The sequence below is a fragment of the Pseudomonas zanjanensis genome (assembly GCF_014268745.2).
GTDB lineage: Bacteria > Pseudomonadota > Gammaproteobacteria > Pseudomonadales > Pseudomonadaceae > Aquipseudomonas > Aquipseudomonas zanjanensis.
Map to the genome: position 1 here is coordinate 1 of NZ_JABWRB020000010.1, position 50,291 is coordinate 50,291.

Annotated in this window: 45 protein-coding genes; 32 read left to right on the forward strand and 13 right to left on the reverse strand. The window is 63.0% G+C overall.

Annotated elements, in window-relative coordinates; all coding sequences use genetic code 11:
- Positions 1-33: 33 nt before the first annotated feature.
- From cobJ to cobG, 4 genes are read right to left on the reverse strand one after another with little or no spacing between them, the layout of a single operon-like run.
- Positions 34-1,731 (reverse strand): precorrin-3B C(17)-methyltransferase, encoded by a 1,698-nt coding sequence (gene cobJ / locus HU715_RS26490; RefSeq protein ID WP_186707745.1) that lies wholly within the window; start codon positions 1,729-1,731, stop codon positions 34-36.
- Complete coding sequence (locus HU715_RS26495) at positions 1,731-2,462, reverse strand: precorrin-2 C(20)-methyltransferase (protein WP_186707861.1); 732 nt, start codon at positions 2,460-2,462, stop codon at positions 1,731-1,733. Before HU715_RS26495 ends, cobJ begins: the two co-directional genes overlap by 1 nt.
- Positions 2,462-3,088: a precorrin-8X methylmutase gene (locus HU715_RS26500; RefSeq protein WP_186707747.1), complete on the reverse strand. Its 627-nt coding sequence runs from the start codon at positions 3,086-3,088 to the stop codon at positions 2,462-2,464. The genes HU715_RS26495 and HU715_RS26500 overlap by 1 nt, the downstream gene beginning before the upstream one ends.
- Positions 3,081-4,400 carry a precorrin-3B synthase gene (gene cobG / locus HU715_RS26505; RefSeq protein ID WP_275957412.1) on the reverse strand — a complete coding sequence of 440 codons (1,320 nt, stop codon included), beginning with the start codon at positions 4,398-4,400 and terminating at the stop codon, positions 3,081-3,083. Before cobG ends, HU715_RS26500 begins: the two co-directional genes overlap by 8 nt.
- Positions 4,401-5,447: 1,047 nt before the next feature.
- On the opposite strand from cobG, the gene cbiE reads away from it, so the two are divergent.
- The 11 genes from cbiE to HU715_RS26560 all read left to right on the forward strand — a co-directional run bounded on the left by cbiE (position 5,448) and on the right by HU715_RS26560 (position 17,211).
- Positions 5,448-6,659, forward strand: a complete 1,212-nt coding sequence (cbiE, locus tag HU715_RS26510; protein ID WP_186707751.1) for a precorrin-6y C5,15-methyltransferase (decarboxylating) subunit CbiE — start codon at positions 5,448-5,450, stop codon at positions 6,657-6,659.
- Complete coding sequence (locus HU715_RS26515; RefSeq protein ID WP_186707753.1) at positions 6,652-7,749, forward strand: cobalt-precorrin-5B (C(1))-methyltransferase; 1,098 nt, start codon at positions 6,652-6,654, stop codon at positions 7,747-7,749. The genes cbiE and HU715_RS26515 overlap by 8 nt, the downstream gene beginning before the upstream one ends.
- A 41-nt stretch (positions 7,750-7,790) precedes the next feature.
- Entirely contained in the window at positions 7,791-8,513 is a 723-nt protein-coding gene (locus HU715_RS26520; protein ID WP_186707862.1) for a cobalt-precorrin-6A reductase, read from the forward strand.
- Positions 8,514-9,089: 576 nt separating this feature from the next.
- Positions 9,090-9,488: a DUF2946 domain-containing protein gene (locus HU715_RS26525; protein ID WP_186707755.1), complete on the forward strand. Its 399-nt coding sequence runs from the start codon at positions 9,090-9,092 to the stop codon at positions 9,486-9,488.
- Positions 9,489-9,534: 46 nt separating this feature from the next.
- Positions 9,535-10,014, forward strand: a complete 480-nt coding sequence (locus tag HU715_RS26530; RefSeq protein ID WP_186707757.1) for a copper chaperone PCu(A)C — start codon at positions 9,535-9,537, stop codon at positions 10,012-10,014.
- A 13-nt stretch (positions 10,015-10,027) separates the two neighbouring features.
- On the forward strand, positions 10,028-10,468 hold the full coding sequence (locus tag HU715_RS26535) for a DUF2946 domain-containing protein (RefSeq protein ID WP_186707759.1): 441 nt from the start codon (positions 10,028-10,030) through the stop codon (positions 10,466-10,468).
- An 83-nt stretch (positions 10,469-10,551) separates the two neighbouring features.
- Positions 10,552-12,678, forward strand: coding sequence for a TonB-dependent copper receptor (locus HU715_RS26540; protein ID WP_186707761.1), 2,127 nt, complete (start codon positions 10,552-10,554; stop codon positions 12,676-12,678).
- A 210-nt stretch (positions 12,679-12,888) separates the two neighbouring features.
- Positions 12,889-14,268 (forward strand): PepSY-associated TM helix domain-containing protein, encoded by a 1,380-nt coding sequence (locus HU715_RS26545; protein WP_186707763.1) that lies wholly within the window; start codon positions 12,889-12,891, stop codon positions 14,266-14,268.
- 203 nt (positions 14,269-14,471) lie between these two features.
- Positions 14,472-15,260: an ABC transporter ATP-binding protein gene (locus tag HU715_RS26550; RefSeq protein ID WP_186707764.1), complete on the forward strand. Its 789-nt coding sequence runs from the start codon at positions 14,472-14,474 to the stop codon at positions 15,258-15,260.
- Positions 15,257-16,204 (forward strand): ABC transporter substrate-binding protein, encoded by a 948-nt coding sequence (locus HU715_RS26555; protein ID WP_186707767.1) that lies wholly within the window; start codon positions 15,257-15,259, stop codon positions 16,202-16,204. The genes HU715_RS26550 and HU715_RS26555 overlap by 4 nt, the downstream gene beginning before the upstream one ends.
- Complete coding sequence (locus HU715_RS26560; protein ID WP_186707769.1) at positions 16,201-17,211, forward strand: FecCD family ABC transporter permease; 1,011 nt, start codon at positions 16,201-16,203, stop codon at positions 17,209-17,211. The genes HU715_RS26555 and HU715_RS26560 overlap by 4 nt, the downstream gene beginning before the upstream one ends.
- Here the strand turns inward: HU715_RS26560 and HU715_RS26565 are convergent.
- Positions 17,186-18,721 (reverse strand): class I SAM-dependent methyltransferase, encoded by a 1,536-nt coding sequence (locus HU715_RS26565; RefSeq protein WP_186707771.1) that lies wholly within the window; start codon positions 18,719-18,721, stop codon positions 17,186-17,188. The two genes, HU715_RS26560 and HU715_RS26565, sit on opposite strands and share 26 nt — an antisense overlap.
- Before the next feature lie 271 nt (positions 18,722-18,992).
- Here HU715_RS26565 and urtA point away from each other — a divergent pair, with 271 nt between their 5' ends.
- The 11 genes from urtA (at position 18,993) to ureC (ending at position 29,250) form a co-directional block, all read left to right on the forward strand.
- The gene (gene urtA / locus HU715_RS26570; protein WP_025211599.1) at positions 18,993-20,258 is read left to right on the forward strand and encodes an urea ABC transporter substrate-binding protein; all 1,266 of its coding nucleotides are present in this window, start codon (positions 18,993-18,995) and stop codon (positions 20,256-20,258) included.
- A gap of 166 nt (positions 20,259-20,424) precedes the next feature.
- Positions 20,425-21,927 carry an urea ABC transporter permease subunit UrtB gene (urtB, locus tag HU715_RS26575; RefSeq protein ID WP_186707773.1) on the forward strand — a complete coding sequence of 501 codons (1,503 nt, stop codon included), beginning with the start codon at positions 20,425-20,427 and terminating at the stop codon, positions 21,925-21,927.
- Complete coding sequence (urtC, locus tag HU715_RS26580; RefSeq protein WP_186707775.1) at positions 21,927-23,003, forward strand: urea ABC transporter permease subunit UrtC; 1,077 nt, start codon at positions 21,927-21,929, stop codon at positions 23,001-23,003. The genes urtB and urtC overlap by 1 nt, the downstream gene beginning before the upstream one ends.
- On the forward strand, positions 23,003-23,863 hold the full coding sequence (gene urtD, locus HU715_RS26585; protein ID WP_186707777.1) for an urea ABC transporter ATP-binding protein UrtD: 861 nt from the start codon (positions 23,003-23,005) through the stop codon (positions 23,861-23,863). The genes urtC and urtD overlap by 1 nt, the downstream gene beginning before the upstream one ends.
- Before the next feature lie 134 nt (positions 23,864-23,997).
- Positions 23,998-24,696, forward strand: a complete 699-nt coding sequence (gene urtE / locus HU715_RS26590) for an urea ABC transporter ATP-binding subunit UrtE (RefSeq protein ID WP_181287336.1) — start codon at positions 23,998-24,000, stop codon at positions 24,694-24,696.
- Positions 24,697-24,726: 30 nt separating this feature from the next.
- Positions 24,727-25,569, forward strand: coding sequence for an urease accessory protein UreD (locus HU715_RS26595; protein ID WP_186707779.1), 843 nt, complete (start codon positions 24,727-24,729; stop codon positions 25,567-25,569).
- Positions 25,570-25,718: 149 nt separating this feature from the next.
- The gene (gene ureA, locus HU715_RS26600) at positions 25,719-26,021 is read left to right on the forward strand and encodes an urease subunit gamma (RefSeq protein WP_003186301.1); all 303 of its coding nucleotides are present in this window, start codon (positions 25,719-25,721) and stop codon (positions 26,019-26,021) included.
- Positions 26,022-26,030: 9 nt separating this feature from the next.
- Positions 26,031-26,564 (forward strand): GNAT family N-acetyltransferase, encoded by a 534-nt coding sequence (locus HU715_RS26605; protein ID WP_186707781.1) that lies wholly within the window; start codon positions 26,031-26,033, stop codon positions 26,562-26,564.
- 5 nt (positions 26,565-26,569) lie between these two features.
- Positions 26,570-27,103: a GNAT family N-acetyltransferase gene (locus HU715_RS26610; protein ID WP_186707783.1), complete on the forward strand. Its 534-nt coding sequence runs from the start codon at positions 26,570-26,572 to the stop codon at positions 27,101-27,103.
- Positions 27,100-27,408 carry an urease subunit beta gene (locus HU715_RS26615; RefSeq protein ID WP_003186307.1) on the forward strand — a complete coding sequence of 103 codons (309 nt, stop codon included), beginning with the start codon at positions 27,100-27,102 and terminating at the stop codon, positions 27,406-27,408. The genes HU715_RS26610 and HU715_RS26615 overlap by 4 nt, the downstream gene beginning before the upstream one ends.
- Positions 27,409-27,549: 141 nt before the next feature.
- Positions 27,550-29,250 (forward strand): urease subunit alpha, encoded by a 1,701-nt coding sequence (gene ureC, locus HU715_RS26620; protein ID WP_186707785.1) that lies wholly within the window; start codon positions 27,550-27,552, stop codon positions 29,248-29,250.
- 177 nt (positions 29,251-29,427) lie between these two features.
- Here ureC and HU715_RS26625 read toward each other — a convergent pair whose 3' ends face one another.
- The 3 genes from HU715_RS26625 to HU715_RS26635 all read right to left on the reverse strand — a co-directional run bounded on the left by HU715_RS26625 (position 29,428) and on the right by HU715_RS26635 (position 36,084).
- Positions 29,428-34,482 (reverse strand): NEL-type E3 ubiquitin ligase domain-containing protein, encoded by a 5,055-nt coding sequence (locus HU715_RS26625; protein WP_186707787.1) that lies wholly within the window; start codon positions 34,480-34,482, stop codon positions 29,428-29,430.
- 111 nt (positions 34,483-34,593) lie between these two features.
- Positions 34,594-34,893: a chaperone modulator CbpM gene (locus tag HU715_RS26630; RefSeq protein WP_186707789.1), complete on the reverse strand. Its 300-nt coding sequence runs from the start codon at positions 34,891-34,893 to the stop codon at positions 34,594-34,596.
- Between the two features lie 252 nt (positions 34,894-35,145).
- Complete coding sequence (locus tag HU715_RS26635; RefSeq protein WP_186707791.1) at positions 35,146-36,084, reverse strand: DnaJ C-terminal domain-containing protein; 939 nt, start codon at positions 36,082-36,084, stop codon at positions 35,146-35,148.
- A 294-nt stretch (positions 36,085-36,378) separates the two neighbouring features.
- Between HU715_RS26635 and HU715_RS26640 the strand changes: the two genes are divergently transcribed.
- Complete coding sequence (locus HU715_RS26640) at positions 36,379-37,653, forward strand: Hsp70 family protein (RefSeq protein ID WP_186707793.1); 1,275 nt, start codon at positions 36,379-36,381, stop codon at positions 37,651-37,653.
- A gap of 135 nt (positions 37,654-37,788) precedes the next feature.
- On the opposite strand, the gene HU715_RS26645 is transcribed toward HU715_RS26640, so the two are convergent.
- From HU715_RS26645 to HU715_RS26660, 4 genes are all read right to left on the reverse strand, one after another.
- On the reverse strand, positions 37,789-38,802 hold the full coding sequence (locus HU715_RS26645) for an AI-2E family transporter (RefSeq protein ID WP_186707795.1): 1,014 nt from the start codon (positions 38,800-38,802) through the stop codon (positions 37,789-37,791).
- Positions 38,803-39,021: 219 nt separating this feature from the next.
- On the reverse strand, positions 39,022-39,294 hold the full coding sequence (locus HU715_RS26650) for a PsiF family protein (protein WP_186707797.1): 273 nt from the start codon (positions 39,292-39,294) through the stop codon (positions 39,022-39,024).
- A gap of 206 nt (positions 39,295-39,500) precedes the next feature.
- On the reverse strand, positions 39,501-40,391 hold the full coding sequence (locus tag HU715_RS26655) for an esterase/lipase family protein (protein ID WP_186707799.1): 891 nt from the start codon (positions 40,389-40,391) through the stop codon (positions 39,501-39,503).
- 118 nt (positions 40,392-40,509) lie between these two features.
- Entirely contained in the window at positions 40,510-41,148 is a 639-nt protein-coding gene (locus tag HU715_RS26660) for an FMN-dependent NADH-azoreductase (protein ID WP_186707801.1), read from the reverse strand.
- 138 nt (positions 41,149-41,286) lie between these two features.
- On the opposite strand from HU715_RS26660, the gene HU715_RS26665 reads away from it, so the two are divergent.
- Together HU715_RS26665 and HU715_RS26670 are read left to right on the forward strand one after the other, a co-directional pair.
- Complete coding sequence (locus HU715_RS26665) at positions 41,287-42,228, forward strand: LysR substrate-binding domain-containing protein (RefSeq protein ID WP_186707803.1); 942 nt, start codon at positions 41,287-41,289, stop codon at positions 42,226-42,228.
- 57 nt (positions 42,229-42,285) lie between these two features.
- On the forward strand, positions 42,286-42,816 hold the full coding sequence (locus HU715_RS26670; protein WP_186707806.1) for a ferritin-like domain-containing protein: 531 nt from the start codon (positions 42,286-42,288) through the stop codon (positions 42,814-42,816).
- A 129-nt stretch (positions 42,817-42,945) separates the two neighbouring features.
- Here the strand turns inward: HU715_RS26670 and HU715_RS26675 are convergent, their stop codons facing one another.
- A complete protein-coding gene (locus HU715_RS26675) occupies positions 42,946-45,021 on the reverse strand; it encodes an AsmA family protein (protein WP_186707808.1) in 2,076 nt (691 codons plus the stop codon).
- Between the two features lie 376 nt (positions 45,022-45,397).
- Here HU715_RS26675 and HU715_RS26680 point away from each other — a divergent pair, with 376 nt between their 5' ends.
- From HU715_RS26680 to HU715_RS26710, 7 genes are all read left to right on the forward strand, one after another.
- Entirely contained in the window at positions 45,398-45,892 is a 495-nt protein-coding gene (locus HU715_RS26680) for a hypothetical protein (protein ID WP_186707810.1), read from the forward strand.
- Between the two features lie 157 nt (positions 45,893-46,049).
- The gene (locus HU715_RS26685) at positions 46,050-46,682 is read left to right on the forward strand and encodes a TetR family transcriptional regulator (protein ID WP_053181528.1); all 633 of its coding nucleotides are present in this window, start codon (positions 46,050-46,052) and stop codon (positions 46,680-46,682) included.
- Between the two features lie 440 nt (positions 46,683-47,122).
- On the forward strand, positions 47,123-47,506 hold the full coding sequence (locus tag HU715_RS26690) for a DUF6124 family protein (protein WP_186707812.1): 384 nt from the start codon (positions 47,123-47,125) through the stop codon (positions 47,504-47,506).
- A gap of 356 nt (positions 47,507-47,862) precedes the next feature.
- Entirely contained in the window at positions 47,863-48,363 is a 501-nt protein-coding gene (gene ureE / locus HU715_RS26695) for an urease accessory protein UreE (RefSeq protein WP_186707814.1), read from the forward strand.
- Positions 48,360-49,049 carry an urease accessory protein UreF gene (locus HU715_RS26700; RefSeq protein WP_186707816.1) on the forward strand — a complete coding sequence of 230 codons (690 nt, stop codon included), beginning with the start codon at positions 48,360-48,362 and terminating at the stop codon, positions 49,047-49,049. The genes ureE and HU715_RS26700 overlap by 4 nt, the downstream gene beginning before the upstream one ends.
- A gap of 9 nt (positions 49,050-49,058) precedes the next feature.
- Positions 49,059-49,673 (forward strand): urease accessory protein UreG, encoded by a 615-nt coding sequence (gene ureG, locus HU715_RS26705; RefSeq protein ID WP_060739393.1) that lies wholly within the window; start codon positions 49,059-49,061, stop codon positions 49,671-49,673.
- Positions 49,674-49,704: 31 nt separating this feature from the next.
- A complete protein-coding gene (locus HU715_RS26710) occupies positions 49,705-50,277 on the forward strand; it encodes a HupE/UreJ family protein (protein ID WP_186707818.1) in 573 nt (190 codons plus the stop codon).
- Positions 50,278-50,291 lie beyond the last annotated feature (14 nt).

Sequence of the window (50,291 nt, forward strand, 5' to 3'; positions counted from 1 at the left end):
GTAGCTCCCCCCACCACAGAACAGTGTCGCGGTTCAGGCCGGTTTGGCCCCATACCAGCGAGGCGTATACACCCAGTTTCCACCGGATGCACGCGGGAACACACAGGTGGTGGAGGAGCCGATCAGGACCATCGTGCGCATATCCACCTGCTCGGCGGTGAGCTGCCCCAGCGTAGTGACACGCAGGGTCTGGCCCGGGCGACCAATGTCGCGCCCCAACACCACCGGCGTCTGCGGTGTGCGGTGCTGGCCGACGATCTCCAGCGCGCGCCCCAATTGCCAGGGGCGCGCACGGGAAATCGGGTTGTAGAAGGCCAGCGCCAGATCGGCTTCGGCAGCCAGGTCCAGGCGTTTTTCAATGATCGACCAAGGCTTGAGATTGTCCGACAGCGACATCACGCAGAAGTCATGCCCCAACGGCGCACCGGCCTGGGCGGCGGTGGCGAGGGATGCGGACACGCCCGGCAGGATTTCCAGTTCAACTTGGTGCCAGGCCGGATCGCTGGACTCGTGCAACGCTTCGAGCACCGCTGCCGCCATGGCGAACACACCCGGGTCACCGGACGACACGACGATCACCGAACGGCCTTGCGCAGCCAACTCAAAGGCGTGTCGGGCGCGCTGCATTTCTTCGCGGTTGTCGGTGCAGTGCAGCACTTGATCAGCGCGAAACGGGCCGGCCATGCGTACATAGGTTTCGTAACCCAGCACATCGGTGGCCCGCGCCAACTCGGCTTTCACCGCCGGCACCATCAACTCGGCAGCGCCCGGCCCCAGGCCGATCACCGCCAGGCGTCCGCGCGGACGACCGATTTGGGCCACATCCAAGGGTTGAGCGGCAACGGCGATGGCCAGGTTGTCCGTCGTCGAAACAACGGTCGCGCCCGGTACCGAACTGCGGGCCAAGGTGGCGGCATCGCCCGTTGCAGCCACAAAGCGCAGCGCCACCCCAAATTCCAGCGCCGCTTCACGCAAGACCGTGCTGGCCATCAGCGTATCCGCCGCCACCAGGCACGCCAGGCTCCGAAGCGCCACGTTCGCTTGCTGCAAAGCGGCACGAACGGCGCCCGGCAGGTCAGCCAACTCGGCGCTCACCACCACCGCGACACTGCGCGGATAAATCAGCAGTTCGTGAGTGCTCGCCTCACGCTCGGCATGGCCGACGTGGATCGTGCGCCGCGCCTGCGGGTCTTGCGGCAACTGCGCCTGATCCAGCCACGGCGCCGCGCCTTCGATGCGCACCGGCTCACCCGCCAGCAGGTCGGAGACGAAGCGCTTGCCCTGCTCCAGGTCGCCGAGGCTGTAGCCGCTCGGCGGATTGAGCAGGCAAGTGCCGAAACGCAATTCGCCGCTGGTGGTAATGGCCGGCGCGACCCGCAGGGTTGCCGCGATGTCCCGGGCCATGTCATTCACCCCGCCCAGGCCGCCCAGCAACGGCACCACGGCGCTGCCATCCTCGGCCACCGCCAGCACCGGCGGCTCGGCGCCTTTTTCCAGCAACAGCGGCGCCAGGGTACGGATGACAATGCCCGCGGCGCACAGGGCGATGATCGGTGTGTCCTGTTGGTAGAGTTCGCGCAACGTCGCGCCAAATTCCAGGTACTGCCGATCGCCCTCGACCCGCCCGGCCAAGCCGTGGATCAGGGCGTCGGGGTAGCGCTGCTGGATCCGTCGAGCCGTCGCCAGGCTGCCGGCGCCGAGGATGACGATGGCCGGCGTCTTGGCGGCCATCAACCCTGCCACCGTTCGCCCGGCACGATGATCAGCGAGAAGTACGGCGAAGACATCGGCTCGACGTCATCCAACGGCACGATTTTCTGGTTGGCCATGGTCGCGCGCTCGACGTACAGCGCCCGCCCGTCCATGCCCAGTTCCTGGAGCACTTGGCGAACCTTGGGGAAATTGCGTCCCAGCTTCATGATCACCGCCGCATCCGCGTCGGCGAGGCGACGCTTGAGATCATCGTGAGGCAGGACGCCCGAGAGCACCGACAGGCTCTGGTTGCGATAGACCAGCGGCGCACCGAGCACCGAGGCTGCGCCGAGCATCGAGCACACGCCGGGGATGACTTGGGCCTCATAACGCTCGGCCAGGCGATCGTGCAGGTACATGTAGGAACCGTAGAAGAACGGGTCGCCCTCACAGATCACCGCCACGTCGCGACCGGCGTCCAGGTGCACGGCCAACTGCTCGGCGGCGGTGTCGTAGAAATCGGCGATCACCTGTTCATAGGACAGCGGCGCCGGCAGCACCTCGGTGGTGACCGGGTAGACCAGCGGCAGCAATGTCTGCGCGTCCTGCAAATGCGCCTCGATGATGCCGAAGGCGTTGCCTTTCTTGCCCTTGGCGACGAAGTACGCCACCACGGGCGATTCGCGCAGCAGGCGCAGGGCCTTGACCGTAATCAGTTCCGGGTCACCGGGGCCCACGCCCAGGCCGATCAGACGTCCAGGCTGCTGCATCATTCAACCTCCGTAGCGAGGGCGTTGACGGCGGCGGCGGCCATGGCGCTGCCGCCCAGGCGGCCTTGCATGATCACGAAGGGCACGCCCCGGCTGTTGGCCGCGAGCATTGCCTTGGACTCGGCGGCACCCACGAAGCCCACCGGAAAACCGAGGATCAAAGCCGGTTTCGGCGCGCCGGCGTCGAGCATTTCCAACAGGTAAAACAGCGCGGTCGGCGCGTTGCCGATGACCACGACGCTGCCTTCCAGGTGCGGACGCCACAACTCCAGCGCCGCCGCCGAACGGGTGTTGCCCAGTTCCAGGGCCAAGGCCGGCACGCTCTCGTCGCGCAAGGTGCAGATCACCGGATTGTTGGCCGGCAGGCGAGCGCGGGTCACGCCTTCGGAGACCATCCGCGCATCGCACAGGATCGACGCACCGGCGGCCAGCGCCTGACGCCCGGCCGTGCCCGCGCCCTCGGAAAACTGCAGGCCATCGATGGCCTCGACCATGCCGCAGGCGTGGATCACCCGCACCGCGAGTTTCTCCAGATCGGCCGGAATGCGCGCCAGGTTGGCTTCGGCGCGGATAATCGCGAAGGAGTTGCGATAGATCTCCTGACCGTCGCGGATGTAATCAAGCATCAAGGGGGCTCCGGGGATGAGCGTCGAGCCATTGGCCGAGCGCGTCAATAGTCAGATTGTGGGCTTGCAACGCGCCGAAACCTGGCAGCGCGGCATCACGAAAATACAGGTCGTAGCGACCGGGGGCGACCGCCAGCAAGGTGACGGGCGCGATATGGGCTGCCGCGCAGGAACGCGGGCAGCCGGACAGATGGACTTTCAGGGTCTGGCCCTGGCGTTGCAGCAGCTCGGCCAATTGACGAGCATCGGCCTTGGTGTCGGCCAGGGCTTTGCCGCAGCCACTGGAACCGGTGCAGGCGATGAGCTGCGCCAGGGGTTGGTCGACCGACACCAACAGGCCCAGCGTTTGGAGCCGCGCCAGGACTTCTTCGGCATCCTCGACACACACGTTGGGCACCAACAGGCTTTGCCAGGGCGTGAAACGAAGGCTGCCGTCGCCCTTCTTCCGCGCCAGTTGCGCCGCCCCCCGCAGCATGACCGCATCGAGCCGCCCCAGGGGCACCGCCGCGCCGACGTAGACGCGATCGTCGTGCTGGGAATGGATACCGATGTGCAGTTCGTCGATAGGCTCGTCCCGCTGCCAATCCAGGCAAGCTTGCAGCGGCACGCGGCAGGCCAATCGGGTCATGAATTCATCGTTGGGGATTTCAGCCAACAAGTGACGCATGCGGATCTGGTCCGGGCGGGCCAGGTCGAGGAACAGCTCCAGCACCGCCACCACCAAGGCATGCCCCTGGGCCAGGGGCACCCTGCCCGCCGGTTTATCCAATGGGGAACCGGCCAAGCCGAAGGCCAGCCAGGGCTCGCCATCAAGGACCAAGGCCGACAACCACAGGTCGTGGTGATGTTCGAGCATTGCCAGCGCCTCTCCACCGTCCAGTTGTACGGCGAACTTGGCCGACAGTTCGGGGAAGCGTTCGTGGGTTTGCAGGGTGATGAGGATCTGCTCGGCCAACGGGCGGGTGTCGAAGAGCATCTGCCGGTCGATCCCAGCCGCGGGGCTGAGCATCAGGTTGCGCACGTCATCGCCAGACGGTTTGCGAGGACCAAGCCCGGCGGCCAGCAATGGCTGGATCAGCGCGTCGTGCCCGGGGCCGATCCCGCGGATCTGCAGGTTGGCCCGGTTGGTCGCCTCGATCACGCCCCCGGCGAACCGCTCGGCCACCAAGGCCACGACGTCAGCCTGATCCGCCTGGATGGAACCGCCATCGAGCTTGATCCGACAGATCCCCCCGTCCAACGCCTGGACGACACGCAGCAACCCCGGGCAACCGGAGGGGCGGATGACGTTGGAGGATGGACGTTCGTTCAAGGGCAGACCGGCAGCTGAGAAACGCCACATTGGCGAAGGTGCGCCATTATGCCTGCTTTGCCGGTGGTCATGAAAAGCTTGCCTGTCGGATTGAGGCGAGATTGCTCAAGAACACGGGTTGCCTGATCCAATGATGTTATCTGTATCGCCGCCTTCGCGAGCAGGCTCGCTCCCACAGTTTTGGATCGGGGTGTTCACAAATTCTGTGTTCACCCCCAGATCCCTGTGGGAGCGAGCCTGCTCGCGATAGCGGTCTGTCTGAAAAAGCGATGTTGAATGGACCGCCGCCTTCGCGAGCAAGCCCGCTCCCACAGTTTTGGCCAGGCTGTTCACAAATTCTGCGTTCACCCCCAGATCCCTGTGGGAGCGAGCCTGCTCGCGATAGCGGTCTGTCTGAAAAAGTGACGTTGGATGGACCGCCGCCTTCGCGAGCAGGCTCGCTCCCACAGTTTTGGATCGGGGTGTTCACAAATTCTGTGTTCACCCCCAGATCCCTGTGGGAGCGAGCCTGCTCGCGATAGCGGTCTGTCTGAAAAAGTGATGTTGAATGGACCGCCGCCTTCGCGAGCAAGCCCGCTCCCACAGTTTTGGATCGGGGTGTTCACAAATTCTGTGTTCAACTCCAGATCCCTGTGGGAGCGAGCCTGCTCGCGATAGCGGTCTGAAAAAGTGATGTTGAATGGACCGCCGCCTTCGCGAGCAAGCCCGCTCCCACAGTTTTGGATCGGGGTGTTCACAAATTCTGTGTTCACCCCCAAATCCCTGTGGGAGCGAGCCTGCTCGCGATAGCGGTCTGTCTGAAAAAGTGACGTTGGATGGACCGCCGCCTTCGCGAGCAGGCTCGCTCCCACAGTTTTGGCCAGGCTGTCCCCCGCAGATTCTATGTTCACCCCAAATTCCTGTGGGAGCGGGCTTGCTCGCGAAGGCGGTCTCGCAGCCACAATGATGTTGCGCCAGGCGCCTGATCCGCCGGGGCGCGGTATGATGGCGGCCCGGTTCGCGGCGGCGACACGCCTGTCGATCAACCCAACTATTCGAGGAACAGAGATGACCCCCTGGCTGACCGTAGTGGGCATCGGTGAAGACGGCTTCAAGGGCCTGGGCCGAACGGCTCGCCATGCCTTGCTGCGAGCATCGCGGATCCTGGGCAGCCCTCGCCAGTTGGAGCTGTTGCCCCTGTGTATCCGCGGCGAGCGGGAGCTGTGGCCTAGCCCGTTTTCCCTGGAGCCGCTGCTCGCTCGGCAGGGCGAACCGGTGTGCGTGCTGGCCAGCGGCGATCCGATGTTCTATGGCGTGGGCGCCAGCCTGGCGAAACAGGTGCCGAGCGACCAGATGCTGGTCATCCCCGCGCCATCCTCCTGTTCACTGGCCGCGGCGCGCATGGGCTGGCCGTTGCAGGAAGTGGTCACGCTGTCGCTGGTGGCGCGTCCCCTGGCGGCGCTCAATGGGCATTTATCCACAGGCGTCAGGCTGTTGCTGCTGAGCAACGACCGCCACAGCCCCGCCGCCGTGGCGAGCTTACTTCGCGAGCGGGGCTTCGGCCCAAGCGCCATGACGGTGCTGGAACACTTGGGCGGCACGGCAGAACGACGGATCGAAAGCACTGCGACACAATGGTCCGACACCACCGTCGCCGACCTGAACCTGATCGCCGTCGAATGCCGGGGCGAACCGTCGACACCGCGCCTGTCACGCCTGGCCGGTTTGCCGGACACCGCGTTCGAACATGACGGCCAGTTGACCAAACGCGACGTGCGCGCCATCACCCTCGCCCGCCTCGCCCCCACACCCGGCGAGCTGCTCTGGGACGTCGGCGCCGGCAGCGGCTCCATCGGCATCGAATGGATGCGCACCCACCCCAGTTGCCGGGCCCTGGCCATCGAAGCCGACGAAGGCCGGCAAGGCTTGATCGAACGCAACCGCGACACCCTCGGCGTACCCGGTCTGCAACTGGTTCGCGGCAGCGCCCCGCTGGCGCTGGAGAGCCTGGAGCGACCAGACGCGGTGTTCATCGGCGGCGGCGTCACCCGCGAAGGCGTGCTCGACGCCTGCTGGGCCCAACTCAAGCCCGGCGGTCGGCTGGTCGCCAATGCCGTGACCCTGCAAAGCGAAATGACCTTGATGCACTGGCGCGAACGTCATGGCGGTGAACTGACCCGCATCCACATCGCCCAGGCCCAACCCTTGGGCGAGTTCGACACCTGGCGCCAGGCCTTGCCGATCACCTTGCTCGACCTGGTCAAACCTCTCGATGCGTGACGAAACCGCCGAACAACCCGCCCCCCTGCGCAGCGGCCTGACCACCGGCAGTTGCGCCACCGCCACCAGCCTGGCGGCGGCCCGATTACTGCTGCGCGGCACCGAAGCCGACGCGGTGGAGATCGTGCTGCCCAAGGGCAAGCAGGTGCAGATGCGCCTGGAGTTCTGCCGGCTGACCGAACAAGGCGCCGAAGCCGGGACGATCAAGGACGCCGGCGATGACCCGGACGTGACCCACGGCGCCCTGTTGTTTTCCCAGGTGCGCTTGATCGCCGAACCCGGCGTGCGTTTCATCGCCGGTCGCGGCGTCGGCACGGTGACGCGCCCCGGGTTGGTGCTGGGCGTCGGTGAGCCGGCGATCAACCCGGTGCCGCGCAAAATGATCAACGATCACCTGGGTCGCTTGGCCGAAGAATGCGGTTATGCCGGAGGTTTCGAAGTCACGGTCAATGTCGAGGGCGGCGAAGCCCTGGCGTTGAAAACCATGAATCCGCGATTGGGCATCCTCGGCGGCCTGTCGATCCTTGGCACCAGCGGCATCGTCCGGCCGTTCTCTTGCGCGGCCTACATTGCCTCGATCCACCAGGGCATCGACGTGGCGAAAACCAACGGCTACCTGCACATCGCCGCCTGCACCGGCAATGCTAGCGAAGACACGATGCGCCGGGTCTACAACCTGCCGGAAATCGCCCTGATCGAAATGGGCGACTTCGTCGGCGCCGTGCTCAAGCATGTGCGCAAGGTGCCGGTGGAAAAACTCAGCCTCTGCGGCGGCTTTGGCAAGATCAGCAAACTCGCCGCCGGCCACATGGACCTGCACAGCCGCCATTCGAGCATCGACCTGCCACAACTGGCCGAATGGGCGGCTGCCATCGGTGCCGATGAGATGTTGCAGCAAGGCATTCGAGAAGCCAACACCAGCCAACAGGCCCTGGCGATGGCCAGCGCCGCCGGCATCGCCTTGGGCGATGCGGTGTGCGAACACGCGCTGGCCTTCGCCCGCAGCGTGGTGCCGGCCCAGGTCCAGGTCGAAGTCTTCGCCATCGACCGCCAGGGTGGGATTGTCGGTCACGCCGGAGCTCTGCCATGAAGAGCTCTGCCATGAAGAGCCCTGCCATGAAGAGCCTTGTTATGAAACGCATCCTGCTGCTCGGCGGCGTCACCGAAGCCCTGGCCATCGCCCGCACCCTCGGCCCCCAGCACATCTACAGCCTGGCCGGCATCGGCCGCGTCCCCACCGACCTGACCTGCCAGGTGCGCGTCGGCGGCTACGGCGGCGCCGAAGGGCTGGCGCACTTCATCCGCGCCGAGGGCATCGACCTGCTGCTGGACGCCACCCACCCCTACGCCGCCCAGATCAGCCACAACGCTGCCCACGCGGCCCGTGCCTGCGCCATCCCCTGCTGGGCCCTGCGCCGCCCGGCCTGGCAACCCCAGGCCGGCGATGACTGGCGCGAAGTGGCCGACTGGGCTGAACTGATCCAGGCCCTGAAACCCTTCCATCGCCCCCTCTTCACCCTCGGCCGTGAACCGCTGCAACACCTGCATGAAATTCCGCCAGAGCAATTCTGGACCTTGCGGGCGCTGGACGTTTACCCCGGTAATGAGCGCTGCGAAGTGATTGGGGCCCGTGGTCCTTTTCATATCGAGGGCGAGCGTGAATTGTTCGAACGGCGGCGGATCGATGTGCTTGTGAGCAAGAACAGCGGTAGCACGGCGACTGAACCGAAGCTGGAGGTGGCGCGGGAACGGAGGTTGCCGGTGTTGGTGTTGAAGCGGCCGGTGCTGGCGGGGGTGGATCGGGAGTTTGGGACGGTGGATGAGGTGTTGCAGGGGCTGCGGCAGTTGGTCTGACAGAAAACTGCACCGTCCTACAAGCCTGTCCTGTCAGAACTACGTCAGCAGGCTACATCACCTTGCGTCGCTGCCTACAACTACGCCAGAATCCGCCGGCTTGTGCGCCTTGGAGGCCCTCGGTAACTTGATTCCCGTCACTGCCCTTCAGTGATCGGGTTTAGTCGCCCGAGGTTTTCAGCGGGTTCACAAGCTTCGTCAGTCAGGTATTTCATCCCTGCACTTGATGGTGGTTGTGCGCAGGGCGCCTTCGGGCGCGCCGGTAATGCTGGACTCCCCGGTCGACTAACCTGCGCACAGCCGCCGCCCTGTGGCGAGGGAGCTTGCTCCCGCTGGGCTGCGCAGCAGCCCCAAAAAAGCGGACGCGATATTCCTGACACACAGCAATGTCCGATTTTAGGGCCGCTCCGCGCCCCAGCGGGAGCAAGCTCCCTCGCCACAAAAGCACTCATTCGAAGATCTGTTGCTACTGTTAACACAAGCCCTGCGACCCTACACCGCACGTGGCTTTTTTACTTCTCAACCCTGATCAGGCTAAATACCGCCACCTGATCGCCCAACCGAGCGGATTGCCCCATGTCCCGACAACGGCTTGCATTTGCCTGGATCGCCTGCTTCGCAGTGCTGTTCAACATGCTTGCCATGCCGCTTTCCAACAGCGGTGGCGCGACTGCTGATGCACCAGCCGAGCAGCTGTTGTGGGGCAGTTTCTGCTCATCCAGCGGCACGAGAATGGTGGCGATTTCCCTGGGCAAGCTCGAACAGGGCACGCCGCAACAGGACAGTCATTCAACGATGCAGCATTGCTGGTGCTGCTCAGGTTCCCCGCCGTTGGTGGCGCTCGCCGGGCATGTCCCGCAGTTGTATCTGGATGCTCAACTGGCCCATCGTGCCGCCACCCATTCGAAACTCGACAGCCCTACCCCGCGCCAGCAATGGCCCAGCCTGAACCCTCGCGCCTCGCCTCTGGCCTGATTCTTCCCGCATAAACCTGCGCCCTGAATCGTTCCGGAGATTTTCCATGTTGAACAAACTTATCCTGCTGGCCGCCCTGCTGCTTCCCGTCGGCATCGCCCAAGCTCACCAATACAAGGCGGGCGAGCTTGAGATCGCTCATCCGTGGTCCCAAGAGTTGCCACCCAACGCGCCTACTGTTGCCGCATATTTCGTGATTCACAACAGCGGCACGACCGCGGACAAACTGCTCAGCGTCGACTCGCCCATCGCCGGCAAAGCCGAGCTCCATGAGCATGTGATGCAAAACGACCTGATGAAAATGCAACCGGTGCCCGTCGTGAATATCGCCCCCGGTGCGACCGTCACCTTCGCGCCGATGGCGTATCACGTAATGCTGCTGGACCTGAAAGACCGCAGCCTGCTCAGCGACGGCAAACGCTTCCCCATGACCCTGCATTTCGAAAAAGCCGGGGATGTCACGGTGGATGTCGCGGTGCAGAAAAAAGCACCCGACGGCACCAAGACGCATAAGCACGGCCAGTAAGACGTAGCCGCCCATGCAACCTCGTCGCGCCAGCCTGTCCAGGCACCGCCGTCAGCCCCTGAACCTGACACGCGGCAGCTGGATCAGCCTGTTCGCCATGCTGATGATCTTTATCGGTCCGCTGATTTCCCAGTCGATGCCGATGGATCAGCGCATGTCTTCGTCCATGCCTGTGTCCATGAGTATGGACATGGAGATGGGCATGGACATGGCGGCGCACGAAGCGCCCGCAGCCGAACATTGCCCGCCCCAGAGCGAGCACCATGCGCTGTGGGAAAAGTGCGGCTATTGCAGCCTGTTGTTCAACTGCCCCGCGCTGCCGGGCGGTCACACCTTCGCCGCTTTCGACACCCCGCACTTCAACACCTACACCAGCCTGTCCACACGCCTGGGCCATGCCCGGCTCGCGTTCTTCCCGGGTGCCCGCACCCGCGCACCACCCTTCCCAGCGTAGCTCCCGACACTTACTCAACCGGTCGCAAAAGATAGCCCCAGGCTGCCCGACCGTGTCGTCTACGTCTGTTCGATGGAATCATCATGTCCAGGTTTTCTGCCGGCATCGCGTTGGGCTCTGCCCAGGTTCGCTGCCCCCTGAACGAGCCACGGGTTCGTTCGCGCCAAACCATTGCCGCACTGTGCGGCCTGCTGCTCACCCCGTTCGCGCTGGCCGATGAGCACGAGCATCACGACCATCCGGTCGAAGAACTCAGCCCGACGGTCATCACCGCCGTCGCCCCCAGCTCGCCGCTGACCGTCGTCACCAATCCCAAGGACCCGCGCCAACCGGTGCCGGCCAGCGATGGCGGCGATTACCTCAAGACCATTCCCGGCTTCGCCCTGGTGCGCAACGGCGGCACCAATGGCGACCCGGTGTTGCGCGGCATGTTCGGCTCACGGCTGAACATCCTCACCAACGGCAGCATGCTGTTGGGTGCTTGCCCAGGCCGGATGGACGCGCCGACGTCCTACATCTCGCCGGAAACCTATGACACGCTCACCGTCATCAAAGGCCCGCAAACCGTGCTCTGGGGCCCCGGCGCATCGGCCGGGACCGTGCTGTTCGAGCGCGAGCCGGAGCAGTTCGGCGAGCTGGGCACCCGGGTCAATGCCAGTGTGCTGGCCGGCTCCAACGGCCGTTTCGACAAGGTGGTGGATGCCGCCGCCGGTGGGCCCCTGGGTTATGTGCGGGTGATCGGCAACACCGCCCATTCGGACGATTACCGCGACGGCAATAACGACACCGTGCCGTCGCGCTATGACAAATGGAATGGCGACGTCGCCCTCGGCTGGACGCCGGACGCCGATACCCTGCTGGAGCTGACGGCCGGCAAGGGTGACGGTGAAGCGCGCTACGCCGGGCGCGGCATGGACGGTTCGCAGTTCAAGCGCGAAAGCCTCGGGCTGCGTTTCGAGCGTTCGAACATCGGCGAGGTGTTGGATAAAGTCGAAGCCCAGGTCTACTACAACTACGCCGACCACGTGATGGACAACTACACGCTGCGCACGCCGTCCGGCACCGGGATGATGGCCGGGCCCATGGCCTCCAATGTCGACCGTCGCACCCTCGGCGCGCGCATCAAGGCCACTTGGCGCTGGGCCGATGTGCAATTGATCAGCGGCCTGGACGCCCAGACCAACGAGCATCGCCAACGCAGCAGCATGGGCGTGGACACCTACAAGGACCTGCCGTACACCAAGGACGCCGACTTCCACAATTACGGGGTGTTCGGCGAACTGACCTGGTACGCCGCCGACCGCGACCGAGTGATCACCGGCGCCCGGCTCGATCGCGCCTCGGCCAAGGATTACCGCCAGAGCATCGGTTCCGGCATGTCGGCCCGTCCCAATCCTACTGCCGATGACACCCGCGCCGACACGCTGCCCAGCGGTTTCGTCCGCTACGAGCACGACCTGGACGACAGCCCCGCCACCCTCTACGCAGGCATCGGTCACGCGCAACGGTTCCCGGATTACTGGGAGCTGTTCTCGCCGAACGCCGGCCCGAGCGGTTCGCTGAATGCTTTCGACGCGATCAAGCCGGAGAAAACCACCCAGCTCGACTTCGGCCTGCAGTACAAGACCGAAACCCTCGAAGCCTGGGCATCGGGATACGTCGGGCAGGTACGCGACTACATCCTGTTCGACTACACGCCGGGGATGATGGGCACCACTTCCCGGGCCGAGAACATCGACGCACGGATCATGGGCGGTGAACTGGGCGCGGCCTACAAGCTCACCAAGCGCTGGAAAGCCGACGCCACCCTGGCCTACGCCTGGGGCAAGAACAGCAGCGACGGCAGCCCCCTGGCGCAGATGCCGCCGCTGGACGCACGCCTGGGCCTGACCTACAGCGAAGACCGCTGGAGCGCCGGAGCCTTGTGGCGGGTGGTGGCCGCGCAGCACCGGGTCGATGAAAACAAGGGCAACGTGGTGGGCAAGGACTACGGCAAAAGCTCGGGGTTCGGGGTCTTCTCCCTCAACGGCGCCTACCGCATCAACCCGCACTGGAAGGTCAGCAGTGGCGTCGACAACCTGTTCGGCAAAGCCTACGCCGAGCACTTGAACCTGGCCGGCAACGCCGGGTTCGGCTACCCGGCGAGCGACCCCCAGGCCATCAACGAACCGGGGCGTACGCTCTGGACGAAGGTGGATATGAGTTTCTGACAACACAGGCAAGGCCTGACACCTGACCTTGTGGCGAGGGAGCTTGCTCCCGCTCGGTTGCGTAGCAACCGCAAAAAGCCAGGGACTGCTGCGCAGTCCAGCGGGAGCAAGCTCCCTCGCCACGGAGTCTGTGTTTAAGGCTCCCTGCTTATCGGTTGCCTGGCAACCGCACAACATAACAACCCAATTTGCCCTGCGGAGCGCTTTCTGATGAGCCAACCGAAACCGAATTTCTACAACCTGGCCTGGCGCTGGCATTTTTATGCCGGGCTGTTCGTGGCGCCGTTCATGGTGATGCTGGCCCTGACCGGGATCATTTACCTGTTCAAGCCGCAACTCGACCCATTGATGTACGGCAGCCTGCTGAACGTGCCGGCCGGGCATCACGCCCTGGCGGCGGACGACCTGCTCAAGCAGGTCCGCCAGGCTTACCCCGAAGGTCAGGTCAAGCAGTACCTGCCACCGGTCAACGCCGAGCGCAGCGCGCAGTTCGTGGTGATCGACCAGGGCCGGGAGTTGAATGTGTTCATCGACCCGTACCACGGCGATGCCCTCGGCGAGCAGGATGCGAAAGACAATCTGCAAGCCATGGCCCGAGCGATCCACGGCGAGTTATTGATCGGCACGGTGGGTGACCGATTGGTGGAAATGGCCGCCGGCTGGGGCGTGGTGCTGGTGGTCTCCGGCCTCTACCTGTGGTGGCCGCGCGGGCAATCATCGGTGGGTGTGCTGTGGCCGCGCTGGAGCGCGCGCGGTCGGGTGTTCTGGCGCGACGTGCACGTTGTCGTCGGTTTCTGGGGCGCGGCATTCCTGCTGGTGATGCTGCTCAGCGGCATGACCTGGACCGGCTTCTGGGGCAAGCAGTACGCGGACCTCTGGAACCGCTTCCCGGCGGCGATGTGGAATGACGTGCCCAAGTCCGACATCGAAGCCGGCAGCCTCAACAACGCCCATCGCCAGACTGTGCCGTGGGCCATGGAAAACACGCCGATGCCGATGTCTGGCGACCATGCCGAGCACATGGCCCACGGCAGCATGCACGAGGGTCCCGCCGCCCCGGCCGTCAGCCTGCAAGCGGTGCAGGATATCGCCACCGAGCGCAAGGTCGAGCCTGGCTACAGCATCACGCTTCCAACGACCGCCTCGGGCGTGTTCACCATCGCCGTGTTCGCCGATGACCCGCGCAACGATGCGACCCTGCACGTGGATCAATACACCGGCAAGGTCCTGGCCGATGTGCGCTGGGAACACTACGGCATCGTGGCCCGCGCCACCGAGACCGGCGTAATGCTGCACGAAGGCAAGATGTTCGGCCCGCTGAACCAGATTCTCGTGCTGCTGGTTTGCCTGATGATCCTGCTCAGCGCGGTGAGTGGCCTGGTGATCTGGTGGAAGCGCCGGCCCCAGGGCAAGTTCGGCGTGCCGCCACTGCGCCACGACCTGCCGACCTGGAAGACCGGGGTGTTGATCATGTTGTCCCTGGCGCTGGTGTTCCCGTTGGTGGGCGCTTCGCTGGTGGTGGTGTGGGCGCTGGATCGCCTCGTCACCCGGCTCAATCGCCAGCCTGAGATTGCCTCATCTTCAAACTGAAGCCAGTGCGTTAACGGAAGGTGGCGCGAAACCTCTACAATCGTGCTCGCTTTCCAAACCACGAACACAGTTAAAACTGTGGGAGCGGGCTTGCTCGCGAATGCGGTGTGTCAGACACATGAATGTTGACTGACACACCGCATTCGCGAGCAAGCCCGCTCCCACAATGAGACTGTGTTCCATACCAAATGCCGAGTAACCGCATGACCTCCCTAACCCTCTCCCACCTCGCCTGGACGCCCCTGGGCCATGGCCACTGTCATCACCAGTTCCAGCTGCGTGATGCCACGCTGCAGGTGGCGGCCGGGGAGTTTGTCGGGTTGATCGGGCCCAACGGCAGCGGCAAGACCAGCCTGTTGCGCTGCGCCTATCGCTTCAGCCGGCCAGAACATGGCGAGGTCAGGCTCGAACATCACAACCTCTGGAAACAGTCCTCGCGCTGGTGCGCCCAACGCATCGCCGTGGTGCTGCAAGAATTTCCCGATGCCTTCGGCCTGACGGTGGAGGAAGTGGTCGCCATGGGCCGCACGCCCCACAAAGGTCTATTCGACAGCGACAATCACGAAGACCGCCGGCTGGTGCTCCAGGCATTGGCATCGGCAGGGCTCGAAGGTTTTGGCGATCATGCTTTCGCCACGCTGTCGGGAGGGGAAAAACAGCGGGTGATCCTCGCCCGTGCCTTGGCCCAGCAGCCGCAGTTGCTGATCCTCGACGAGCCGACCAACCACCTCGACCCGCACTATCAATTGCAATTGCTGCAACTGATCAAGGGCCTGGGCATCGGCACCCTCGCCAGCCTCCACGACCTGAACCTGGCCGCCGCTTTCTGCGACCGCCTGTACGTGATCGAACACGGGCGCATCGTCGCCAGCGGCACGCCCAAGGACGTCCTCACGGCAGAGCTGTTGCGCGAGGTGTTCGGCGTCGAAGCCCTGGTGGATGACCACCCGCTGTCCGGCTACCCACGAATCACCTGGATAACCCAACCATGACCTTGCGTTTCCTGCTGTTGCTGCCCCTCCTGCTGGTCAGCACGAATGCCCTGGCCGAAGCCACCCGCTACCCGTTGACGGTCCAGAGCTGCAACCGCCAAGTGGTTTTCAACGAGGCCCCTCGCCATGCGGTCAGCCATGACATCAACATGACGCAGATGATGCTCGCCCTGGGCCTCAAGCCGCGCATGGTCGGCTACAGCGGTATCAGCGGCTGGAAATCGGTGACACCCGAGATGGCGAATATCCTCGACGGCCTGCCGGAACTGGCCGCCAAATATCCCTCGGTGGAAACCCTGCTCGATGCCAACGTCGACTTTTTCTTCGCGGGCTGGGACTACGGCATGCGCGTGGGCGGCGACCTGACGCCGCAGACCTTGCAACCGCTGGGCATCAACGTCTACGAACTGACCGAATCCTGCGCCTTCGTGATGAAGCGCCCGGCGGCCTCACTGGAGGACACCTACAATGACCTGCGCAACCTCGGGAAAATCTTCGATGTGCAGGATCGCGCCAATGCGCTGATCGCGACGATGCAGGCCCAGGTGGCCGAAACGCGCAAGCACCTGCCGACCCGACAACCGCGCGTGTTCCTGTATGACAGCGGCGAAGACCGTGCCATGACCTCCGGCCGTCTCGGCATGCCTCAGGCGTTGATTGACGCAGCCGGCGGACGCAACATCCTCGAGGACGTGGAAACCAGTTGGACACGGGTGAACTGGGAGAACGTGGTCGAACGCAACCCGCAGGTGATCGTGATCGTCGACTACGGCGAAGTCAGCGCCGAGCAGAAGCAACAATTCCTGCTGGATAACCCGGCCCTGCAATCGGTGGATGCCATCAAGCAGCGGCGCTTCATCGTGATCCCTTACGTGCAGGCCACGCCGGGCATCGATAACGTGCTGGCGGTGCAAACCCTGGCACGGGGTTTCCACGACCAATGAATAATCGTCGCTACGGCGCCCTGCTGATGGTCCTCGGCGCGCTGTTGCTGGCGTCGTGCGTGGTGTCCCTGGGCTTTGGCCCGGCGCGGGTGCCGGTGGCCGTGGTCTGGGATCTGCTGCTGCACAAGGCCTTCGGTGTGGGCGAGGTCTATTGGACGCCCGGCCAGGAACATATCGTCTGGCTGATCCGCGTCCCGCGCCTGCTGCTCGGAGCCCTGGTCGGTGCCGGGCTGGCGCTGATCGGCGCGGTGCTGCAAGCGGTGACGCGCAACCCGCTGGCCGATCCGCACCTGTTGGGTGTCACCTCCGGTGCGACCTTGGGGGCGGTCATCGTGGTGTTGCATGTCGGTGAAATAATCGGTTTGCTGACCCTGCCTGTCGCGGCCTTCATCGGCGCGCTGCTGAGCATGTTGCTGGTGTTGGCCATCGCTGCCCGCCAAGGCCGGCTGGAGAGTGATCGGCTGTTGCTGTGTGGCGTGGCGGTGTCCTTCGTGATGATGGCGGCGGCCAACCTGTTGTTGTTCCTCGGTGATCATCGTGCCAGTTCGGCGGTGATGTTCTGGATGCTCGGCGGCCTGGGCCTGGCCCGCTGGGAACTGCTGGCCGTGCCGGCCGCCAGTGTGCTGCTGGGGCTGGTGTTGCTGCTGGGCATGGCCCGGCCGTTGAACGCGCTGATGGCCGGCGAACAGACCGCCGTGACCCTGGGTTTGAACGCGGCGAAGGTGCGGTTGTGGATTTTCCTGATCGCGTCGCTGATGACCGGCGTGCTGGTGTCCATCAGCGGCTCGATCGGTTTTGTCGGGCTGATGGTGCCGCACATTGCCCGGCGCCTGGTGGGTGCAGAGCATCGGCGGCTGCTGCCGGCTTGCGTGCTGCTCGGCAGCCTGTTCCTGGTGTGGGTGGACGTGGCGGCCCGCACGTTGATCGCGCCGGAGGACTTGCCGATTGGGGTCGCCACAGCCGCTATCGGCGGACTGTTCTTTATCGGTCTGATGCGCCGTCGCTGAAAAGATGCTTCTTTTTGTAGACGCCGAATAACTCGGTCCCAAGGCCTCCATTGCGAAAATGCTCGAGCTCCGCTCGCACCAGTTCAATCACTAAGGCCCGGTCTTCAGCTTGTTCAAGATTGAAATTCCCGCTGTAGGCAAGATTCACCATTCGCCAGAGGAAGCAGTTGGTGCGGTAAACGTCTACCGGCTTCAGCCAACGCTCAAGGAGCGCGGTAATCTCCTCGCTTCGAATCCCCTCGAAACACCCAATCGAATGGTCCTTGTCCGGAATGACAGCATCGACAACCTGAGTGTCTGCATTTAGTCGGTAGCGCGCCGGCAAGGAAGAGAATGCGGCGTCAGCGGCGATTATTGCGTCGGGCCACAAGCGATTGCCATTACGTCCCACGGCCTCCCCCACACTCCAGAACTCTCCATCATTTTTCAAACTACGGGAGATAAAGCGCATGACCTTTTCCAGTTCTACCAAATGATGCAATGCCGACACACAAATAATGACATCCCACTGTTCACCGGTAGGCACCAGGTTATTCGCATCCGCCACGATCAAATCGAGGTGGATCCCTGGCGGAAACTGCTTTGCCGCGATTTGAAGCAGATCTTCATTGATATCCAGCAACGACCATTCCACGCCTTCGGGAACAGCCGCTGACCAACCGGCCTCTATCCGCGCGGCGCCACTGCAGATCGACAAGACCTTTATCGCCCCGTGGTCCGTGACTTTCCGGCGTAGCCTCGCTTGAAAGTCAGGCGGCATTTGCGGGACGTTCGCCCTCAGCAGACGCGTCGCATAGGCGTAGGCGGCCTCTCCTTCAAACGGCTCCAAAATGACCATGTCAGCCGGCGCACCAGGCCCTTGCGCCTGAACCGGTCCATTTAATCGGCGGACGGCGCGAGCAACGCCCATTGCCGTTTCACTCTGTCGCTCCTGGACGTTTGCATAGAACTCATTCCGGTAGACGCTGCTGAAGTGTGCGATCTCGTTTTTCATGCGCATGGGTTGATGGGTTTTCGCCAGAAGCGCTTTCATTTCCCACTCTCTGGCTATGCACAGGTCAGCGATCGCCAGCCAATCTGCCGTTGGATCGTTCTTCGCCCCAGGCCCACACGCTACCAGGAGACGGCCACGCTTGCCCGCCAACCAAGCCAGATCCAAATCCACCGTCCTCCATTCCGACGCGGTATAGCCTCCGCCAACATGAAACGCTCCAAGTTGAAATTCGGCTTGAGCTTGATCATCGAAAAAAACAACTGAGCAGGTGAGGCCATCCGAACTGATGCTGGGTAGAGCCGCCGAAAAACGAACGTGCAAGGTTGTATCAGCAAACACCTGCAACTCGCTGCTTCGAAGGTGCTCTCCAGCGGTGAGAATCAGCGAATACCTGCCTTCTCTCAAATGCGTCACATGCATCCATTTCGGGTGCTCGGCCGGTTTAACGCCAGGCAATACGTCAAAAACCGCCGTCTCGTCGAGAAGAAAACTGCTCGTAGCGCCAGAATCATTCAAACGGATTTCCCCTGTTCAGAATGGCAGAAGAGTCAGCATAGTCGGGCGGTCGAAAATCTCACCTTGAATTGGCCCACATCCACGCCCCAATGAGGAGCGCCGTATTGCACCAGCGTCCGCGAGGTGGTCGTTGATGGTGCATTGTCGTTTCCTCTCCCGCCGCCAACCCCGCATTTCAAAGCTCTTTGCCCGACCGGGCACATCCCTTGCAAAAGCGCCTTCAGCGTTTGCATCTGCCACCTAAAACTCATAAGTCCATGGAGATCGCACAATGAAGCGTCGTAGCTTGATCAAGGCTTTTACACTCTCGGCAAGTATTGCCGCGATGGGCATGGCCTGGACCGTCCAGGCCGCCGAGACCATCAAGGTCGGCATCTTGCATTCGCTGTCCGGCACCATGGCGATCTCCGAGACGTCCCTCAAGGACATGGCGTTGATGACCATCGACGAGATCAACGCCAAGGGTGGTGTGAACGGCAAGAAGCTCGAAGCGGTGGTCGTGGACCCGGCGTCGAACTGGCCGCTGTTCGCCGAAAAGGGCCGGCAGTTGCTGACCCAGGACAAGGTCGCCGTGGTGTTCGGCTGCTGGACCTCGGTGTCGCGTAAATCCGTGTTGCCGGTATTCGAAGAACTCAATGGCCTGCTGTTCTACCCGGTGCAATACGAAGGCGAAGAAATGTCGCCCAACGTGTTCTACACCGGCGCGGCGCCAAACCAGCAGGCGATTCCGGCGGTGGAATACCTGATGAGCGAAGAAGGCGGCAGCGCCAAGCGTTATTTCCTGCTGGGCACCGACTACGTCTACCCGCGCACCACCAACAAGATCCTGCGTTCGTTCCTGCACTCCAAAGGCGTGGCGGACAAGGACATCGAAGAGGTCTATACCCCGTTCGGCCACAGCGACTACCAGACCATCGTGGCCAACATCAAGAAATTCTCGGCCGGTGGCAAGACCGCGGTCATCTCCACCGTGAACGGCGACTCCAACGTGCCGTTCTACAAAGAACTGGCGAACCAGGGCCTGAAGGCCACCGACGTACCGGTCGTGGCGTTCTCGGTGGGCGAAGAAGAACTGCGCGGCATCGACACCAAGCCACTGGTGGGCAACCTGGCGGCGTGGAATTACTTCGAGTCCGTGGATAACCCGGCGAATAAGAAATTCGTCGATTCCTGGAAAGCCTACGCCAAGGCCAAGAACCTGCCGGGCGCCGACAAAGCGGTGACCAACGACCCGATGGAGGCCACCTACGTCGGCATCCACATGTGGGCGCAAGCGGTGGAAAAAGCCAAGTCCACCGACGTCGACAAAGTCCGCGAAGCCCTGGCCGGCCAGACCTTCGCCGCACCGTCGGGCTACACCCTGACCATGGACAAAACCAACCACCACCTGCACAAGCCGGTGATGATCGGCGAGATCCAGGCCGACGGTCAGTTCAACGTGGTCTGGCAGACCGAAGGGCCGATCCGCGCGCAACCGTGGAGCCCCTTCATCGCCGGCAACGACAAGAAGCCTGACTATGCGGTGAAGAGCAACTGAGCCCATGGGTGTCGGCCCGGGCATGACGCTCGGGTCCGACACAACTCCCTTGTGGGAGCGGGCTTGCTCGCGAATGCGGAGTGTCAGTCAAAGTTGTTCTGCCTGACCCACCGCCTTCGCGAGCAAGCCCGCTCCCACAAAAGAAGTTTTGCGCAAGGCCAACAATATGCCCACTGCCCTCCACCGCTTGATCCTCGCCATCGCACTGTTACTGCCGATGGCCTCATACGCCGGTGACGCCGAAGACTTCGTCGCCGCCAACCCGACCCAGCAGGCCAAGCTTCTGGAAACCTGGGCCGCGCAGCCGGAGCCTGAGCGTGTCGAACTGATCAACGCCCTGCAACAAGGCCAGTTGACCGTCGACGGCCAACCCAAGACCCTGCGCCTGAACAACCGCTTGCGCGGGCTGATCGAAACCGCCCTGGCCAGCCATCAACTGCTCGCCGTCGATGCCCGCGTACGCCTGGCCGCCGCGCAGCAACTGCAAAAAAGCGCCCGCCCGGCGCAACTGGCGTTTCTCGATCGGCAATTGGCCGGCGAGCAGGACGAAGACGTACACGCCGCCCTGAGCCTGGCCCTGGCGAACCTGCAACTGGTGGACACCAACCCCAACGTGCGCCTGGCCGCCGTCCGCCTGCTGGGGGAAACCGGCGACCCGCTGGCCCGCACCCGCCTGGAAGGACTGCTCGAACCCGGCGTCGAAACCGATGCCGCCGTGCGCACCGCCGCTGAGACCAGCCTCAGCCAGGTCAAGCGCAAGCTCCTGGTGGGCGAGTTGCTGGGCCAGGCGTTCAGCGGCATGTCCCTGGGCTCGATTTTGCTGCTCGCCGCCCTCGGCCTGGCGATCACCTTCGGCCTGCTGGGGGTGATCAACATGGCCCACGGCGAGATGCTCATGCTCGGCGCCTACTCCACCTACGTGGTGCAGATGCTGTTCCAGCGCTTCGCCCCGAACGCCATCGAGTTCTATCCGCTGATCGCTTTGCCGGTGGCGTTTTTTATCACCGCCGCCATCGGCATGGCCCTGGAGCGCACGGTGATCCGCCACCTCTACGGACGGCCGCTGGAAACCCTGCTCGCCACCTGGGGCATCAGCCTGATGCTGATCCAATTGGTGCGCCTGGTGTTCGGCGCGCAGAACGTCGAAGTCGCCAACCCGGCGTGGCTGTCGGGCGGGATCCAGGTGTTGCCGAACCTGGTGTTGCCGTACAACCGCATCGTGATCATCGCCTTCGCGCTGTTCGTGGTGGCGCTGACCTGGCTGCTGCTGAACAAGACGCGCCTGGGCCTGAACGTCCGCGCGGTGACCCAGAACCGCAACATGGCCGCCTGCTGCGGCGTGCCCACCGGGCGCGTGGACATGCTCGCCTTCGGCCTCGGCTCGGGCATCGCCGGGCTCGGGGGCGTGGCCCTGAGCCAGATCGGCAACGTCGGCCCGGACCTGGGCCAGAGCTACATCATCGACTCGTTCCTGGTGGTGGTGCTCGGCGGCGTCGGCCAGTTGGCCGGTAGCGTGTTCGCCGCGTTCGGCCTGGGCATCGCCAACAAGATCCTTGAACCGCAGATCGGCGCCGTGCTCGGCAAGATCCTGATCCTCGCGCTGATCATTCTGTTCATCCAGAAGCGTCCGCAAGGCCTCTTCGCGCTCAAAGGACGGGTAATCGACTGATGAACCAGCCCCTGATGCTCACGGCCACGCAAAAGGCCGGCCCCAAAGTTACCCTCGCCGTCGGCGCGCTGATCCTCGCCGTGCTGCTGAGCCTGCCGCTGCTGTCGCTGCTGGCGGCGGACCATCCGCTGCACGTCTCGGCCTACACCCTGACCCTGGTGGGCAAGATTCTCTGCTATGCCATCGTCGCCTTGGCGCTGGACCTGGTCTGGGGCTACGCCGGCTTGCTCTCCCTGGGCCACGGTTTGTTCTTCGCCCTGGGCGGCTATGCCATGGGCATGTACCTGATGCGCCAGGCCGCCGGGGATGGCTTGCCGGCATTCATGACCTTCCTGTCGTGGTCCGAGTTGCCCTGGTACTGGGCCGGCACCGACAGTTTCCTCTGGGCGATGTGCCTGGTGGTGCTGGCGCCGGGTTTGCTGGCCTTGGTGTTTGGTTTCTTCGCCTTCCGCTCGCGGATCAAGGGCGTGTATTTCTCGATCATGACCCAGGCCCTGACCTTCGCCGGAATGTTGCTGTTCTTCCGCAACGAAACCGGGTTTGGCGGCAATAACGGCTTCACCAACTTCCGTTCGATCCTGGGTTTTGGCATCACCGAGCCAGGCACCCGGGCGGTGCTGTTTTTCGCCACGGTGTTGCTGCTGGTGACGAGCCTGTTCATCGGCTGGCGCCTGGCCCGCAGCAAGTTCGGCCGGGTGCTGACCGCCCTGCGCGACGCGGAAAACCGCCTGATGTTCTGCGGCTACGATCCCCGGGGGTTCAAGCTGTTCGTCTGGGTCTTGAGCGCGGTGTTGTGCGGTTTGGCCGGGGCGTTGTATGTGCCGCAGGTGGGCATCATCAACCCCAGCGAAATGTCGCCGACCAACTCCATCGAAGCCGCCGTGTGGGTCGCCCTCGGCGGACGCGGCACGTTGATCGGGCCGTTGCTGGGCGCCGGCGTCGTCAATGGCATGAAGAGCTGGTTCACCGTGGCGTTTCCTGAGTATTGGCTGTTCTTCCTCGGCGCCCTGTTCATCGTTGTTACGCTGTATCTGCCTAAAGGCGTGATCGGCTTGCTGAAGAAAAGGGGCGAATGATGCGCATCACTCCAACGGCGGATTTCATGCTCGAACCCATTCTGGAGCCCAACAAAGACCAAGGCAGCAGCCGCGACGCCATTGGCCTCGGCCAGGCGGCCGGCGTGGGCCTGAACACCCGCCACGGCACCATCCTGACCCTGGAAGACATCAGCGTCAGCTTCGATGGTTTCAAGGCCTTGAACGATTTGAACCTGTACATCGGCGTCGGTGAGTTGCGCTGCATCATCGGCCCCAACGGCGCGGGCAAAACCACGTTGATGGATGTCATCACCGGCAAGACCCGCCCCAGCCACGGCAAGGCCTGGTTCGGCGAGACCCTCGACCTGACGACCATGAGCGAAGTACAGATCGCCCAGGCCGGCATCGGTCGCAAGTTCCAGAAACCGACGGTGTTCGAAGCCCTGAGCGTGTTCGAGAACCTGGAGCTGGCGCTCAAGACCGACAAATCGGTGTGGGCCAGCTTGCGGGCAAGACTGACCGGCGAGCAGCACGACCGCATCAACGAAGTGCTCGAGACCATCCGTCTCACCACCTCGGTCAACCGCGCCGCCGGGCTGTTGTCCCACGGCCAGAAGCAGTTCCTGGAGATCGGCATGCTGTTGGTGCAGGACCCGCAATTGCTGCTGCTCGACGAACCGGTGGCGGGCATGACCGACGCGGAAACCGAGTTCACCGCCGAGCTGTTCAAGTCCCTGGCGGGCAAGCATTCGCTGATGGTGGTGGAGCACGACATGGGCTTCGTCGGCGCGATCGCCGACCACGTCACCGTGTTGCACCAGGGCAGCGTGCTGGCCGAAGGGTCGCTGGAACAGGTGCAGGCCGATGAGCGGGTGATCGAGGTTTACCTCGGTCGCTAGATCTGCAAACACTGTTGCTTCCTGTGGGAGCGAGCCTGCTCGCGAATGCGGGATATCAGTCGGGACAACTGTGACTGACACACCGCTTTCGCGAGCAGGCTCGCTCCCACAAGGGATACAAGGGGATTCAAGACATGCTGCAAGTCGAAAAGCTCCACCAATACTACGGCGGTAGCCACATCCTGCGCGGCCTGTCGTTCGACGTGAAGGTTGGCGAGGTGACGTGCCTGCTGGGTCGCAACGGCGTGGGCAAGACCACCCTGCTCAAATGCCTGATGGGCCTGCTGCCGGCCAAGGAGGGCGCGGTGAATTGGGAAGGCAAGGCCATCACCACGTTCAAGCCGCACCAACGGGTGCACGCCGGCATTGCCTACGTGCCCCAGGGCCGGGAGATTTTTGGGCGGCTGACGGTGGAAGAAAACCTGCTGATGGGCCTGTCGCGCTTTCCGGGTTCAGAAGCCAAGGAAGTGCCAGCCTTTATCTACGAATTGTTCCCGGTGCTGCTGCAGATGAAACAGCGCCGGGGCGGTGACCTGTCCGGCGGCCAGCAACAGCAGCTCGCCATCGGCCGGGCCCTGGCCAGTCGGCCGCGCTTGCTGATTCTCGACGAGCCCACCGAAGGCATCCAGCCGTCGGTGATCAAGGAGATCGGCGCGGTGATCAAGAAACTGGCGGCCCGGGGCGACATGGCGATTTTGCTGGTGGAGCAGTTCTACGATTTCGCCGCCGAGCTGGCCGATCAGTACCTGGTGATGTCCCGGGGCGAGATCGTGCAGCAGGGCCGCGGAGAAAATATGGAAGCCGAGGGTGTACGCGGGCTGGTAACGATCTAGGCTTAGCGTCCCGACGACAATCAGAAAATCATGAATCTACCTGTATCGCCATCAGCCCTGTTCACCCCCAACTGGCATGCCGAGCTGGACTTGGGCTATGCCCGCTTCGGCGATTGCACACGCCCGGTACAGCGTCGCCACAAAGGCCCGCTGCGGGTGCAGAAGCATTTGTACGCTGAAGGCCCCGAGGTGTGCCAGCACATCATCGTCCACCCGCCCGGCGGGATTGCCGGCGGTGATCGACTGGACATCTCGGCCCACGTCGGCCCGGGCGCCTGGGCGCAGCTGACCAGCCCTGGCGCGGCCAAGTGGTACCGCGCCGCCGGCCCGGCGTACCAGCAACTGACCCTGAGCGTGGCCCCCGGCGCGACCCTGGAATGGCTGCCCCAGGAAACCATCGTCTTCAGTGCGGCCCAGGCCGAGCTCAGCACGGGCATCGACCTGCAGGGCGATGCCCGGTTGTTCTACTGGGACATGGTTGCCCTCGGCCGTCCGGCCAGCGGCGAGCGATTCGACCTTGGGCACTTTCAATCGCGGCTGGACATCCGTCGCGACGGCCAGTTGCTGTGGCATGAGCGCCAGCGCATCGGCGGCGGCGATGGGCTGCTGGACTCGCCCATCGGCCTGGGCGGTGACCCGGTGTTCGCCACGTTGCTGGTGACCGGCGAGATCGACAGCGAACTGCTTGAACGCTGCCGATCCCTCGGCCATGCCGTGCGCGGCGACCTGACCCAACTGCCCGGTTTGCTCGTGGCCCGTTGCCTGGCGAGCGAGGCGCTGCTGGCGCGGGGGTGGTTGATTGAGTTGTGGCGCTTGCTCAGGCCTGCATTGCTCGGAAGAGAAGCCATGCCACCGAGAATCTGGAGTACCTGAATCTGCTTTCCCTGTGGGAGCGGGCTTGCTCGCGAATGCGGTCCCACATACAACATTTGAGTCGACTGACACACCGCCTTCGCGAGCAAGCCCGCTCCCACAGTGGAATGTGTTTAACGCAAAAAATTATCTGCCCTTATGGATTGCACATGGACCTGACCCCACGCGAAAAAGACAAGATGCTGATCTTCACCGCCGGCCTCGTCGCCGAACGGCGGTTGGCTCGAGGCTTGAAACTCAACTACCCGGAGGCCATGGCCTACATCTCCGCCGCGCTGCTGGAAGGCGCCCGCGACGGCCAGACCGTGGCCGAGCTGATGCACTACGGCACCACGCTGCTGAGCCGCGAGCAGGTGATGGAAGGTATCCCGGAGATGATCCCGGAGATCCAGGTCGAAGCGACGTTTCCCGACGGCACCAAACTGGTCACCGTCCACCAGCCCATCGCCTGAGGCCACGCCATGACTGCCCATGTTCGTGACGCCCAACCCGCCGACCTGCCGGCGATCCGCGACATCTACAACGACGCCGTGCTCAACACCACGGCGATCTGGAACGAACAGCCCGTGGACCTGGGCAATCGCCAGGCCTGGTTCAGCGCCCGGCAAACCCAGGGTTACCCGGTGCTCGTCGCCGTCGACACCGAGGACAACGTGCTCGGCTACGCTTCCTTCGGCGATTGGCGGCCATTCGACGGCTTCCGTCACACCGTCGAGCATTCCGTGTACGTCTGCCGCGACCAGCGCGGCAACGGCCTTGGCCCGTTGCTGATGGCCGTCCTCATCGAGCGCGCCAGGGCCTGCGATAAACACGTCATGGTCGCCGCCATCGAGAGCGGCAACGCGGCCTCGATTCGCCTGCATGAGCGGATCGGTTTCGTTACCACCGGGCAGATGCCCCAGGTGGGCACCAAGTTCGGCCGTTGGCTGGACCTGACGTTCATGCAGTTGGTCCTCAACCCCGGGGCGCCACCGCCCGCCATCGACAAGGAGTGATACCAATGAACGCCGCCCAGTTGCGTCGAGTCCATGCTGAAAGCTTTGCCCATTACCGCCAGGGCCTGATCGATCTGCTGCTCGACGCTGTCGGTTACGGCGCCAGCGTCGGGTTCATGGCCGACCTTGATGCCGTCCAGGCCCGTGCCTATTTCGATGACGTCCAGACCAGCCTCAACCAAGGTCACCTGCTGCTATGGGTGGTGGTCAAGGATGAGCAGGTACAAGCCAGCGTCCAGCTTGCCCTGTGCCAGAAACCCAATGGCCGCAACCGCGCCGAAGTGCAGAAGCTGCTGGTGCGCGGCGAGGCCCGCCGTCGGGGGCTGGGCCAGCAATTGATGAGCGCCCTGGAACTCGGCGCCCGCCAGCACAAGCGCGGCCTGTTGTACCTCGACACCGAGGCCGGTTCCGAGGCCGAGGCGTTCTACCGCGCCATGGGCTACACCCGCGTCGGCGAGCTGCCCGACTATTGCCAGAGCCCGGACGGGACGTATACCGCGACCACCATTTACTACAAGACTTTGGGGCAACCGCAATGATTCCAGGGCAATACCAGGTCCAGCCCGGCGACATCGAACTCAACGTCGGCCGCCGCACGCTCACGCTGAACGTCGCCAACAGCGGCGACCGGCCGATCCAGGTCGGCTCGCACTATCACTTTTTCGAGACCAACGATGCCCTGACCTTCGACCGCGCCGCCAGCCGTGGCATGCGCCTGAACATCCCGGCCGGCACGGCGGTGCGCTTCGAACCGGGCCAGAGCCGCGAGGTGGAACTGGTGGACCTGGCCGGGCATCGCCGGGTGTTCGGGTTTGCCGGGCGGGTCATGGGCGACCTGGACTGAAGCGCCTCTGTGGCGAGGGAGCTTGCTCCCGCTCGGTTGCGCAGCAACCGCAAAAAAGCGAGGGCCACTACGTAGCCCAGCGGGAGCAAGCTCCCTCGCCACAATGGACTGCATACGACTTAAGAACCTCAAGGCGAGCACATGAAGATTTCGAGACAAGCCTACGCCGACATGTTCGGCCCCACCGTCGGCGACAAGGTCCGCCTGGCCGACACCGAGTTGTGGATCGAAGTGGAGAAGGACTTCACCACCTACGGCGAAGAAGTGAAGTTCGGCGGCGGCAAGGTGATTCGCGACGGCATGGGCCAGAGCCAATTGTTGGCCGCCGAGGTCGTCGACACGCTGATCACCAACGCACTGATCATTGACCACTGGGGCATCGTCAAGGCCGATGTCGGTCTCAAGGACGGGCGCATCGCAGCGATTGGCAAGGCCGGCAACCCGGACATCCAGCCCGACGTCACCATCGCCATCGGCGCCAGCACCGAAGTGATTGCCGGCGAAGGCATGATCCTCACCGCCGGCGGTATCGACACCCACATCCACTTCATCTGCCCGCAGCAGATCGAAGAAGCGCTGATGAGCGGCGTCACCACCATGATCGGCGGCGGCACGGGCCCGGCCACCGGGACCAACGCCACCACCTGCACCTCCGGGCCGTGGCACCTCGCGCGGATGCTCCAGGCCGCCGATGCCTTCCCGATGAACATGGGGTTCACCGGCAAGGGCAACGCCAGCCTGCCGGAGCCGCTGATCGAGCAGGTCAAGGCCGGCGCCATCGGTCTGAAGCTGCACGAAGACTGGGGCACCACTCCGGCGGCCATCGACAACTGCCTGAGCGTGGCCGACCAGTACGACGTGCAGGTGGCGATCCACACCGACACCCTCAACGAGTCCGGTTTCGTCGAGACCACCCTGGCCGCGTTCAAGGGCCGCACCATCCACACCTACCACACCGAAGGCGCCGGTGGCGGCCATGCGCCGGACATCATCAAGGCCTGCGGTTTCCCCAACGTGCTGCCCAGCTCCACCAACCCGACCCGACCGTTCACCCGCAACACCATCGATGAACACCTGGACATGCTGATGGTCTGCCATCACCTGGACCCGAGCATCGCCGAAGACGTGGCGTTCGCCGAAAGCCGTATCCGTCGCGAGACCATCGCCGCCGAAGACATCCTCCACGACCTCGGCGCCTTCTCGATGATCAGCTCCGACAGCCAGGCCATGGGCCGCGTCGGCGAAGTCATCACGCGCACCTGGCAGACCGCCGACAAGATGAAGAAGCAACGTGGCGCCCTGCCCGGCGACGGCGAAGGCAACGACAATTTCCGCATCAAGCGCTACATCGCCAAGTACACCATCAACCCGGCGATCACCCACGGCATCAGCCATGAAGTGGGTTCCATCGAAGTGGGCAAATGGGCCGACCTGGTGCTGTGGCGTCCGGCGTTCTTCGGCGTCAAGCCGACATTGATCCTCAAGGGCGGAGCGATTGCCGCCAGCCTGATGGGCGACGCCAATGCCTCGATCCCGACGCCGCAACCGGTGCACTACCGGCCGATGTTCGCCAGCTACGGCGGCTCACGGCATGCCACCAGCCTGACGTTTATCAGCCAGGCCGCCGCCGAGGCTGGGCTGCCGGAACAGCTTGGGTTGAAGAAAAGAATCGCCGTGGTCAAAGGCTGCCGCGACGTGCAGAAAACCGACCTGATCCACAACGACTACCTGCCGAGCATCGACGTCGACCCGCAGACCTACCAGGTCAAGGCCGACGGCGTGTTGTTGTGGTGTGAACCGGCGGACGTGCTGCCGATGGCGCAGCGGTATTTCCTGTTCTGAAAGGAATAACTGGCCGAACGAGTACCTGTGGCGAGGGAGCTTGCTCCCGCTCGGCTGCGCAGCGACCGCTTAAAAGCGAGGGCTGCTTCGCCCTGGAGCGCCAGCCCGGCCCAGCGGGAGCTTGCTCCCTCGCCACAGGTTTTCATGGATCCATGAAACAGCCGGGCCGGTTCATCCTCACATATCGGTACTTTCCATCGGTGCGTTCAACTCCTCTTCAGTCAACGACAGCACCAGCTCCGCTTCCTTGACCTTGCGTTGCAGGTCCAGGGCCTCGGATTGGCTGGCATAGGCCGACTCTTCGAGCGTCCCGGCGGCCTTCGCCTCGTCCAGCTCGATCTGGCTGGCAATGAACGTGTCGTCCAGGGCCTGGAAGGACGCCGCATGGTGCTGCTTGACGTAATCGATCCAGAAATCCCGGCCGACCAGCGACTGCATCTGCGCGGGCGAATCGTCCAGGGCCAGGACCCGGCGAGCCGCGGCGTCAAGCATGTCCGTGGTGACATTGGCCATAGCGGTAAAACGCGCGCCCTCGGGTTGCCCCGGCAATGCCAATCGGTCCTTGAGGCCCACGCGATAAGCCAGACGGACCTCGACCTCCTCGATCTGCTTCATCAAGCGAGTTCTCTGCGCAGGCGTGAGCCCCCGCTGAGCATTGATCGCATCGCGACGCCGCTGGATATCCTCCAGGGCAATGCGCTCCACTTCATCGAGGCGAAACAGCCCCTTGGCCAGTCGAATCAGTTCCGCGGCTTCATCACCCTCCACTGACAGCGTCTTGGCGTTATGGATCATCAATTTGATTTCCAGGTAACTGAACGACAATGCGGCACGATCCTCACATGCCGGCTCACCGGCCAGTTCGAACAATTCGCGACGTAGATCCGTGGAGTTTCCGATGGCTTCGAGCATCTGCCAGACACGGCGCTGCAGGTCCGGGTAGTTTTCCTGCCCCTGATAGGAACCCGCCAGCCGCGTCAACAGCTGGAAAAACTCCTCGGATCGTAGCTCACTGACCAGGCGTTGCCATAACGCCTTTCTGCTCTCCTGTTGCGCTCTGGATAATCCGAGCAACCAATGATCAACACCCGAGGGCCGCACCGCCAGCGGAACCACTTCGGCGCCAAATGCCCCCGGCAAACTGAGCGTGGCCCAGTCGGGGTGCAACAGGCGAAGATTCGTCCAATAGTCGCTCAGCCGTTGTCGAGCCGCTTCAGTCAGCGGGTTGCCCTGCAGCAGGGTCACGCTATTGAGGCGGGACGTGGCACGGGCGGCCTGGGGTGGCGGATCAATCAGCGAGTCCGGCACGTCGGTCAGTCGGTTGTCACGCAAATCAATCCGCTCCAGCGGCTGATTGCTCAAGCCGGTGGGCCAGGTATTGATGCGCGTTCTCCTCAGGTTCAATCCGCGCAGGTTGGGCATCGTGCTGAAGTCCGGCAATCGCTCCAAAGGGTTCAGATCCAGGTTGAGGATTTTCATCTTGGTCAACCCCCGCAGAATTTCCACGCTACGAGGCCTCAGGTTGATCTGGTTCAATGTCAGGAAGAGCTTGGTCAGATCTTTCATCTCTCCCACTGCCTCTGGAATATCGGTCAGCCTGTTGTAGGACATGTCCAACCAACGAAGGGAGGAGAAACTAGCAAGAAAGCTGTTACTGGTTTGCTGCGACAATCCCATACCACGGATGGCCAGCGAGGCCACATGGCTGAAATCGGCCGACAAGGCCGGTAACGACGCCACCTTGTCTCCCTCTATCCCCAAATTGAGTTCATACCCGATCCTGCTCCCATCGCCGGCACTGACGACCGGAATCTGGCGTCTCCAGCCCCGTTTGATCCGTTCAGCCACCGCTTGCTTGGCCTCTGGCCGCACCAATTGAAGCTCACCCTCCACGATTAACCACTCCTGGGTCGCCTTCCAATCGTCCAGATCCCGGCACAGCGTATCGAGCTCGATCTTGCGACGCTGAAGTTCAGCTACAGCGCCGTCGCCCAGCGATCGCAGCAAGCTGCGAACCTCCTCTCTCGTATAGTCCGGGTATAAATCCAACACCCGGTCCTTGGGCGATGGCGCCGAGCGAAACCAATCACGCAGCCCACTCAAGGGGTAGCCGACCTTGCCCGACACCAGGCGCATCGGCGATTGGAAGAACGGCTTGACGGGTGCCATTTTCAGGCGTTGCGCCAGCGCCCCCCGGTCCACTGGCGCTGCGCCAACCGCCGCTTGCAAAAGATCGCCCTGATGAATCGAAGGCCGCCCCATGGCCTCGCGTTCGGCGTCCGGCAGGGCATGCTGCAGGGCGGTGTAGAAGTCGCCCCACCCGCTCAGATCATTACCGCTATTGTCGTAGGACTTGTAGGCGTTACCGTCCTTGACCACGATCTTGGCCTGCGTCGACTCCAGCGGGCCGATACTGTCAACCAAGGCGCCGTTGGTCGAATACTGACGTAGCTCGATACGGACCGTGTCGCTCCAGCCAGGCAAGGATTTGAGGGTCGCCAACGCCAGCCGAGGCGTATCGTCCGTTGCCAGTGTTTCGTGGTACAGCCCCTCGTAAGCCCGGTTCAAACGTATTGCCCGCTGGAAATGGCGTAGCTCTTCGGCGATGCGCAGTGGGATGGGCTTGGTCTGGGCCGGATCGGTGAAATCCCAGCCGGCCATTTGCTGGCGTTCAGCAGGGTTGGCATGGGCCATCATCTGTTCGATGGCTGCCACTGGGACCGACGCAAAGCGCGCTTTGATCAGCGTGACGCGCGGATCATTCGATACCTCGCCCTTGGCGTAATGGTCGTTGAACAGCTGGGCTTTCTCGCGCACCGCCACCTGGGCGAGCGTTTTCCTCAGTCGCTGGGTTCGGGCCTCCAGGTTGGTTTTCGCCAATGGCGGGCTCGTCCCGGCCAGCAGGTCTTCTCCTGCTGCGTCTACCGCCTCGATCACATTGCTGGGAAACAGCGACGTATGGACTTTCTTGCTGGAAAGAACGACTTCACGCAGTACGATGCCTTCGTTCGATGGTCGGGCGTATTCCCAAAGGGCCTTGCCCGAACCATCCACCACCTTCAATTTCAGTGTCTTCGGCCACGGGCCGTAGCCGGTGAGCAGGTGCAGCTGCGACATCGGATCGGCTTGTCCATACTCCAGCGGATCCTCGCTTTGCATGTGCGCGATGAACTGGTCGACTTGTCGGGCGATGTTGAAGCGCTTGATCGTGTCCGCCAGTGCCGCAGACGGTGGCTCGCCCTCGACATGCAGCTGTCGCAACGCATTCTCGTGGGTGCCACTGGCGATGCGAATCCGCTCAAGCTCGGCATCACTGAAGTCCTTGACGCTGTGCCCCAGCCGCCGCATCAGGGTCGGGCCCTCCCAACCCTGCGGTCGCTCAAGTTCATGATTCCAGGCGCCGCGTCCATTGGTCGTCAGTCCGGGCCGATAGGCATCCGGGCCACGGGAGGGATGACGAATGCGATAACGATGGGTCGCCGGATCCTGCTGCACCTGATAATGGCTACCATCGAGCGGCACCACTTCCCGCCCCGCGACCGAGTGCAGCCCACGAGCATCTGGAAGGGATGTCGCCGCCGGTTGCAGATCGCTCCGGTAGGGACTCAGGTCGGGGCGCCAGAGACGCGATTGGCCATCGGCCAATCGGATCGGCTCCAATCGGTCCACCGCGCCCGACCATTGAACATGCGGCAGTACGGCGGCGCCCGTGGCGACAAATGCCGTATTGAGAGCCACGCTCGAAAAGTGCGCCCACATTTCCCGGGTCTCCCCGCGCTCGAATGCCTCGATGCCTTCGAACGCCTCATTGAACATCTGCACAGCGCCCACCGTCAGCATCAACGGTCCAAGGCCCGGCACCACGAATGCTGCCAGGTTGAGAACGTCGATCACCGCGCTGACATAACTGTCCAGGCGCGCCAGGCGAGCCTTTTTGTCTTCAACCCCGGTGGGCACCGCTATCGCCCGTGCATCGAGTTGGATCTTCTGGATTTGCCTCAGGCGCAACGATTCCCATAGGGGAGATGGGACGCCAGCGGTCTCCATCGGCAGATTGCGCAGCGACGACTTGAGAGGAAAATCGACCTGGTCGTCCGCCTCTTCGGAAGGTTGATAGAGCTGGTTGAACTGCTCGAAAAATAGCCCTTGCTGGCGCAACAGCACGAAACGACTGAAGAAACGACGATAGGCAATACCGTGCAGCCGCCGGCGCAAATCAGCCATGAACTCGCCACTGGACGCATATTCCTTGAGCGGATGCTCGGGATCGCCCGGAATGTACGCCACGAGCCGCTCGACTCGACGACTGCTCTCACGCTCCGGTCCGATCAACAAGGGGCCAACCAGTTCGAAGCCGAAGATTTTCAAAGACGTGAACGTGACGGCCCGACCATCAAGAGTGATCGATTCTTGATCGCCGACCACCTGTTGCATCATCAGGTAAGCGGCTTGGCTGATGTCCCCCTTGGCCCGGGCTATCTCGACGCAAAGGGCCAAGCCTTCCTTGTGATGATCACGCAGTTGGCGTTCCAACTGGCTGCGCGCTTGCGTGTTGGCGGGCCGGATGATCGCATTGACGTGCTCCTGATATTGGCGCCCCAGGTCGAGCTTGCGACACAGCTTGGCAAAGGCCTCGGGAGCGATCGGCAAGGCCCCTGCGCGAAAGGCACTGAGGGAAGGAATGACGTCGCCCCCGTAAAACGGACGCTGCGTGGTAATGAGGTTGCAGTCCCTGCAACCAGGCCTGTTTTCTTCGTCCGGCTCAAAATTGGCCAGCGCAGCCTCCAGCAGCGAAGTGCCGCGGTATTCGTAGCGATCGAAGTTGCTGCCCTCGCTATCCAGGACCAACGCGCCAAAAAAATCGCCGCGCACCTGGCGCCCGTACTTGCGGACGAAATAGACGTCGTTGACGTTCAGTGCCTGCTTGAATTCAGCCTGGATCGCCTGGTTGAGCAGCGGCTCGGCAAAATCGCGAATGTCCTGGATATCGCCCAGCACGCTGTCGACCTGGTTCAGGGTTTCGCGGTAGCGGAAATGGCGGCTCTCGAGGCTGGCCCTGGTCTCGTGGGTCGCCTTTACGTACCAGTCCGGAACGTCCAGTGCATGGTCGCTCAGCTCCTGCTGGCGCTGCACGATGGCCCCGCTGTACCAACCGGGTATACGGGTCTTGAGCAACTCGAAATGCAGGCCGGCATTTTCAGGGCGCACGAGTTTGGAAATGGGTTCTGGCATTGTCGGATCATCCTTGATGGTGGAAAACCCGAGCCTAACCAGCCTCTCAGCGGTGAGTGCGGTAACTATTTATAGCTTTTTCGACCCGAATGTCGTCCAGGCACGCCGCTTTCAACCCACCCAGCGCCCCAGTTGCTGACGCAGCCGACGGTTCTCGGCTCGCAGTGCCTGGACTTCCTCCAGCAGGTCCAGCGCCAGGGCGACGCCGTCCCATTCCAGCTCCAGCTCCCGGCGCAACTTGGCTGCACGTCGTGCCAGGACCAACTCGTAGTCGGTGAAACGCCAATCCGAGGGCGCCGCGCCGTGGGGTTCGAGGATGCCATGCTCGACGATTTCGATCACATGGACATCGGCCAATGCGGCGGCTTCGCAGAATTCCAGCAGGTTCAGTTCAATGATCGGGGTGTTCATGGTCTGCTTCTCCCAATGCTTCAACTGTCGAGTCTAGCCAGGATTGTGGCAAGGCTGGCTGTGGCTGTGGCTGTGGCTGTGGCTGTGGCTGTGGCGAGGGAGCTTGCTCCCGCTCGGCTGCGCAGCAGTCGTAAAAACCTGCCAACCGGTTTATAGGTGCACCGAATTGACTGGTTTTGGGTCTGCTTCGCAGCCCAGCGGGAGCAAGCTCCCTCGCCACAGGTTGTGTGTTCACAGGCCGCTCATCACCGGTCAGAAATTCTCCCGCGGGTCGAACGCGGCTTTCTTCGCCAATTCAGCCCACAGCGCCTTGACCGCTTCGTCGCCGGCCTTGGGCATCACGGCCTTGAGTTGCACGAACAGGTAGCCGCGCTCGCCGGCCTTGTTGCGCAGGCCGTGGCCCTTGGCGCGCATGCGCTGGCCGTTCTGGCTGCCGGCCGGGACCTTGAGGTTGATCCTGCCGGTGAGGGTCGGCACCGCCACTTCGGTGCCCAGCGCCAACTCCCATGGCGCCAGGGGCAAGGTGATGATCAGGTCTTGGCCCTCGACGTCGAACTTGGGGTGCGGGGCGAAACGAATCGTCAGGTACAAGTCCCCATTGGGGCCGCCACCGATTCCCGGCGCGCCCTGGCCCTTGAGGCGGATACGCTCGCCATCGGTCACGCCCAGCGGGATCTTCACGTTCAGGCTCTTGCTGGTGTTGCTCACGTGCTGGCCCGCCGCGTTGTATTGCGGCACCTGGAAGGTGACCTTCTTCGACTCGCTCGACAGGGTTTCTTCCAGGAAGATCGGTAATTCCATTTCCACGTCTTGCCCTCGACGGCCGGCGCTGCGACCTGACTGTCCGCCGCCGAAACCCGGCCCGCGATTACCGAAAATCGAACTGAAGAAGTCCGAGAAGTCCCCTGTGTCCTGGCCGCCAAAACCGCCACGGCTCTGCCAGCCCGGTGGCCCCTGGAACGGCTGGCCGTGCTGGCCATAGCGGCGCAGGTCGTCGTATTCGGCGCGCTTGTCGGCGCTTTTCAACGCTTCATAGGCTTCGGAGACGTCCTTGAACTTGGTCTCGGCGTCTTTCTCTTTGCTCACGTCCGGGTGGTATTTGCGAGCCAGCTTGCGGTAGGCAGCCTTGATCGCGCTGTCGTCCGCCGTGGGCTCGACACCCAGGATCTTGTAATAGTCTTTGAAGTCCATCTAAGCATCACCATCCGTTATCGATGTCGCACCGCCACGCACAGCCTGCCCGGATAACCGAACAGCGGGTTGACCGACCTCAAGATTGGGACCGGGCGGCACGTCAGAAGTTTATCGGCAGCGGGTGGCGGTTCTTGTACCGCCCATGGGCTACCAGGCTCATGCCAGCAAGTTTGGGGGTGAAACGCCGTCTTTCAAGGCCGATGATTGCGAATTAGCAGATAACCGGCCTTCGAATCCGCGCCGCACTGGCATACACTGCGCGGCCGTTTTTTCAACTGGAACCCGAAAGACATGAAAAACGCATCCCCGGCCCGTGCCTGCGGCATCGACTTTGGCACGTCCAACTCCACCGTCGGCTGGCTGCGCCCCGGCATGGAAACGTTGATCGCGCTGGAGGACGACAAGATCACCCTGCCTTCGGTGGTCTTTTTCAATCTCGAGGAACGCCGCCCGGTGTACGGCCGCCTGGCCCTGCACGAATACCTGGAAGGCTACGAAGGCCGGTTGATGCGCTCGCTCAAGAGCCTGCTGGGCTCCAAGCTGATCAAGCACGACACCAGCGTGCTCGGCACGGCCATGCCGTTCAAGGATCTGTTGGGGTTGTTCATCGGCCAGTTGAAGCAACGCGCCGAAGCCGCCGCCGGTCGGGAATTCGAAGAAGTGGTACTGGGGCGCCCGGTGTTTTTCGTCGACGATGATGAAATGGCCGACCAGGAAGCGGAAAACACCTTGGTGGACGTCGCCCGCGCCATCGGTTTCAAGGAAGTCTCCTTCCAGTACGAGCCTATCGCAGCGGCCTTCGATTATGAATCGACCATCGAGAAAGAAGAGCTGGTGCTGATCGTCGACATCGGCGGCGGGACCTCGGACTTCTCCCTGGTGCGCCTGTCGCCCGAGCGGCGTATGCATGACAACCGTCACGCTGACATCCTCGCCACCGGTGGCGTGCACATCGGCGGGACCGATTTCGACAAGCAACTCTCCCTGGCCGGCCTGATGCCGCTGTTCGGCTACGGCAGCCGCATGAAAAGTGGTGCCTACATGCCCACCAGCCACCACATGAACCTGGCGACCTGGCACACCATCAACGCGGTGTACTCGCAAAAGTCCACCCTGGCCCTGGGCAGCATGCGCTACGACATCGAAGACACCGGCGGCATCGACCGGCTGTTCAAGCTGATCGAACAGCGCGCCGGGCACTGGCTGGCGATGGAAGTGGAAGAAACCAAGATCGAGTTGACCCACACCGAGCAGCGTCACGTGCCGTTGGACCGGATCGAGCCAGGCCTGAGCGTGGACCTGAGCCGGGCCTTGTTCGAATCGGCCATCGACGGTTTGCTGGAACGGGTGCGCGGCAGCGTCACGCAACTGCTCAGCGATGCCAACGTGCGGGTCGATCAGGTCGACACGGTGTTCTTCACCGGCGGTTCCAGCGGCATCCCGGCGCTGCGCAACAGCGTCTCGGCGATGCTGCCCCAGGCGCGGCATGTGGAAGGCAATATCTTCGGCAGTATCGGCAGCGGGTTGGCGATCGAGGCGATGAAGCGGTATGGGAGCCAGGTCTGATCCCAGACCGAGGCGCCCCCTTCGCGAGCAAGCCCGCTCCCACAGTTTGACCGATTTCTTTCAGAAGAAATGCGATCGAACTGTGGGAGCGAGCCTGCTCGCGAAAGCGGTAGACCAATCAATACACCTACCGGATCAAACCATCCCCACCTGCTTCAACTCACTCTTGAGATACGCATAATAAATCGGTCCCGCCACCACCCCCGGCAAGCCGAACGCGGCTTCGAACACCAGCATTGCCATGAGCAATTCCCAGGACTTGGCGCTGATCTGCCCGCCAACGATACGGGCGTTGAGGAAGTATTCGAGCTTGTGGATCACGATCAGGTAACCCAGCGCCGCCACCGCCACCCAGATCGACAACGACAAGGCGACGATGGTGATCAGGGTGTTGGACATCAGGTTGCCAATCACCGGCAGCAGCCCCAGCAGGAACGTCATCACGATCAGGGTCTTGGTCAGCGGTAGCTGGATGCCGAACAGCGGCAGCACCACCGCCAGGAAAATCCCGGTGAAGAAGGTGTTGAGCAGGGAAATCTTGATCTGGGCGAAGACGATGTTGCGAAACGCCTTGACCAGCAGGTTCAGGCGATCGAACAGCGCCGCGGCCAGGGGCTTGCGCTTGGTCAGGTCGGGAATGCGCTGCAGGGCAACGATGGCCCCCAGCACCATGCCGATCAGCAAGGTCACGAACATGTGGGCAGCGTCCTTGCCCACCAGTTGCAGGTCGCTCAGGTGCTTGCTCACCCAGTCGCCGATGGCCACTCGGAACTCGGCGGCGCTGGCCGGTAGGTAGGCGTCGATGAACGGCGGCAATTGTCCACGGGCGCGGTCGACCACCGTCATGAACTTGTCCAGGGACGCGCCTGGGTTTTCTGCTTCATGGAGCAGGAAACTGAAGGCCCCGGCGAAAATCAACGAAAGCACACTGACCACCAGCGTGCCGAGCAACGCCACTGCCAGCCAGCGGGCACGGCGGCCTTCGATCAGGCGCTGCAACTGCGGGGTGAGCATGTTGACCAGTTCGAACACCAGCAGCCCGGCCAGCAAGCTCGGCAACAGGCGCAGCGGCAGCACCAGCAACAACCCACCAAAAATGATCACCCAACTGATCACCAACAACACATGACGCTGAGAAAACGTTGGCATACAGCCTCAGGACAAAACGGCGTGAAAGGATCGGCAGTCTGCCAGCGATCCGCGGGCAGCACTAGGGATTGTGTCGGCCGACCTTCGTCGCAGTTCAGGGCTTTTTTGTAACTTTTGCGTCGGCCCCATCGCGAGCAGGCTCGCTCCCACATGGGCAGGCCAACGCCGATCCACTGTGGGAGCGAGCCTGCTCGCGATGGGGCCCCACAGATCCAACACTTATTTTTTCTTCAGGCACTCACTCATGAACGCCTTTCGCGCATCGCCCTTCAGCGCCTGCTCGGTGGCGGTGGCGTTGCAGCTCTTCATGCGCTCCTGCGGGGTAGCCTTGAGGCAATTGCTCATGAACGCCTTGCGCTCGTCGCCCTTGAGCGCCTTGGCGGTGGCGTCGGCATTGCAGGTGGTCATCTTGCTCTGCTGCGCCGTCTCGGCGAAGCCCTGGGAACACAGCAGCAAACCGATCATCAACAAAGGCACACGAAGCATCTTCATGGTGTTTCTCCTGGCTGCCACACGAGGGGGTGGCGATGGGGTGGAGTGTAGACAACGCCTGTTACACCTCCCAAGAGATTCTCGGCGCCTGAACGACCGCTTTCGCGAGCAAGCCCGCTCCCACATTCGATCGAGTTTCTTCAGAAAGAATGCGGTCAATGTGGGAGCGAGCCTGCTCGCGAAGAACGATAACGCGGTCCAACGGGCTACACCCCGGCAGCCTTCAACCGCTCGGCATGCTCGACAAACAACCGGATCGGCTCGGCCCCCTTGCCCACCAGCCCCAGCGACTGGTTGACGATGTCGAAGTGGTCCAGCGGATAGTCGTCGCCGATGACCGTGCCCAGGTGGGAGCTGTAGCGTCCGACCAAGCCGTCGCATTGCCCCGCTTCCCGGACAAAGGTGCGGGCAAATAAACGGCACGTGCGGTGGGTGCCGTCGAACAGGTTGCGCCCTTTATCGGAGATGCCCGGCTGCAAGGTGCCGGACCACGAGTAATAGCGCACGCCATTGACCTCTTCCGGCCCCTGCCCGCCCCAAGTGAGCGGCAGCCCCTGTGGATAACGTTGGTTGAACAGCGCCACGCCAGCAGTGGTCAGGGAGACGTGGGACGCGTGGAGGTCCACCGGCAGCTTCGGCCCGCGATAGCCGGTGTCCAGCAGGCTCATCAGGGCGTTGATCAGGCGTAGCACGGCACTGAGCATGCGGCCCTTGGCGCTGTCGGCCGGGTAATGGCGCTGCAGGTAATCAGCCAGTTCGGAGCCGTGGTTGGGGCCGGCCACCGACGTGACCGAGGCCACCAGGTCCGGACGCTGGGCGGCGGCATAACGGGCGGTGAGGCTGCCCTGGCTGTGGCCGATCAGGTTGACCTTCTGCGCACCGGTTTGCCGCAGGATGTCGTCGATCACTGCCAGCAACTGCTCGCCGCGCACCTCGGACGAATGCAACGGCGAAACCTTTACCGCCACCACCACGGCCCCACCGCGACGCAACGCCGAGACGATGCCATACCAGTACGGATACAGCACCAGACGGATGAACCCGAGCATGCCTGGGACCAGCACCAGAGGGTAACGAGTGGCGCAGCGTTGCGACATGGCGACATCCTTGATCAAGAGGGGTCAGCATCGGTACTGATGATGACCAGTCTATGACACCCGGATGAATCCGTGGCGAGGGCGCTTGCTCCCGCTGGGCTGCGCAGCCGCCCCTTTCTCAAAACGTCCGCGCCAGCGCCAGCAAACGCTCCTCGGCCTCGGCGCAGGACAACGCAAAACTGCGCTCGGCCGACTCTTCGCCTTCGGCGGCCACCACCGTCACATCGGTGATGCCGATGAATCCCAGCACGGTGCGCAACAGCGTGTCGGCGTGGTTCATGCCCTCCAGTTGGCCGCCGGGGCCGAAACCAAAATCGCCGCGGCTGGTCACGATCAGCGCCTTCTTGCCCAGCACCAGCGGCTCGTAGTGCGACACGCCGTTATCCAGGCTGTGATTGAACGTCAGCCCGATGCGCACGATCTGGTCGATCCAGGCCTTCACGCCGCTGGGCACGCTGAAGTTGTGCATGGGCGCGGCGATCACCAATCGGTCATGGGCTTGCAGCTCCTCGACCAAGGCGTCGCTCAGAGCCAGGTCCGCCTGCATGATCAACGGTCGATTCTGGGGCTCGGGGTAGAACGCCGCCGCGATAAAGGCTTCGTTGACCGGCGGTATCACAGTCCGTCCAACCTCGCGGCGGGACAATTGGGATTGCGGGTTCGCGGCCAGCCACGCCGAAACAAACGCCTCGGCCAGGCGCCGGGAATGAGAACGCTCGCCACGGGGACTGCCATGCACCACAAGAATCTTGCTCATCTGAATCTCCTTTTATGCGGCTACAATCAACACTGCTTGTGCGGCGCAGATTGAAGCCCCGCGCTACCAGCAGACAAATGAGCGTTAGTTAACCTGGATGAGTTAATTTCATCCGTAGCGTTTTTCAGGAGAATCCGGATGTTCGCCAACTTGCCGCTCAACGCCCTGCGCGCCTTCGAATCCGCCGCGCGGTTGCTCAGTTTCAAGGCGGCCGCGGCGGAGTTATCGGTGACGCCTACAGCGATCTCCCACCAGATTCGAGCGCTGGAGAGTTGGCTGGGGCTGGTCCTGTTCGAACGCCTGCCCCGCCAGGTTCGCCTCACCGACGGCGGGCAACGCTTGTTCCACAGCTTGCACGGGGCCTTGCTGGAAGTAGCGCAAAGCGTCGATACCTTGCGCCCGCAACGCAGCACCACCCACCTGACCCTGTCCACCACCGCCGCGTTTGCCGCCCTGTGGCTGGTGCCGCGCCTGGGGCGCTTTTATGCGCGCCACCCGAACATCAACGTGCGCCTGGACACCCATTGCGAGGTGATCGACCTGCACCAGGACGCCAGCGTCGACCTGGTGGTGCGCTACAGCCTCGACGCCTACCCGAACCTGTACGGCATGTGCCTGTTCGATGAAAGCTTCGGGGTCTATGGCTCGCCTGAACAGGTGGCCCTGGCGGCCCGGCAGCCGCCGACGCTGATCAGCGTGCGCTGGCACAACTCCAAGCTGTACGCCCATGGTTGGGATGCCTGGTGCGCCCAGGCCGGGGAAGCCTGGCTCACCCGTCAGCCGTGCATCCGCGAGTACGACGAGGAGCACTACGCCTTGCAAGCCGCGATCGCCGGGCAGGGCCTGGTGCTGGCGAGCAATATCCTCGCGTCGCAAAGCATCGCCAGCGGCTTGCTGGTGGGCTATCGCCCGGACGTCCAGGTCAGCGGCGCCGGCTATAGCGCCCTGTGCGTCCCGGGCCGCGAACGCCATCCGCCGGTGCGGGCGTTCTTCCAGTGGTTGGGGGAGGAGGCGCGACTGTCCGGTTATGCGCTGAAAAATTCAGTAAAACTTTTTCAAGACCGCGTCACTCACATTTAGAGTGATCGCGCCAGCAGAGCGTGACGCCTCAACCGGATCAGCCTCCAGGAGAACGAGATGAGCGACATGCACTTATCCGATGTAACCACCCTGCGCGAACGAGCACGGCAGAACGTGCAGAACGGCGCCGTGACCGAAGGCTACGGCGCCGATCGCCAGGAGGTCATCCGCCTGCTCAACGAAGCGCTGGCCACCGAACTGGTTTGCGTGTTGCGCTACAAGCGCCACTACTTCATGGCCACCGGTCTCAAGGCCAGCGTGGCGGCCAGTGAGTTCCTCGAGCACGCGAACCAGGAAGCCGAACACGCCGACACACTCGCCGAGCGCATCGTGCAGCTGGGCGGCGAGCCGGAGTTCAACCCCGACCTGTTGACCCGCAACTCCCACGCCCAATACATAGCGGGCAACACCCTCAAGGAAATGGTGTACGAGGACTTGGTGGCCGAACGGATCGCCATCGACAGCTACCGGGAAATCATCCAATACATTGGCGAAAAAGACCCGACCACCCGGCGCATCTTCGAAGACATCCTGGCCCAGGAAGAAGAGCATGCCGATGACATGGCCGATATCCTGGCTGATCTCTGATACACCTGAGGGCCCCTTCGCGAGCAAGCCCGCTCCCACAGTTGAACCGCATTTCTCTGAAGGAACTTGGTCAACTGTGGGAGCGGGCTTGCTCGCGAAAGGGCCCTAAGCTTCATAACAATTCGCCGGCTACCGGGTAGGCTTGACCGTCACCGGCGCCTTGCCCGCCTTCATCTGTTCCAACAGCGGCGCGCACTGGTTCGGCTCTCCGCCGCTGGGCGCCACCAGCGCCAGCAACCCGGCCGCCGGCGCGGCGATCACGCCCAACGCCACCATGCCGGCACCGCGCAGCATCAGGGGCACGGCCTTGACCCCAGCGGCGGGCTTGGCGAACGTGCCCCGCACATACAAGGGCGAACGCAGGGAAATCAGGCGCCAGCCCTTGGACTCTGGGGTGATGGTCAGGTCCAACTGTTCACTCGCCATGTTCGCCGTGCCGTCGATGTAGATGATCGCGTTCTCGGTGTCGAACACGAACAGGCGCGTGGTCGCCAGGCCCGTCTTGATGTCGAAGTCGGCTGCCGCGCAGTTGATCTTCACTTCCTTGTCGCCAAAGATTTTCCCTACCACGTAGTTACCAACGTTCAGCCCCGCCAGCTCCATCAATTCCCGACTGATGGCGCCATCGTTGATGAGCATTTTCAGCGTGCCGTTGGAGGTGCCCAGCAACGCCGCCACCGAATTGCCGCGCCCGGTGATGTCGGCATCGCCATTCAATTCGCCGAAGCTGGTTTTCATCGGTTCGAAACCCGGGAACAGTTGCTTGAGCTTGAACCCCCGCGCCGTCAGCTTCGCCTGGCCTTCCAGCGGCCGGGTACGCCCGTCGAGGCGGATCTGCGCATCGAGGCGGCCACCGGCCACACCGAAACGCAGGGGCTCAAGACTCAACTGCCCGTCGTTGAGCACCAGATGGGTGTACAGGTCGGTGAACGGCAACTGCTCGCTATGGACAATGCGTTTGCCGGTGAACTCCACATCGGCGTCCATCACGCGCCAGCGCTCGGTGCGAAACTCTTCTACGGGCAAGACCTTGCCGGTCGGCTGTTTGCTGGCGCCGCCACGGGCCTTTTGCTCGGTGTTGGAGTCAGCACCGATCAACGGCGCCAAGTCGCTGAACAGCAGTTGATTGGAGACCAATGCGCCACTGAGTTTCGGCCGCGGTTGGCTGGCGACGTAAGCCAGGTCGCCATGGATATCGCTGTCGCCGATCTTGCCGTTGAACCCCTCATAGCGAAACAGCGCCCCACCCGGCTCATGCAGTTTGGCAATCAAGCGGCCATCGGTGGCGTAAGGCGGTGAGTCCGGCAGGGTCACGCCGGTCAGTGGGTAGAGCTGGGCGAGGCTGGTGCCCGCCAGTTTCAGGCGCAAGTCCAGGGCCCCGAGGTTCAGCGGATCGGTGAGGGTGCCCGCCAGTTCGACACGTGTGTCACCGACCTTCGCCTGGGCCTGGAGTGGAAAGGGTCGTGACGCATCCTTCAGTGCCAGCAAGCCACCGACCTTGCCGGAGCCGGTCAGGTTTTGCCCGTGATACTGCCCGTTGACCTTGAAGGCGAACGCGTAGTCCTGTGGCGTCGCGCCTTGGTCCTGGGCTTTTTTCGCGGCTTTGTCACCGACGATATCGCTGAACGGAATGGGTTTGCCCAACGGGTCGATCAACAGGTCGAGGCGGGTCTTGAGTGTCTGGTCGTCAAGGGTGACGTGCCCCTTGTCGAAACCAATGGCGCCAATGTCCACCACCCAGCTGGACGGCTCGGCGTCCGGGTCTTTCGGATCGAATTGGAAGGTCCAGTTGGCGCGACCGTCCGCCAGGCGCTGCAGATTGGCGTTGGGCTCCGTCAGGTCGATGCGTGGAATCGCCACTCGCCGGGCCAGCAAGGCCAGAGGCGAAACGCGCAGCTCGACACGCTTGAGCGTGACCATTTGCGGCGTTTTCGACCAATCCGGGTTACCCAGGCTCAAATCTTCGGCCACCACATGGGGCCACGGCAACCAGGCGCGCCAGCCACCTTCTTCCGGCTCACGCTGCCAGATCACCGCCAGGTTGCCGTTGATGGCGAAGGGACGATGCAATTCCTCGGAAACCTTGGCATTGAGCGGGGGCTTGATGCGGTTCCAGTCGAAGAAGGCGATGACCAGCACCAGCACCGCCAGCAGGACAACAAGGCTGGCAAAGCTCCAGGCGAGGATTTTCGAGGTGCGCGTCATGCACAAGGCTCCTGATGACAAGTCAGCGTCCGCAACCGCGGCGCTGTTTTAAATACGAACCTGCACCGGTTCGTCATGAAGTGTTGGACTGGCGAAACGGCCAACAGGTGCCGATGAACGGCACAAAAAGATGCCAGGATTCTGACTGATCGGCCAACAAACTGTTACCGCCCCCGCACATTTGCGAGGCACCGATGGGTACAAAATACCCACCACGGTGCAAAACAGCACCTTGGAAACGCCCGTTCTAGAGCCTTCGCCGCGAACAATCAATTCCGTTGATTATTACCATTGCGTTTATGAACTTTTATATCGACTTATCGAGAGTAGCATTGCCCTCGTACCCACTTTATCGCCCTCCCAAGGAGCAACGATCATGAAACGCCAATTACTGATGAGCCTGTCCCTTTCACTGCTGGCCTCTACTGCCTTCGCACTGCCAGCCTCCGAACAAGCCACGCCACAGGTCAAGGACAGCCATTCTGTCTACAGCCAGACGGTTGCCGAAGGTGGACGTGATCGCCTGGAAGAAAAAGGCCTGGCCGAAGACGGTTATGACCGTACCAAGCAGAGTGATACCGTGGCAGCTGACGGTTCCGACCGCACTCCAGGTCAAACCCTGGCAGCTGATGGTTCCGACCGCACTCCAGGCCAAACCTTGGCAGCCGACGGTTCCGACCGCACTCCGGGTCAAACCCTGGCAGCCGATGGTTCCGACCGCACTCCGGGCCAAACCTTGGCAGCTGACGGTTCCGACCGCACTCCAGGCCAAACCCTCGCTGAAGACGGTTCTTCGCGCACTAAAATGGGCGATACCGTGGCCGAAGGCGGTGGTGATCGTGTGATCGAACGCAACAGCACCGTGAGCTGAGCCCATGGTGGCCCAGAAAAAAGCCCGATTCCTGCAATCGGGCTTTTGACTTTTCAAGCCCTTCGTTTTCCCCGCCCGATCCCCCTCTACCGTTCGACGTCGGCAAAGCCGATTTGCTAGAGTGCACCGCTCCCGTGAATCAGAAGTCAGCCTTGCGATGCTGCCCCGCGCCGAACAGAAACAACAGACACGCATTGCCCTGATGGACGCAGCCCGTCATTTGATGGAGTGCGGCCGGGGATTCGGCAGCCTGAGCCTGCGGGAAGTCGCCAGGACGGCGGGCATCGTGCCCACCGGGTTCTATCGGCACTTCGAGGACATGGACCAACTGGGCCTGGCACTGGTCAGCGAAGTCGGCCAGACCTTCCGCGAAACCATCCGCCTGGTCCGCCACAACGAATTCGTCATGGGTGGCATCATCGATGCGTCGGTACGGATCTTTCTCGATGTGGTTCAAGTCAACCGATCCCAATTCCTGTTCCTGGCCCGCGAGCAATACGGCGGCTCCCTGCCAGTGCGCCAGGCCATTGCTCAATTGCGCGAAGACATCAGCTCGGATTTGGCCGCCGACCTGGCGTTGATGCCCAAGCTGCAGCACCTGGACCTGGCCGCCCTGGGCGTGATGGCCGATCTTATCGTCAAGAGCGTGTTCGCCACCCTGCCGGACATCATCGACCCACCCGCCCAAGCCCTCCCCGAACACCTCACGCCCCAAGCGAAAATGACCCAGCAACTGCGATTCATCTTCATTGGCCTCAAGCATTGGCAAGGGCTGGGTAGTACCGAATAACTATCAACGTACCTCCTCTGTGGGAGCGAGCCTGCTCGCGATGGCGGCGTCTCAGCCCAGCTTTCGGCAGCCGCTAGGCAATTTCTGTAGGAGCTGCCAACGGCTGCGATCTTTTGGTGCTTTGCCCCGCCAAACCCTCGGACATTTCCTTCAACACGCCGGGCTGTTCATGAACTAGGCAGCGCTCTCGAGCGCCGCTAACCTTTGTTCGTCATCGCAAAAAACGGTGATACGGACGTGCAAGTCCGATCTAGGAACGTATTCGTTATGGCTATTCGTCGAGCATTTTTCTATGCTCGCCGACTGTTATGGCGGCTGCGCGTGGGAGACCTTCGGGTCTGCCGGGTTCCTGGACCGGTCTTGCACACCTACGTACAGCTGCCACCCATTTTTCGACGTGCAATCGGAGGGTGCCGGCTCCACTTCCAGGAATTTTCACTATGTTCAAAGCAACTCCGAATCCCCCGCACAGCGGCCACAAGTCCCGCGTCGAAGCGCAGGAAGAAAAAAAGCTCGATGACGCCGCCACCCGCGCCCTCGACTACTACCTCAAGCCCAAGCCCACCTCACCGCCCGAACCCGATAAAAACCAGCTCTTCATCGTGTCCCCACACATCGACACCGAGACTCTGCTCGCCAACGCCTCCGAAGACCTGCTCTCCATCAGCACCATCGCCGCCGACCTGGCTGATGACGTGGATGACTCGCGGCGCTGCGTCGCCCTGGCGATCAGCCGCATGGCCGATGGGGTTCAGTTGCTGGTTGAGCGGGCGTTGGATCATCTGGAAACCAAGGAGATGGCGGCGCCTGGTGCCAAGGGGTAGCGCCTTGCTTTGATGCAAGCTGGGCCGACGCCATCGCGAGCAGGCTCGCTCCCACGGGGTTTTGTGTAGAGCCGAATATCAAGTTCAACACCAAGCCACTGCGGGAGCGAGCCTGCTCGCGAAAGCGGTGGACCAGACATATTGATGTCGACTGACACGCCGCCTTCGCGAGCAAGCTCGCTCCCACAGACGCTTTTGTGTTGGTCGCAAAATGGTGCACAGCCCCACGACGCGCACCAACATGGCACGCAATCCGCCCCATCCTGAAACGCCATCCCCAGATATTTCCTACACCCCCTTCGATTGGCAAGCCCCTTGCTCTCAACACAGCACCGTTCATTGCTGGAAGCACTCCGATGCTGGTGATTCACCGCAGAATCGACACTCAACCGCGCTGGGACGCCGAGCTGCACCTGACCTTCGACGCCCGCAGCAAAAGCCGTCTGCGCTGTTTCAGTGCCGAAGGTGAAGACGTCGGGTTGTTCCTGGAGCGAGGCCAGCCGCCGCTGTACGACGGTGAGTGCCTGCAGGCCGAAGATGGGCGCATCGTGCGCGTTTGCGCCCGCGCCGAACAATTGCTGCATGTCACCTGCGCCAATGCCTTCGAACTGACCCGCGCCGCCTACCACCTGGGCAATCGCCACGTGGCCCTGCAAGTGGGCAATGGCTGGTTGCGCCTGCTGGACGATTACGTGCTCAAGGCGATGCTCGAACAACTGGGCGCCCGCGCCGAAGCCATCGAAGCCCCGTTCCAGCCGGAACACGGCGCCTATGGCGGCGGCCATCATCACTCCCGGCACGGCGACGAAGACTTCAACTACGCGCCGCGCCTGCATCAATTTGGCGTGCGCACATGAACCCGGCCTGGGCGCTGCTGCGTCTGGCCAGCCCGCAGTTGCCGATTGGCGGGTACAGCTACTCCCAGGGTCTGGAAATGGCGGTGGACAACGGCCAGGTGAAAAACCCCGACGATGCACGGCGCTGGATCAGCGACCAATTGCTGCTGAACCTGGCACGCTTCGAAGCGCCCCTGCTGCTGGCACACTGCACCGCAGCCGCCGCTAACGATTGGGACACGCTGCGGCAACGCTGTGAAGAGCACCGCGCCAGCCGGGAAACCCGCGAACTGCACCAGGAAAGCCGGCAGATGGGCTACTCGTTGCAGCAATTGCTCGCCGGCCTGCCGGAACTCGACCGTGCCGCCCGGGACTTCCTTGAACAGCTCAGCCTTGGTCAGCGCAGCGAGCCGCACCTGGCACTGGGCTGGGCCCTGGCCGCCCGCGCCTGGCAGATCGCCCCCCAGGATGCCCTCGCCGCCTGGCTGTGGAGCTGGCTGGAAAACCAACTGGCGGTGCTGATGAAAACCCTGCCCCTGGGCCAGCAAGCGGCCCAGCGCCTGACCAGCGAACTGCTGCCGCTGTTGCAACAGGCCCAGCACGACGCCTCGAACATCGACCCCGACCATTACGGCAGCGCCGCGTTTGGCCTGTCCCTGGCGTGCATGGCCCATGAGCGCCAGTACAGCCGTCTGTTCCGTTCCTAGGAGACACACATGAACACACAACCTCTGCGCGTCGGTATCGGCGGCCCGGTGGGCTCCGGCAAGACCGCCCTGACCCTGGCCCTGTGCCTGGCTCTACGTGAACGCTACAACCTGGCAGTGGTAACCAATGATATCTACACCCGCGAAGACGCCGACTTCCTGGTGCGCAACGAAGCCCTGGCGCCAGAGCGGATCATCGGCGTGGAAACCGGCGGCTGCCCGCACACGGCGATTCGCGAAGATGCCTCGATCAACCTCGAGGCCGTGGACCAGTTGAACCGGCGCTTTCCGGGCCTGGACCTGATTTTGGTGGAGTCGGGCGGCGACAACCTGTCGGCGACCTTCAGCCCGGAGCTGTCGGACCTGACGATCTATGTGATCGACGTTTCCGCCGGGGACAAGCTGCCGCGCAAGGGCGGGCCGGGCATTTGCAAATCCGACCTGCTGGTGATCAACAAGATCGACCTGGCGCCGCTGGTGGGCGCGTCCCTGGAGATGATGGACAGCGACACCCGGCGGATGCGCAACGGCAAGCCCTTCGTGTTCAGCAACCAGAAGACCGGCCAGGGCCTGGACGACATCATCGCCTTCATCGAGCGCCAGGGCCTGCTGAGCGCCGCCTGATTTTTCCGACTGACAACAAGGAAGCTTAGCCATGACCTTCAAACGCCTCTTCGGTGCCCTTGCCCTGCTGCTGACCCCGGCCCTGGCCTTCGCTCACCCCGGCCATGGCGACAATGGCCTGATCGCCGGCCTCGGCCACCCCATCGGCGGGCTCGACCATTTGCTGGCGATGCTGGCGGTCGGCTTGTGGGCAGCGCAACAACAAGGCGCCGCGCGCTGGGCGCTGCCCTGCACCTTCGTGGGTACGATGCTGCTGGGCGGTCTATTGGGCTTTGAAGGCCTGAACCTGCCGGCGCTGGAAAGCGGGATCGCCGCCTCGGTGTTGGCCCTGGGCCTGGCGGTGGCACTGGCGGTGCGTCCACCGTTGAGCCTGGCGGTTGGCGCGACGGCCTTGTTTGCACTGTTCCATGGCGTGGCCCATGGCTTGGAACTGCCGGACATGTCGAGCCCGTGGGCCTATGCGGTGGGCTTCGTCGCAGCCACGGCGGCGCTGCATGGCGCAGGGTTTGCACTGGTGCGAGTGCTGCCACGCGCGGCGGCGCCATTGGTTCGGTTGGCTGGAGCAGCGTCGGCGGGGGCTGGGGTTTGGTTGTTGGCGGGTTGATTCTTTAGCGCCTT

Coding starts and splice junctions, on each gene's coding strand:
- HU715_RS26690 (WP_186707812.1), top strand. CDS start 47,123: ATGTTCAAAGCAACTCCGAATCCCCCGCACAGCGGCCACAAGTCCCGC.
- ureG (WP_060739393.1), top strand. CDS start 49,059: ATGAACACACAACCTCTGCGCGTCGGTATCGGCGGCCCGGTGGGCTCC.
- cbiE (WP_186707751.1), top strand. CDS start 5,448: ATGACCCCCTGGCTGACCGTAGTGGGCATCGGTGAAGACGGCTTCAAG.
- HU715_RS26560 (WP_186707769.1), top strand. CDS start 16,201: ATGAATAATCGTCGCTACGGCGCCCTGCTGATGGTCCTCGGCGCGCTG.
- HU715_RS26525 (WP_186707755.1), top strand. CDS start 9,090: ATGTCCCGACAACGGCTTGCATTTGCCTGGATCGCCTGCTTCGCAGTG.
- HU715_RS26535 (WP_186707759.1), top strand. CDS start 10,028: ATGCAACCTCGTCGCGCCAGCCTGTCCAGGCACCGCCGTCAGCCCCTG.
- HU715_RS26670 (WP_186707806.1), top strand. CDS start 42,286: ATGAGCGACATGCACTTATCCGATGTAACCACCCTGCGCGAACGAGCA.
- urtD (WP_186707777.1), top strand. CDS start 23,003: ATGCGCATCACTCCAACGGCGGATTTCATGCTCGAACCCATTCTGGAG.
- HU715_RS26545 (WP_186707763.1), top strand. CDS start 12,889: ATGAGCCAACCGAAACCGAATTTCTACAACCTGGCCTGGCGCTGGCAT.
- HU715_RS26495 (WP_186707861.1), bottom strand. CDS start 2,462: ATGCAGCAGCCTGGACGTCTGATCGGCCTGGGCGTGGGCCCCGGTGAC.
- ureC (WP_186707785.1), top strand. CDS start 27,550: ATGAAGATTTCGAGACAAGCCTACGCCGACATGTTCGGCCCCACCGTC.
- HU715_RS26640 (WP_186707793.1), top strand. CDS start 36,379: ATGAAAAACGCATCCCCGGCCCGTGCCTGCGGCATCGACTTTGGCACG.
- urtE (WP_181287336.1), top strand. CDS start 23,998: ATGCTGCAAGTCGAAAAGCTCCACCAATACTACGGCGGTAGCCACATC.
- ureA (WP_003186301.1), top strand. CDS start 25,719: ATGGACCTGACCCCACGCGAAAAAGACAAGATGCTGATCTTCACCGCC.
- HU715_RS26625 (WP_186707787.1), bottom strand. CDS start 34,482: ATGCCAGAACCCATTTCCAAACTCGTGCGCCCTGAAAATGCCGGCCTG.
- HU715_RS26500 (WP_186707747.1), bottom strand. CDS start 3,088: ATGCTTGATTACATCCGCGACGGTCAGGAGATCTATCGCAACTCCTTC.
- HU715_RS26660 (WP_186707801.1), bottom strand. CDS start 41,148: ATGAGCAAGATTCTTGTGGTGCATGGCAGTCCCCGTGGCGAGCGTTCT.
- HU715_RS26610 (WP_186707783.1), top strand. CDS start 26,570: ATGAACGCCGCCCAGTTGCGTCGAGTCCATGCTGAAAGCTTTGCCCAT.
- HU715_RS26605 (WP_186707781.1), top strand. CDS start 26,031: ATGACTGCCCATGTTCGTGACGCCCAACCCGCCGACCTGCCGGCGATC.
- HU715_RS26650 (WP_186707797.1), bottom strand. CDS start 39,294: ATGAAGATGCTTCGTGTGCCTTTGTTGATGATCGGTTTGCTGCTGTGT.
- HU715_RS26530 (WP_186707757.1), top strand. CDS start 9,535: ATGTTGAACAAACTTATCCTGCTGGCCGCCCTGCTGCTTCCCGTCGGC.
- HU715_RS26685 (WP_053181528.1), top strand. CDS start 46,050: ATGCTGCCCCGCGCCGAACAGAAACAACAGACACGCATTGCCCTGATG.
- HU715_RS26515 (WP_186707753.1), top strand. CDS start 6,652: ATGCGTGACGAAACCGCCGAACAACCCGCCCCCCTGCGCAGCGGCCTG.
- cobJ (WP_186707745.1), bottom strand. CDS start 1,731: ATGGCCGCCAAGACGCCGGCCATCGTCATCCTCGGCGCCGGCAGCCTG.
- HU715_RS26655 (WP_186707799.1), bottom strand. CDS start 40,391: ATGTCGCAACGCTGCGCCACTCGTTACCCTCTGGTGCTGGTCCCAGGC.
- HU715_RS26710 (WP_186707818.1), top strand. CDS start 49,705: ATGACCTTCAAACGCCTCTTCGGTGCCCTTGCCCTGCTGCTGACCCCG.
- HU715_RS26595 (WP_186707779.1), top strand. CDS start 24,727: ATGAATCTACCTGTATCGCCATCAGCCCTGTTCACCCCCAACTGGCAT.
- HU715_RS26680 (WP_186707810.1), top strand. CDS start 45,398: ATGAAACGCCAATTACTGATGAGCCTGTCCCTTTCACTGCTGGCCTCT.
- urtC (WP_186707775.1), top strand. CDS start 21,927: ATGAACCAGCCCCTGATGCTCACGGCCACGCAAAAGGCCGGCCCCAAA.
- HU715_RS26555 (WP_186707767.1), top strand. CDS start 15,257: ATGACCTTGCGTTTCCTGCTGTTGCTGCCCCTCCTGCTGGTCAGCACG.
- HU715_RS26630 (WP_186707789.1), bottom strand. CDS start 34,893: ATGAACACCCCGATCATTGAACTGAACCTGCTGGAATTCTGCGAAGCC.
- HU715_RS26645 (WP_186707795.1), bottom strand. CDS start 38,802: ATGCCAACGTTTTCTCAGCGTCATGTGTTGTTGGTGATCAGTTGGGTG.
- HU715_RS26550 (WP_186707764.1), top strand. CDS start 14,472: ATGACCTCCCTAACCCTCTCCCACCTCGCCTGGACGCCCCTGGGCCAT.
- HU715_RS26635 (WP_186707791.1), bottom strand. CDS start 36,084: ATGGACTTCAAAGACTATTACAAGATCCTGGGTGTCGAGCCCACGGCG.
- HU715_RS26540 (WP_186707761.1), top strand. CDS start 10,552: ATGTCCAGGTTTTCTGCCGGCATCGCGTTGGGCTCTGCCCAGGTTCGC.
- ureE (WP_186707814.1), top strand. CDS start 47,863: ATGCTGGTGATTCACCGCAGAATCGACACTCAACCGCGCTGGGACGCC.
- HU715_RS26675 (WP_186707808.1), bottom strand. CDS start 45,021: ATGACGCGCACCTCGAAAATCCTCGCCTGGAGCTTTGCCAGCCTTGTT.
- HU715_RS26700 (WP_186707816.1), top strand. CDS start 48,360: ATGAACCCGGCCTGGGCGCTGCTGCGTCTGGCCAGCCCGCAGTTGCCG.
- HU715_RS26665 (WP_186707803.1), top strand. CDS start 41,287: ATGTTCGCCAACTTGCCGCTCAACGCCCTGCGCGCCTTCGAATCCGCC.
- HU715_RS26615 (WP_003186307.1), top strand. CDS start 27,100: ATGATTCCAGGGCAATACCAGGTCCAGCCCGGCGACATCGAACTCAAC.
- urtA (WP_025211599.1), top strand. CDS start 18,993: ATGAAGCGTCGTAGCTTGATCAAGGCTTTTACACTCTCGGCAAGTATT.
- urtB (WP_186707773.1), top strand. CDS start 20,425: ATGCCCACTGCCCTCCACCGCTTGATCCTCGCCATCGCACTGTTACTG.
- HU715_RS26520 (WP_186707862.1), top strand. CDS start 7,791: ATGAAACGCATCCTGCTGCTCGGCGGCGTCACCGAAGCCCTGGCCATC.